Raw genomic sequence first — 53,386 nt, 5'->3', positions numbered from 1 at the left:
CTACCGCGCCACCGTGTTCGTGCCGCAGCCGGGGCCCGACTCGGCCACCGCCAGAACCCTCGCTGAGGGTGTGTCGCGTAACTGAGTGGCGCAAAGGGTCGCGAAGACCGCTACACTTTTCCATGTGCTGCTGCGGCGGCGCGAGCTTGGTGGGTGTAGCTCAGTTGGCAGAGCGCCAGGTTGTGGTCCTGGATGTCGGGGGTTCAAGTCCCCTCACTCACCCCAGGTGAAATGCCAGAAGGCCCGATCACTCCGGTGATCGGGCCTTCTGCGTGACCGGATGTCCCCGGGGCGGGAGCGGCCCGGCCTCCACAGCGTCGTCGGACGGCCCTCGCGGCCGCCTCCCCTCGTCGAGCGGACGCTCACGTGGTTCTTCGCCGAGCACGGACTCGAGAGCGTCGCCGTGCCTGCCCCGCGGGCCGACCACACCGCGGGCCGACCACACCGCGGCGGGCCGGCCGCACCAGCCGGCAGCGGGAGCCCCGCCGAGACCTACGTCGAGTGCCGCGTCGCTCCGGGGAGGAGTAAGGGACAGGAGCCTTGCCCGTTGATATCAAACGGGCAAGGCTGCCGTCCCTTCGGTGGACAGGAAAAAAATAACGTATCCGCCTGCTCGATTGCATGGTCATTCGTCGCGAGCCTCGAGTATCTCTGAAAAAGTCAACCAGTTGCTTCCCGGTGGCCAGGAACGCGCCGCGACGACCTCCCGCGCGTGCCAAGCCGACACTGAAACGCGCATTCTCCTGTCAATTATCCGACTGCTGGCGACAAACGCCCCGCGTGTCGCATGTGAGGGTTGCGGAGTAGGAATTTCACCGGAGAAGGATCGCGTGGTGAACAGATGACCAGGAAAAGACCAGCGCTGGCCGCCGCCTTGCTTTTCTGCTGCATGGGAAGCGGGTACGAGAGCGTGAATGCCGGGGAGCGGGCGCTGAACGCCGCACTGGAAATGCGCGGGGTCCCATATTCGTGGGGCGGCGGCGGGGCGAACGGCCCGAGTTTCGGAATCGGGCGCGGCGCCGCGACAGTCGGTTTCGACTGCTCGGGGCTCACACAATACGCGTGGGCACAGGCCGGGGTGCGCATCAAGCGCACGGCGCGCGGTCAGTGGCGAAACGGATGGCCGGTCCCCGAGGGGCAGGTGCGACCGGGAGATCTCGTCTTCTATGACAGCAATCCGGTGTCGCCGGGACCCGAGCACGTGGGCATCGCCGTCGACGGGGAGCGGATCGTGCACGCGCCGTCCACGGGCGGCTTCGTGACCTTCGCGCCGCTGGTCAGGCGCGGATACATGGGGGCGGTCCGCCCCGCTGAGACGGCACCGACGACCTCTGAGGTCGCTACCGGATGACCGGGGTTCCCGAGCGGGACGGACACGCTGACCTACCGGTTCAGGTGACGGCGAATCGCTCCAGAGCGTTGGTCGTCGTCACCTGAAATGCCTGGGTGCCCAGGCGTGTGCCGTTCTGAACGGCAAGTCCAGCCTCGTGCCATGCTGAGCGCGATGAACGGCCCGCTCTGGAGAAGCGGGCCGCCCAACTGACACCCGAAAGAACTGCGCCAGAAGGGGGATTGCAATTCGTTTCATCGGGACGGATAAGTGTCAGAACAATCTCGCGTCCAACCAGTCACGGACTAGTCTTCGCAGTTCTCCTGCTCAGCGTTCGCCAGGATGGCGATCTGGGTGTTGTTCAGGTTCAGAACGTTGCCCAGGATGCCACCGATGAGGCCGCCGGCGGCGACGTTGCTCTGCGAGCACTCGTGGTCCCCCTTCTCCGGCTTGGCGTAGTCCGCGTGAGCGGCGCCCGAAGTGGCGACGATGGCGCTGGCGATGGCTGCACCAACAAGAATGCGACGAAGCATGTTTGTGTCCTCCGTTGAGATGGCCCGCGGATAACCGCTGCCGCTAGTTTTTTCTGGCAGAGCACCAAAGCGCTCGGCAATCATAATGGGCTATCTGCCTGCTGTCTTTCAAGCGGATCCCACCCTGCCAGGACCAAAGGTCAGTATTCTTTCGGTAGTCCCGAGGGCCCTTAGCCCAAACCCGCGACCGAAGACTTTGTTTATGACGGAAGATTCCTTACCTGCATTCGAGAAATGACTCCTGTTCGTTTGGCCTCTCTTGGGCTGCGCGGAACGCGGGCGAAAGAAGGCCGCGGCGGGGCACTGACCCCGTACTGGTGCCGAGTTGACTACTTGGAGCATCTCCGGCATCGCACGGAAGCCCTGCGAGAATGGGAATCGGCGGAATTGCCATCAGGAAGCCGACGATGGTCTCACGGCGGCCAGGCAATTCCGCCGCCTCCGCCGAACAGCCCTCACGCCTCGTCCACAAATGCGCCCGCACCGCCCGTCGTGAATGCCTGCTCAGAGGCAGCGCCCCAGGGCGCGCACACCACGGCCGACCCGTCGCCCACGCCCCACCGAACGTGGGCGACGGCACCACCGCGATCGCGAGAGCCCCGACGTCGGCGGCGGCCGGCTACGGGCCGGCCCAGGCGACAGCCGCCACGCCACACCGCGCCCGACCGTCGGCCCGCTCATCGCGGCGCCCGCTCCCGCTCCCGGACGGTCAGGTGCTGATCGACCGCTGGAGGGGCGGTGGCACCGGCCCTCAGGACCGGTCTTTCGCATTTCTCTAGTGACTTTGGCCCCAAATAAGGACAATGCGAGTTATGCTCGCTGTCAACCGCTTACGCCGGAAGCACGGGGGCCAATCGGCGATCTGACCGACTTCGCTGTTCCGGAGGCCGGATGAGAGTCGACGACGCCGCACGCCTGAGCAAGCGTGAGGCCGAGGTGATGGATCTGATCGCGACAGGTCAGTCCAACGGCGAGATAGCACAACGGCTGTTTCTCAGCGAGAAGACAGTCAAGAACCACGTCAATCGCATCTATGCCAAGCTGGGTGCCGACTGCCGCATGACCGCGATCGGCCTCTGGCTCAACCGCGACACCTGACCGTCGCGCCCCGCTGTCCTACGCGCGCGCCCCGCCCGCCGAACGGACGAAGGTCCGCCGTCCTACGCGCGCCCTCCCGCCGTACGGACGAAGGTACGGCGGGCGGGCGCGAGCTTCACAGCGGGCGGGACAGTGCGCGTGACAGCGCCGCCACACCGTGCTCGAGGTCGGCGTCCTCGATGTTGAGCGCGGGCCGCAGGCGCACCGAGCGCTCCCCGCAGGGCAGCACCAGCACGCCCTCCTCCTCGCGCAGCCGGGTGATCAACGCCCCCCGACTGCCGGTGTCCGGCAGGTCGAAGGCGCACATGAAGCCCCTGCCCCGCACGTTGGAGACCAGCTCGGGCCGCTCGGCCTGAAGCTTGGCCAGCCCTTCGAGCAGCTGGACGCCCGCCTGGGCGACGCGCGGGATGAGCGCGTCGCGCTCGATGATCTCCAGCAGGCCGCGGGAGCGGACCATGTCGACCAGCCCGCCGCCCCATGTGGAGTTGATGCGCCCGCTGACCTCGAAGACGTTGTCGGGGACGAGGTCCACGCGGCGCCCCGCCATGACGCCGCCGACCTGCACCTTCTTGGCGAAGGCCACGATGTCCGGCTCCAGGCCGAGCTGCTGGTAGGCCCATGGCGTCCCGGTGGTGCCCGCACCGGTCTGCACCTCGTCGAGCACGAACAGCGCGTCGTGCTCGTGGCACAGGTCCTGCATGGCGCGCAGGAACTCGGGGCGCATGTGGTTGTCGCCGCCCTCGCCCTGGATCGGCTCGGCGATGAAGCAGGCGATGTCGTGCGGATGGCGGTCGAAGGCCGCCCTGGCCTGGGCGAGCGCCCGCTCCTCCGCCGCCTCCACGTCGCCGTGGTGGATCGCGGGCACCTCGATGCGCGGCCAGTCGAAGGCGGGGAAGCGCTCGGTCTTGAGCGGTTCGGTGTTGGTCAGCGAGAGGGTGTAGCCGGAGCGGCCGTGGAAGGCCCTGGTGAGGTGCATGACCCGGGTGCCGAGCTCCGGCGAGCGGCCCGCGGCCTCGTTGCGGCGGCTCTTCCAGTCGAAGGCGGTCTTGAGCGCGTTCTCCACCGCGAGCGCGCCGCCCTCCACGAAGAACAGGTGGGGAAGGGCGGGATCACCGAGCACGCGGCTGAAGGTCTCGACGAAACCGGCCAGTTCCTCGGTGTACATGTCGGGGTTGGCGGGCTTGTTCAGCGCGACCCTGCCGAGCAGCGCGGGGTCGAGCGGCGGGTTCACGCCCAGGGGGGCGGAGGCGAAGAAGGTGTAGAAGTCCAGGTAGCGGCGGCCGGTGCGGGCGTCGACGAGCCAGGAGCCCTGGCTGCGGTCGAGATCGAGCACCAGCCGGTAACCATCGACGAGCAGGTGGCGGGCGAGCCTTTCGAGTACGTCCATGTCCTCTCCCCCTCGAGCCGGATCACGACATACGTTCCCCCGTACCCCGCTCACATGTAAAGACTTTTCGTCGAAGACGCTTCTTTACGCGAGGTTCTTCACCCTGAACGAAAGAAGGATGATCGCGATGCCGTAGATGACGGCGTAGACGCCGATCAGCCAGGTGAGGGCGAGGGCGCCGGTGGCCGGCCACATGAGCAGCAGGATGCCGAAGACCACGGAGAGGAGGCCACCGATGATCAGCATCCACTCGTTGTCGATGGTCTTACGCAGCCGGATCCCCGCGAAGATCTCGGTGACCCCCGTGAAGATCGCCCAGAAGGCGATGACGTAGAGCAGGGCCAGGGTCGTGATGCCGGGCCAGACGAAGGCCACGATTCCGGCCAGGATGCCGAGCACGCCCGAGATGATGAGCCACGCCTTCGAGCCGGAGTCGTGGCGGAAGGCGGCGCCCAGCGAGAAGATGCCGCTGACGATGGCGTAGGCGCCGAAGAAGATGACCAGGACCCACAGGGTGATGCCGGGCCAGATCATCGCCAGGATGCCGAAGATGACCGCGCAGATGCCCCGGATGAGGATGAGCCACCAAGTGCTCGCCAATTGCTCCATACCGCTCTGCTATCCACAATCGCGGCGCGAGCAGCCCCCTGCCTGGTCAAATGTCGGCGATCAGAGCGTTTTCACCCATGGGAGTAGACCACGATCGAGACCGCGATGTACTGCACCAGATAGGCGGCCACGGTGAAGGCGTGGAAGACCTCGTGGAAGCCGAACCAGCGGGGCGAGGGGTCGGGTCTGCGCAGGCCGTAGACGATCGCGCCCGCGCTGTAGAGCACCCCTCCGACTGCCACCAGTGTCACCGCGGCGATCCCCGCCCCCTGCAGCAGCTGCGGCATCACGAAGATCGCGGTCCAGCCGAGCGCCAGGTAAAGGACGGTGTAGAGCCAGCGGGGCGCCGACATCCAGAACATCCTGAACAGCACGCCCGCCAGCGCTCCGCCCCAGGTCACGCCGAGCACGGCGATCCTGGGCAGCCCGTCGAGGGCCAGCAACGCGAAGGGCGTGTAGGTGCCCGCGATGATCAGGTAGATGTTGGCGTGGTCGAACCTGCGCAGCACCTCGGCCAGGCGGGGGCCCAGCGTGCTGCGGTGATAGGTGGCCGAGATGCCGAAGAGCAGGGCGGAGGTGATCGCGTAGACGGCGGAGGCGAGCCTGGCCTGCGTGGTCGGGCCCAGAGCGACCAGGACGAATCCGGCGACCAGAGCGATGGGCAGGGCTCCGGTGTGCAGCCAGCCGCGGAGTCGCGGCTTGGTGAAGGTGGCGACACTCGTCATGAAACCTACGGTAGCGTAGGTTACAGCGCTCCGAGGAAGCTGACGGCTATGGGAAGCGCCACTTTCGCGCCGGCTCCCCCGTGCTTGACGAAGACGCAGAAAGCCAGGTCGCCCCGGTAGCCGACGAACCAGGCGTGTGGCGGGCCGTCGCCGACCTCGGCCGTTCCCGTCTTGCCCGCCACGTCGGCGCCGAGCCCCGCCCCCTTGGCGGTGCCGTCGGCGACGACCTGCCGCATCATCGTCCGCAGCTCGCCCGCCACCCGCTGGTCGAGCGCGATCTCGGCGGGCGGAGCGCCGTCGAGCTTCCTCGCCGCCTTCGCGGTGACGAACCTGGGCGCGCGCCAGGTGCCGCTGCCGACGGCGGCGGCCAGCGTGGCCATGCACAGCGGCGAGGCCCTGACCGAGCCCTGACCGATCGCGTTCTCTCCCACCCTGTCGGGGTTGGCGGTCGGCTCGATGGCCCCGCACAGCCCGCCCACCCCTGTGGGCAGCACCCGCCTGCCGAAGCCCCACTCCTTGGCCACCTCGTCCAGGCGCGTCGCGCCGAGTCTGGTGACCGCCTGCTCGGCGAAGGTGGTGTTGCAGGACACCGCGAAGGCGCCCGCCAGCGACGAGGCCGTCACGCTCTCACTGGCGTTCTTGAAGGTCCTGCCGTTCGGGATGGTGAAGGAGGACGGGCAGGCCACCCCGCTGGAGGCCGAAAGACCCGCCTTCAGCAGGCCCGCCGCCGTGACCACCTTGAACGTCGAGCCCGGAGGGAAGAACCGCTGGAAGGCCGCCTTCTGCCCCAGCCTGTCGGCCACGGCCAGGATCTCACCGGTGCTCGCCTTGATCGCGACGATCGCCGCCTCTCTCGCGACCCCGTCCAGCGCCCTGGCCGCGGCCGCCTGCACCGGCCGCGACAGCGTCACGCGCACCTGCTTGGCGGGCGGCGGCTGGAAGACCACCAGCGTCCTGGGCTCCGCTCCCCGAGCGGCCGCCCTGATCGCCCAGCCGGTGTTCGTCTCGCCGAGCCGCTCCTTGAGCTCGTCGAGGTACGGCTCGGCGGCGCTGTCGTGCGGGAACTTCGCCCCCGACCTGGTGACCAGCTCGACCCCGGAGACCTCGATCTCCTCCAGAGCGAGGGCGCCGCCGTCCTTCAGGGCGGGATGCAGCGTCTCAGGCCCCCAGAGCACCTTCCACGCCCCCTCGCGGACGGCCAACCGCAACGTCCCCGCGAACCCCCACGGCCCCATGCCCGTCAGCTGTCGCGTCCCGGTGAACGGCAGCTCCGCCGCCTCCTCCCCCGTGACCTTGAGCGCGCCCGCCTGGAGGGTGAGGGCGTTCACCCTGAACTGCTCGGCGAAGGTCAGATGCCTGTCGGTGAAGTCGTTGGGCGGATCGGCCACCATGCGCTCCATCGAGGTGATGTCGCTGCGCTGCCACGCCGCCAGATAGGCGCCGGCCGTCGCCATGGCGTTCCCGCTCACCCCCGAGGCCGCCACGAAGGCGAATGCTCCCGCCCCCACGACCACCGCCAGGACGACCGAGAGCCCGACCAGCCTTCGCCTACGCATACGGTTCTCCCAGGAACAAGTTCCACCTCGTCTTACCAGAAAGGGAGCCGGAAGTGACACGTGGAGCGCGGGAGCCGATGCCCGGCCGCTATCCGGTGACCTTCGGCGAAGTCGAGCTGCTGAGGGATCTTGATCGGCAGCACGGATGGATGCTGTCCAAGGATGGTGTACCGCAGTCGTACGTGGATCTGGAAGATCCGACATATCTGGATTTCGAATATGTGCGGCTGATGGCCGACGTCATCGACGTCCTGCCCGACGGTCCGCTGAACTGTGTGCACGTCGGCGGCGGGGCCTGCACGATCCCCCGCTACGTCGCCGCCACCAGGCCAGGCTCCAGGCACATCGTTGTCGAGCCCGACGCGGCGCTGGTCGAGCTCGTCCGCTCCCAGCTCGACCTCCGCTCCGTGCCCAAGCTCAAGGTGCGCCTGCAAGGGGGACTCGAGGCCATCGCGGGCATCTGGGACGACTCCACCGACCTGCTCGTGCTCGACGCCTTCTCCGGGGCCATGATGCCCGTCGAGCTGGCCACCGCCGAGTACATGGCCGACCTCGCCCGTGTCCTGCGCCCCACCGGCACGCTGCTGATCAACCTGGCCGACGGCAAGGGCCTGGCCTTCGCCAGACGGCTGGTGGCCACCGTCCGCGGCACGTTCAGGCACGTCACGCTGCTGGCCGACCCCGGCGTCATGCGCGGCAGGAGATTCGGCAACCTGATCGTCGCCGCCTCCCCCGCCGAGCTGCCCGTCGACCTGCTCACCCGCCGCGCCGCCGGAGGCCTCACCCAGGCCCGCTGCGTGTACGGCGAGGCGCTGACGAACTTCGTGGCGGGCGCCCCTCCCATCCGCCAGGGCGACGCCGTTCTCGCTCCCGTCCCGCCCCCTGCGGTCTTCGGCCTGGAATAGTTGAAAACTAAACTTGGTTGCAGGGGTCGAGTACTCCAGGGAAGGAGCCCGAGATGCCCGCTGTAACCGTAGAGAACCCACTGGCCCTGCCGCGCGTGGCCGCGCCGGCTGATGCCGTGGCTCGCCCTGTGTTGGCCGTGACGACCGCGCCGAGCGGCTTTGAAGGTGAGGGCTTCCCCGTCCGTCGGGCGTTCGCCGGGATCAACTACCGCCACCTGGATCCGTTCATCATGATGGACCAGATGGGTGAGGTGGAGTACCAGCCTGGGGAGCCGAAAGGGACCCCGTGGCACCCGCACCGCGGCTTCGAGACCGTCACGTACATCATCGACGGGATCTTCGACCACCAGGACTCCAACGGTGGTGGCGGCACGATCACCAACGGCGACACCCAGTGGATGACGGCGGGCTCGGGCCTGCTGCACATTGAGGCTCCGCCGGAATCGCTGGTCGTGTCCGGCGGTCTCTTCCACGGGCTCCAGCTGTGGGTGAACCTCCCGGCGAAGGACAAGATGATGGCGCCGCGCTACCAGGACATCCGCGGCGGCAACGTCCAGCTGCTGACCACGCCCGACGGCGGCGCGCTGCTGCGCGTGATCGCCGGTGAGCTGGACGGGCATGCCGGTCCCGGTGTCACGCACACGCCGATCACGATGATCCACGCGACGGTGGCGCCGGGTGCGGAGGTGACGCTGCCGTGGCGGGAGGACTTCAACGGGCTGGCGTACGTGCTGGCTGGCAAGGGCTCGGTTGGTGCCGAGCGCCGTCCGATCCATCTGGGCCAGACTGCGGTCTTCGGGACCGGCGGTTCGCTGACCTTCCGCGCGGACGAGAAGCAGGACTCCCATACGCCGGACCTGGAGGTCGTCCTCCTCGGCGGGCAGCCGATCCGCGAGCCGATGGCTCACTACGGCCCGTTCGTCATGAACACCAGGGAAGAGCTTCAGCAGGCGTTCGAGGACTTCCAGAAAGGACGGTTGGGCACGATCCCGGCCGTGCACGGGATGTCTGAGGGCGGACTGTAGGGCTCGCCGAAGCTACATGCGGACGAGCCCCGACAGGGCTTCCGCCGACTGTGTGCGGACTGCACGGACAGCTGGACGCCCGGGTCGGTGTTTTGCGGACACGTCGGAAAGGGTGCTCCTATGGGAGTGCTAGCGGGAGCGGCGCTTGCCTTTCTCGCCGTCTCTGGCCTGTGCTGCTGCCCATGCCGTCAGTTGATGGATGGGCAGCACGGGTACGTCCGACGTCAGTACACGTGAGGTCACGAGGTCGCGGCTGGTGACCACGACGGGGGCAACGGTCCAGCCGCGAGTGTCGGGGCTGTCGGTGAATTGGTTCAGTGTGGGGGCCAGGTGAGTGCGGATCCGTTGCGCTCGTCTTGCGATCTTAAAGGCGGCGCTTTTGTCTCCTCGCAATAGCGCATCGGCTTCGTTGGCCAGTTCAGAGGGGTTCCGGGCCATCTCGAAGTCCTTGGCTTCCAGGATCGCGGCGCGCCCACGGGAGGCCCTCGAGGTGATCATCCTGGGCGGGCGGCCGATCGGCGAGCCGGTGGCCCACTACGGGCCCTTCGTGATGAACACGAAGGCCGAGCTGGTCCAGACCTTCGAGGACTACCAGTCGGGGCGCTTCGGCAGTGTCCCCCGCCGGCCACTGACCCACACCGGCATGCCACACGGCATGCCACATCGCGGGAGGTCCCGTCGCGATCGCGGCGGGGACCTCCCGCGTCGTCAGGCCCTACTGCAGGGTGAGGCAGGCGACGCGGGAGCCCGCCGTGCCGTCGGGAGAGGTGGGCTCGGCGTGGATGACCAGGGAGCGGGGCAGGCGGTCGCGGTTGAGTGTCCAGCTGTGGCGGGCCGAGGAGGTGCCCGCGCCCACCGTGTCGGTCTTCAGGTCGAGCCAGACCTCGTTGCTGGCGTCGGCGTGGGAGTGGGCGTGCTGGTAGTGGGGCCCGGCGTCGTCCGGCTTGGCGCCGCAGGGGTTGACGTGCAGGTGCACGCCGTACGCCCTGTTGGGCAGCAGCCCCTCGGCGACCAGGGACGAGCGGGTCTGGCCCGCGACCGACTCGACCGTGGCGCTGGCCTGCGCGCCGTCGGGCGCCAGCGCACGGTCGTAGACGATGACGGCGCCCGTGGTGGCGAACTGGCCGCCTCCCGAGATCCGCACGCCGTTCGGCGTGGGGCTGACGGCGACGCTCGGAGCGCAGGCCGCGGCTGCCGGCGCGGCGACCAGGAGGGCGAACAGCATGGCAGGCAGGCGCATCAGGGAACTCCCCAGAGGTGGCGACAGGCCGTCCACTCTAGTGAGTAATCAGCTGTTCACGCGCCGTGTTTGCGGGCGATGTCGTCGATGATGGCCGCCAGTTGGTGGTCGAGGTCGGTGAGGCCGCCCGCGTCATGGGTGGTCAGGGTGAGGTGCAGGGTGCGCCAGCGGATGTCGATGTCCGGATGGTGGTTGAGCTCCTCCGCCTTGACCGCGATCTCGTCGACGATGCGGATGGCCGTGGGGAAGTCCGGCGCCGTGACGGTGCGCCGGATCTCCTCGCCTTCCTGCTTCCATTCGCTCATGAGGCCCACGTTACTTCAGGGCGCCGGCTCCGAGCCCCGACTGGATCTGACGCTGGAAGATGATGTAGATGACCAGCACCGGGATGATCGCCAGGTTGAGCGCGGCGAAGAGGGCGGGCCAGTCGGCCTCGTAGCCGGCGATCGTGGAGATGTCGGCGATGCCCTGCGTGATGACCCACTTCTCCTTGTCGCCCGGCACCAGCGCCAGCGGCAGCAGGTACTGGTTCCACTGCCCCAGCACGTTGAAGATCGTGATGCTGATGATGCCCGGCTTGGCCATCGGCAGCATGACCTGGAAGAACGTCCGGGTATGGGAGGCGCCGTCGATCTTCGCCGCCTCGGCGACCGCCTCGGGCAGCGTGCGGAAGAACGCCGCGAGGAAGAAGACGGTGAACGGCAGCGAGTAGGCGATGTAGACGATGACCAGGCCGACGTGCGAGTCGAGCAGCCCGAACTGCTTGACGATGAAGAACAGCGGGCCGATGGCCAGGAAGACGGGGAAGGCCATCCCCGCCACGAACAGCAGGTAGATCAGGCGCTGGCCGGGGAAGGTGTAGCGGGCCAGGACGTAGGCGGCCATGGAGCCGAACAGCATGGTGCCCGCCGTGCCGAAGAGGACGACGACCACCGTGTTGATCATGTAGGTGCCGACGTTCGCCTTGTCCCAGGCGCGCGCCCAGTTGTCCCAGCGCAGCTCGGCCGGCAGTTGGAGCGCGTCGCCGAAGATCTCGGTGTTGTTCTTGAAGGCGGCCAGGAACGTCCAGACCAGCGGCAGGATGATCAGCAGGGCCCAGATGACGAGCGCGAGGTGCGAAAGGCCGCTGAAGACGTTGGGCTTGGGCTTGTTCCGCATGTCAGAGCTCGATCTTCTCGCGCCTGGAGACGCGCAGGGTCAGCACCGCGAAGGTGATGGTCAGGAAGAACAGGGCGACGCCCATCGCCGAGGCGTAACCGACCTTGTTGTAGGAGAAGGCGGTCTTGTAGATCTCGACGGGCAGCACGGTCGTGGCGCCGTCGGGGCCGCCCGCGGTCACCGACAGCACCTGGACCAGCGCGAAGCAGTCGAAGGCCGCGATGCCGAGGTAGACCCAGCCGACCTGGATCGTGTCGCGCAGCAGCGGCAGCGTGATGGAGAAGAACAGCCTGAAGCGCCCCGCGCCGTCGAGCGCGGCGGCCTCGAAGTAGTCCTTGGGGATGGCGGCCATGCCCGCGGAGAACAGCACCACGTAGAAGCCGACCGCCTGCCAGATCATCACGGCCAGCAGCGACCACAGCGCGAGGCTGGGCTCGGTGAGCCAGCCGACGGGGTCGAAACCCAGCTTGATCAGCGCGCCGTTGATGACACCGCTCTCGTCAGGCCGGTAGATGGCCTTCCACAGCACGCTGACGACAGCGACGGCGAGCACCTGGGGGGCGAAGAAGACCACCTTGTAGAAGGTGGACCCCCAGACGCCCCTCATGCCCGAGCCGCGCGACCCGCCGCCCAGGTTGAGCAGGAAGGCGAAGAACAGCGCCAGCGCGATGGTCAGGAGCGGCAGCACGAGCAGGATCACCGCGTGGTTGCGTATCGCCTGCCAGAAGACCTCGTCACCGAAGAGCTTGCCGAAGTTGGCCAGGCCGACGTAGGTCGGGTTCCTCTGGTATCCGTTCCAGCTCGTCAGCGCCAGTTGGAACGCCTGGATGTAGGGGCTGATGACGAAGACCAGATAGAGGGTCAGCGGGACGACGAGAAACCCGGCGACGAACCCGTACTTGCGCAACCGCTCCATGCTCACCGGTCGCTCACCACTCCTCATTCGCTACGCGGACCCGCTCGTCCCTCACGGGCCCACTTCGCTCACTGCGTCGGGTTCGCTCCATTGTGTTTAGGCGTTCCTCGTCTGCTTCGCGATCGAGGAGTCGGCCTTGATGTCGTCGGCCTTCTTCTGGACCTTGTCCAGGTACTCCTCGACGGTCAGGCGGCCTGCCATCAGCGTGTTCTGCTGCTGCCAGGCGTAGTCGAACAGCTCCTTGTACCAGCCCTCGAAGCGCGCGTCGGTGATGATGTTCTGACCGGCGGCGTCCTGCGCCTTGGCGGCGCTGACCAGGCCGGGGGTCAGGTCGAGGCCCTCTGCGGCGCCGTTGACGACGGTGAGGTTCTTGGTCTTCTCCGTGAAGCCCTTCGCGCCCTCCTTGGAGAGCATGAGGCGCATGTACTCCAGGCCGCCCTCCGGGTTCTTGCCCTTGGCGGCGACGACGAAGTTCTCGCCGACGCCGACCTGGATGGCTCCGTAGGGCATCTTGTCGGCGGCGGTGATGCTGGGGATGGGCGCGATGGCGTACTCGAAGTCCTTGGGCTTGTCCTTGACCATCTCGTTCTCGAGCCAGGAGCCGCAGGGGTAGAACAGCACCTTGTGCTGCAGGTGCTTGATCTGGGTCTGGGTGTGGTCGAGGCCGAGGTAGGACTTGTCGCCGAAGGCGGTCTGGATCTCGAGCCACGCGGTCACGGAGGCCTTGACCGCCTCGGACTTCCAGGCGTTGTCGACGAGGTTGTCGATGTCGATGATGACCTGGTTGCCGCCGATCTTCGCGGCGGAGTAGAGCATGTTCCAGAGCTGGTAGTACGGGCCCTTCTGGCCGGGGAAGGCGAACAGGACGATGCCCTCCTTCTTCGCGGTCTCGCCGAGGGCCTTGAACTCCTCCCAGGTGGTCGGGAGGGTCCAGCCCTTGTCGGCGAAGAGCTTCGAGTCGTACCAGAGGGCGCGGTGCGACACGATGTAGTTGAGGACCAGGTCCTGGCCGTTGAGCTTGGCGTTCTCGAGGGCGGCGGGGGTGACGGTGTCGCGGACCTTCTTGCCGGGGTCGTCGACCGAGGGGGCGTCCCACAGCGGGGTGAGGTCGGCGAGGTGGCCCTCGGCGGCCAGGGCGGCCAGGTCGAGCGCCTCGGGGCCCGAGTTGTTGACGACGTCGGGCACGTCGCCGCTGAGGAAGCGGGGGCGGAGCTGGGTGCCGATGTTCTGGGTGCCGACGTGCTTGATCTGCACACCCGCGTGGGCCTTGGTGTAGAGCGGCTGGTGGACGCCTGTGGCATAGGCGTCGCTGAGGCCACCGCTGAAGATGACCACCTCGAGCGGCTTCTTGGCGTCGACGCCGAGCGGGTTGGTGGCCGAGACGAGGCTGGAGACCGAGGGGCCGGCGCTGGCCGAGGCCGCGGGCTCGGGTCCGCCGCCGGTGGCGCAGGCGCTGAGGAGGCCCGCACCGGGGCCGGCGACGAGAGCGGTCATGCCGATCCGGCGCAGCAGCTGACGCCTGGTGATCTCTCCCGGGTGGGTCATGGGGGGCTCTCCTCATGAAGGGATCAATTAGGAAAGTTTCCTAAACGTTTGCCTGAAGGTACGGAGGGCTCGCGACCTGGGTCAAGACCTCGAGACGCAGCTGTGACCTTGAGATGTCACACCGTGACCCTTGCCCAGAACCTTCTTCTGCTGTGAGGCTGATTCCATGATTGAGGAGTACGCGGACCGCGTCTGGCGTGGCGAAGAGGCTGACAGCATCGTCGACAACGGCATGGACGGCAAGGGCGTCCAGCAGATCACCGACGGTCTCGGCTGGTGGCCCGGGTTCGGCAACGTGATCGCCTTCGAGACCGAGGGCGAGCTGACGCTCTTCGACACCAGCAGCGGATTCTCGGCCGCCCGGATGCACCAGGACGTGCGCGCGTGGAGCGGCGCGCCGCTGACGACGGCCTTCTTCTCCCACGGCCACTTCGACCACGTGTACGGCCTCGGCCCCTTCGAGCAGGAGGGCCGCAGGGCCACGGTCTACGCCCACGAGGCGGTGAGCGCCCGCTTCGACCGCTACATCCTCACCAACGGATACAACGCGATCATCAACCAGCGCCAGTTCCAGGCGCCGAACCTGCGCTGGCCGAGCGACTACCGCTACCCCGACGTGACCTACCGCGACTCCCTCACCGTGCGCAGGGGCGGGCTGACCTTCGAGCTGTTCCACGCCAAGGGCGAGACCGACGACGCGACGGTGGGCTACGTCCCCGAGCACCGGCTGCTGCTCCCCGGCGACCTGTTCATCTGGGTGACGCCCAACTGCGGCAACCCGCAGAAGGTGCAGCGCTACCCGCGCGAGTGGGTGCACGCGCTGCGCAGGATGGCCTCGCTGGACGCCGAGATCATGCTGCCTAGCCACGGGGCGCCCGTCTTCGGCGCCGACCGCGTCAGGCAGGCGCTGCTGGAGACCGCCGAGTGGCTGGAGCACCTGGTCACCCAGACGCTGGACCTGCTCAACGCGGGCGCCCGCCTGGACGAGATCGTGCACACCGTCAGGCCGCTCGACCGCTACGCCGACCGGCCGTACCTGCGGGCCCGCTACGACGAGCCCGAGTTCGTCGTGCGCAACATCTGGCGGCTGTACGGCGGCTGGTACGACGGCAACCCCGCCCACCTGAAGCCCGCGCCCGACGCCGTGCTCGCCACCGCGGTGGCCGAACTGGCCGGAGGCGCCTCCGTGCTGGCCGACGCGGCGCTGAAGGCGCTGGGCGAGGGCGACGAGCGCCTGGCGGGCCACCTGGCCGAGATGGCCGCGCTGGCCGCGCCCGGCGACGCCGGCGTGCACCGCGTGCGGGCCGAGGTCTTCGGCACGCGCGCGGCCGGCGAGATCTCGCTGATGTCCAAGGGCATCTTCACCTGGGCGGCGTCGGAGTCGTCCAAGATCGCCGGCGCCTAGGACCCCAGGTGCGCCCTCGTCTCGGCGAAGGCCCTGTCGGTGCCTTCGAGGGCGCGAGCGACGTCGTCCTCGGTGTGTGCAGCCGACATGAACCAGTTGTGCCAGGGGTGGATGTAGACGCCGTTCCTCAGGCAGGCGTCGCTCCAGTACATCGCGGTCGACAGGTCGGCGTCGCCGTCGAAGCTCAGCCAGGGGATGGTCACGGGCCCCGTCTGGTCGACCGTGAAACCGTGCGCCTTGGCCTGGGCGTACAGGCCCTCGCGCAGCCTGGTCCCCGAGCGGAACATCGTCGCGATGCCGTCGGTGTCGCGCAGCGTCTCGATGGTCGCCTTCGCCGCGGCCATCGCGACCGCGCTGAACCAGAACGATCCGGTCGAGTAGAGCGTCTGGGCGGGGCCGCGAAGCGCGTCGACGCCGGTGACCGCGGCGATGGGGTAGCCGTTGGCCATGGCCTTCGACCACGCCGTCAGGTCGGGGCGCACGCCGTACTGCTCCCATGAGCCGCGCAGGTCGATGCGGAAGCCGGCGCGCACGTCGTCGATGACGAGCGCCGCGCCGAGGCGGTCGGCGAGGGCGCGGGCGCCGCGCGCGAAGGCGGGCTCGACGAGCTCCTGGTCCTCGAAGGAGTCGTGCTTGAAGGGGGTGACGATGATCGCGGCCACGTCACCCTCGACGGTGGCGGCGGCGGCCTCCAGCGACTCCAGGGAGTTGTAGGCGAACTCGACGAGGTCGGCGCGCTCGTTGGGGGTGGTGCCCGCGGTCGAGGGCGTGCACCAGGGGTCGGCGCCGTGGTAGGCGCCGTGGGCCATGAGCACCTTCGTACGGCCGGTCGCCGCGCGCGCCACCATGAGCGCCTGGGTGGTGGCGTCGGTGCCGTTCTTGGAGAACATCGCCCAGTCGGCGCTCGGGATCGTGTCCACGAGCAGCTCGGCCAGCTCCACCATGACCGGGCCAGGACCGTTGAGGCAGTCGCCCTCGGCGAGCTGGCGGGCGGCGGCCTCCTCGACCACGGGGTGACGGTGGCCGAGCACGACGGGGCCCCACGAGCACATGAAGTCGATGTACTCACGGCCGTCCACGTCCCACTGCCTGCAGCCCTCGCCCCTGGCGAAGAACTGGGGGTAGCCGGGGGCGAAGATGGCCGCGTTGAGGTGACCGTACATGCCGCCGGGGATGACCTGCCGCGCGCGCTCGCGCAGCTCAGCGTCCTTCATCGAAGATCCCTTCCAGATCGCCTGCGTCCGAGCCGAGCCCGGTGGCCACGCGGGCCGCGGCCGCGGTGCCCCAACGGGCGGCGGTGACGACGTCGCGTCCGCGCAGCAGCCCGGTGAGGAAGCCCGCGCAGTAGGCGTCGCCGCAGCCGGTGGTGTCGTTGACCTCCACCTCCAGCGCGGGCACGCGGGTCGAGCCCTCGGCGGTGACGACGAGGCTGCCCTCCTCGCCGAGCGTGACCAGCACCCCCGAGACGCCGTCGGCCAGGAGCGCGGCCGCGGCCTCCTCCACGGTGTCCGCTCCCGTCATGGCCAGCGCCTGCGCGGCGTTGGGCAGCACGTGGTCCACGTGCGGCAGGAACGACCTCGCCATGGCCAGCAGGTCCGGCATCTCGGACAGCAGGTCCATGGTGACGATCGTCCCGCGCTCCCTGAGGGAGTCGAGGACGTCGAAGAAGGCGGGCTCGCCCAGGCCGAAGGTGACATCCATGCCGCCCAGGTGGACGGCCCTCGCGCCGCGCAGCACCTCGACGTCGAGGTCGGCGAGGCTCACGCTCAGGTTCGCGCCCGGCACGTGGAAGCTGGGCCTGCCGCCGTCCGGCCTGATCGGCAGGATGGAGGCGGCGGTCTGCTCGCCCGTGCGGCGGGCCAGCAGCGACACGTCCACGCCATGCCTGGACATGATCATCAGCAGGAAGTCACCGAGCTCGTCGTCGCCGATCGCCCCCATGGACGTCACCTTGTTGCCCAGCTTCACCAGGTCGACGGCGGTCCCCGCCGCCGCTCCCGCCGCCGTGAGACGGATCTGGTCGACCAGGACCGTGTCCTGCCCCGCAGGGATCGTCTCGACGGGCCGGGTGAGGATGTCCACGATGTGCACGCCTACGGTCACCACGCTCATGGCCGGTAGTAGACAGACGTCCGAATAAAAAGTCAATATGCTGGAACCATGCCGAAGATCGTTGACCACGACGAGCGCCGCCGCGAGGTGCTGTCCGCCGCGACCGCCGTCATCGTGCGCGACGGCATCGACGCCGCCACCTCCCGCGCGATCGCCAAGGAGGCGGGCTACTCCAACGGGGTGCTGGCCCACTACTTCACCGACAAGGACGAGATCCTCCTGTCGGCGCTGCGCGACTCCCATCGCCGCATCCGCGCGCGCATCACCGAGCGGGTGGGCGACGCGCGGGGGCTGGCTGCGCTGCGCGAGGTACTGATGGACAACCTGCCGCTCGACGAGGAGCGCGCGCAGGAGACCCGGCTCGAGATCAGTTTCTGGAGCAGGAGCCTCGCCGTGGAGCGCCTGGCCGAGGTGCAGAGGGCGGAGGCGGCCGAGCTGCGCGCCGCCGTACGGCGGCTGCTGGAGGAGGCGCGTGCGGCCGGGGAGATCCGCGCGGACGAGGGCCTCGACGACCTGACCGAACGGCTGCTGGCCCTGGTGGACGGCCTGAGCCTGCGCTCGCTGCTCTACCCAGGCCGGCTGGGCAGGGTGGAGCTGGAGCGCATCATGACCACGACCCTGGAGGCACTGTGACCGCCATCGACCACCTCAGGCAGCAGCTCTGCGAGTACGGCGGGCGCGCCGTCGAGCTCGGCCTGGTGCTCGGCTCCTCGGGGAACCTGAGCGCGCGGCACGGCGACCTGGTGGCCGTCACGCCCTCGGGCGTCGCACTCGACCGGCTGACCCCCGAGATGTGCCCCGTCGTGGACGTCGAGGGCTACCTGGTCGAGGGCGAGCTGCAGCCCTCCTCGGAGACCCCCATGCACCTGGCGGTCTACGGGAGCACCACCGCGCAGGCCGTCGTGCACACGCACGCGGTCTTCGGCACGGTGGTGGCGACCACGATGACCGAGCTGCCGCCCGTCCACTACAACGCCCTGCTGCTCGGCGGCGTGGTGAAGGTCGCCGAGTACGCCACCTACGGCACGCCCGAGCTGGCCGCCAACATCAGGACGGCGATGGAGGGCAAGCAGGCGGCGCTGATGGCCAACCACGGAGGGGTGACCATCGGCGCCACGCTGGAACAGGCCTTCGAGGCCACCCGGCTGCTCGAGTGGCTGTGCGAGGTCTACGTGCGGGGGCTGTCCGTCGGCAAGCCGGTGGTGCTCACCGACGAACAGCTGGCCGCCGTCGTCGAGCGGGCGGCGAACCCGCCCGTCTTTCCCAGGCGCTGAGCGCGGCCTTCTGGCTAGGCGCCGAGCGCGGCCTTCTCGGCCAGGCCGAGCGGCAGGCTGCCCGAGCCCGCGATCCTGTCGTGGAACTCCTTGAGCGACCCGCTGAACGCCTTGCCGATCCGCTCGATCTCGATCGCGCCCGTCAGGTAGGAGGGAGCCTGGGTGGGCCACGCGCAGTAGCGGTTGACCTCGCCCTTGGCGGTCTCGGGCGACAGCGAGGAGTTGGCCAGCATGTACGCCTCGGCGTCCTCGATGGACATCTCCTCGCAGTGCAGCGCGGTGTCGACGACCATGCGCGCGGCGCGGAAGATGCGCGCGTCCAGGTAGCCCAGCTCGGTGGCGGGGGTGTCGAAGTAGCCCTGCTCGTTGATCATCTTCTCGACGTAGAGGCCCCAGCCCTCGTTGAAGTACGGCGTGCTGAACACCTTGCGGATCGTCCTGGGGTTGCCCGCCCTGTGCGCCAGGTGCCAGTGGTGGCCCGGGTAGGCCTCGTGGACGGAGATCGCCGGCATCTGGAAGCGGCTGTTGGTGCGCAGGCGCTGCCGTACCTGCTCGTCGGTGAAGCCGTCGGGGGTGTAGGGCACGAAGAAGTAGCCGCGCCGCGAGCTGGTCAGCGGGGGCGGCGAGATGTAGTGCGCCACGGACAGGATCGGCCTGTTGTAGGCGGCCGAGGGCAGCACCAGGCACTCCTCGCCGTCTGGGAAGGTGACCAGGTCGCGCTCGCGGACGAACTCGCGGGCGCGCTGCGTCTCCGCCTCGTACTCGGCGCGCATCGCCTCCAGGGTCGGCGGGTGGTTGTCGGCGAGGACGGCCACCGCCGCGCGCCAGTCGTCAGAGCCGTCGAGCCTGCGGGCCGCCTCGCGCATCTCGGCGTCGAGCAGCGCCACCTGCTGCCTGCCTCGCTCGTGCAGGCCCGCCGCGCCGTACCCGAGCAGCTCCCGCTCGGTCAGCAGTGTGGTGTAGAGCTTCTCCCCCATCCGCCAGCTGCCGCGGGCCTCGAAGCCCTCGAGGAAGGTCACGAAGCCGTCGAAGGCGCGGGCGGCGGGCTCGGCCGCCACGGCGAACCTGGAGCTCAGGACGGCGTCGTCGATCATCGAGGGGATGGTCTGCGTCAGCAGTCCCCTCGCGGTGCGGGCCTGGCCGAGGGCGCGCTGCACCTGCAGGTCGGCCGCCAGCTCGGGCTCGAGGTTGACGCGGCAGGCCGCGAGCACGTCCGGCACCTCGCCGAGCTGCGCGATCGCCGCCTCGACCAGCTCGGACTCCGGCTTGAGCGCCCGCTGGAACGGCACGAACAGGGAGGCGAAGACGCCGGCCAGGTAGGCGCTGGGATCCCTGCGCCACCACGGCCACGCGGCCAGCGCCAGGTCGCCGCGCAGCTGGGAGACGGCCAGGTCACGGTCGATCTCGTCGTCGAGGGTGGGGGTCTCCCACGTCGCGAGCCTTTCCAGCCACCCCGCCTGCTCGCGCTCGTAGTTCAGCAGGCCGTCCTCGGTGAAGTCGCCGAGCGTGCGGTCGTAGCCTTCGGCGCCCAGCAGTGTCGCGGAGATGGGGTTACGGGTGAAGTACCAGGTCAGAAACTCGTCCACCTTCCGCACCATATCCTGATGAAATGCCGCTTCAGATCACCGGTGCGCTCGGCGACCCCGACCTCATCCGCCTCCCCTGGGAGCTCCCCCTGGAAGAGTGGCCCGCCCGCCACCTTGTGGACCTGCCACGCGGTATCTCCCGCCACGTGGTGCGCTTCGCCAGGCTCGGCGGGAAGGTCTACGCGATCAAGGAGATCAGCGAGCGGTACGCCAAGAGGGAGTACCGGCTGCTGTGGGACCTGGCCAGGCTGGACGCGCCCGCGGTCGAGCCCGTGGCGTACGTGACGGGCAGGGACGAGGGGCTCGACTCCGCGCTCATCACCAGGCACCTGCAGTTCTCACTCCCCTACCGGGCCGTGATGTCGGGCACCCTGCGCCCCGACACCCTCACCCGCCTGCTCGACGCGCTTGCCGTGCTGCTGGTCCGGCTGCACCTCAACGGCTTCTTCTGGGGCGACTGCTCGCTGTCCAACACGCTGTTCCGCAGGGACGCGGGGGCCTTCGCCGCCTACCTCGTCGACGCCGAGACCGGCGACATGCACCCGATGATCAGCGAGGGCCAGCGCCTGCACGACATCGAGATCGCCTACATGAACCTGTTCGGCGAGATGCTCGACCTCGAGGCAGGCGGGCTGCTGCACCCCTCGATCGACCCGCTCGACACCGCCGAGCAGATCACCTCCCGCTACCACCGGCTGTGGGAGGAGATCACGCAGGACGAGATCATCGAGGAGGTCGACTGGCACAAGGTGGAGAACCGCATCCGCCGCCTCAACCTCCTCGGCTTCGACGTGGCCGAGATGATGGTGCGGCGCAAGGTCGGCACGGGACGGCTCATCGTGCGCCCCAAGGTCGTCGACGCCGGCCACCACCAGCGCCGCCTGCTGCGCCTGACCGGTCTCGACACCGAGGAGAACCAGGCGCGGCGGCTGCTGAACGACCTCGACGGCTTCCGTGTGGCCAGGGGCCTGCGGCACGAGGACGAGGCGATCGTGGCGCACAGGTGGCTGGCCGAGGTCTTCCAACCGACGATAGAGGCCATCCCTGAGGAGCTGCGCCGCAAGCTGGAGCCGGCGCAGCTCTTCCACGAGGTGCTCGACCACCGCTGGTACCTCTCGGAGACGGCGGGCGGCGACGTGGGCCTGCCCGCCGCGGTGAAGTCGTACGTGGACACCGTGCTGGTCCACAAGCCCGACGAGAAGGCGCTCCTTCCCGAAGAGGATCAGTAGGCGACGGTGATCCTGCGCCGCGGGTGCTCGCCGCTCTCCACCTCGTCGGCGACGGCCACCGCGAAGTCCTCTGCGGTGATGAAGCTCCTGCCGTCGGCGTCGGTGAGCAGCTGGTCGCCGCCCAGGCGGAAGACGCCCGTCCGGTCGCCGGGGGCGATCTCCGCGGCGGGGGCGACGTAGGTCCAGTCGAGGTCGTCGACCTTCCGGTAGAGCTGCTCGTAGACGGCCCGGGCCGCGAGGGCCTCCTTCTTGTAGATCTCGGGGAAGCCGGGCGTGTCGACGAGGCTGACGCCCGGCGCGACCTCGAGGCCGCCCGCGCCGCCCACCGTGAGCAGCCGCCTCACGCCCGCCGCGCGGACGCCGTCGATGAGGGCCCTGTTCGCGGCCAGGAAGGGCGCCTCGGGCTCGGAGCCGTCGCGCGGCGGGGCGATGGCGGAGACCACCACGTCGTAACCCCTGGCGAGCTCACCCGCCTGGGCCACGTCGCCCCTGACCGGGCCCGACCTGCTCATTCCTGTGACCTCGTGACCGCGATCGCCCAGCTCAGCCGCGATGCGCTGACCGATCATGCCGGTGGCGCCGAAAAGTAGGATCTTCATGAGCTCGATGGTATCCGTTTGATACTGATTACTTCATCGTGCTATAGGTACCTTATGGATACTGGCGATGCTTTCGACCCGAACTGCCCGACCAGGCTGGTTCTCGACCGCATCGGCGACAAATGGTCGGTGCTGGTACTGCTGAGCCTGGCCGACGGCCCGATGCGCTTCACCGAGCTGCGCAGGCGCGTCGGCGGCGTCACCCCGAAGGTGCTGACACAGACGCTGCGCGCCATGGAGTACGACGGACTGCTGACCAGGAAGGTCTTCGCCGAGGTGCCCCCCAGGGTGGAGTACACCCTCACCGAGCTCGGACGCTCGCTGCACGAGCCCGTCTCCGCCGTCACGCAGTGGGCCGAGCAGAACGTCGGGCGCATCATGGGGAGCCGAGAGGCCATCGACCACGCACAGTGATCTTTTCTATACGGTGAGCCTTTTCCCCTCCCGAGAGGAACATATCCTCTACCCGCCTCTTCCGGTGCGGCCGAAGCCTTCATAGCCTGGCTCGGTGCGTCCGCTGGAGAGCCTCCTCACCGGGCTGGCGGGGGTCTGCTCGTCGGGTGCCCTGCGCGTGGGCAGGTCCGGGGTGGTCTACCTGCTCGAAGGCAAGGTGACCTACATGGAGAGCGCCGAGACGCCGGGCGTCGAGGAGCTCCTGACCAGCGGCGGCAGGGTGAGCACCGCCGACATGGAGCGGGCCGTGACCAGGCGCGAGGGCGGCGAGCCGCTGTTCAGCGAGGGCCTGCTGACCCGCGAGGAGCTGGCCGAGGCCCTGCGCAGGACCGTGCTCGACTCGGCCCTGCTGCTGTTCGGGCTCGACAACGCGCGGCCGAAGTTCCGCCCGAGCGAGCGCCACTGGCTGGGCCCCCACTGGCACTTCGAGGTCGGCGAACTGATCGAGGAGTGCGGGCGCAGAACAGCGGAGCTCGACCAGGTCTGGCCCTCGGACGAGCTCGACGCGGCGCCCGTGGTCCCCGTCCCCCGGCTGCCGGGCGAGCGGGTCTCGCTGACCGACCGCCAGTGGGAGGTGCTCGTGCACGCCGACGGCGCCGCCACCCCGCTCGAACTGGCCAGGAGGCTCGACAGGACGGCCTTCACCGTCCTGCTGGCCGTGAGGGAGCTGGCGGCGGCCGACCTCCTGGTCAAGCCGAGGCGCGCGCCTGCCCTGCCGAGGCGCGCCGCCAAGCCGCCCGGCACCGACGTGCGCCACGAGCCCGCCGAGCTCAGCCTGCTGCTGCGGCTGAAGGCCGGCCTTGAACAGCTGTGACCGCGTCCATGATCTCCTCCCACAGCGGACGGGGCAGGTCGTGCCCCATGCCGGGATAGGTGAGCAGCGTGGCGCCGGGGATGGCGGCCGCGGTGGCCCTGCCGCCCGCGATCTGCACCAGCGGGTCGGCCTCACCGTGGATCACCAGTGCCGGCATCGTGAGCCCGCCCAGCCCCTCGGTACGGTCGCCCGAGGCGAGGATCGCGGCGAGCTGGCGGGCGGTCCCTGCGGGATCGTAGGCGCGGTCGTAGGCCAGGCCCGCGACCTTCGCGATGCGCTCGCGGTCCATCTCGTAGCCGGGTGAGCCGATCACCGCCCAGACCTCGAGCGCCCGCTCGACGGCGGTCTGCCTGTCGGGAGCGGGCGGTGAGAACAGCGCGGCCATCGCCTCGGGGGTGGGCGGTCCCACGTCGGGGCCGGGCGTTGACATGATCGAGGTGAGCGAGAGCACCCTGTCGGGATGGCCGATGGCGAGCGCCTGGGCGATCATGCCGCCCATCGAGACGCCCAGCACGTGGGCGGCAGGCCAGCCGAGCGCGTCCATGAGACCGGCCGCGTCGTCTGCCATGTCACTCAGCAGGTAGGGCGCGGCGGCACCGGGCACGAGCTCGGGCACTCCCGCCTCGGTGAGATGGGTGGAGAGCCCCACGTCGCGGTTGTCGTAACGGACGACGTGGTGGCCCCTCGCGGCGAGGAGCTCGCAGAACTCCTCGTCCCAGTGAACGAGCTGCGAGCCCAGCCCCATGATCAGCAGGAGCGGTCGGTCACCGGGGGTGCCGAAGCTGTCGTAGGCGATCTCGATGCCGTTGCTCTTCGCCATGAGCGTCATGCGGAACAGAATGACATTCTGTTCCGCATGACGGCAAGACTGTCCTAGCGGCGGACGGCCCTGCGGATCCGGCCGCGGCCCAGGTAGCCGACTCCGCCCACGACCGCGAGGCCGCCGACGAGGGCGAGCGCGGTGCCGGTGTGGGAGGTGTCGGACTTGGTCTCGGCGGCGGTGGTCGCAGCGGTGACGTCGGTGTCCAGCGAGGCGGGCGCGATGACCGCGGCCTTGCCGGCCTCCTTGGCCTGCTCGACCTGCTCGGCCTTCTCCTTCAGCGCGGCCACCTTCGCGGCCTCGGCCTTCTTCTCCTCGGCGGCCTTCTTCTTGGCCGCGACGGCGAGGACGTCCACCGGAGGCTTGGCCGGGTTGGCGTCCTTGCGGCCCCACGCGCCGGTGGAGAAGGCGACGGGGTGGTTCTTCTTGCCCACGCCCTTGCCCCACTTGGTGATGACGTACTGGACCTTGATGTGGCCCTGGCCGCCGTTGTCGTCCACGCCCAGCGTGCCGGAGTTGAAGGTGCCGCCGGTCAGGTCGGCGAAGGTCTTGGCGTCGAGGTCGAGCATGATGCCGTTGTTCGAGGGGGCGCCTGGACCGCGGTCACCGACGAAGAAGGGGGCCTTCTTGCCCTTGTAGACGACGTAGCCCTCGGTCATGAGGGGCCAGCTCGGGCTGGCGGCCAGGCCCTTGCGCATCGAGATGCCGCTGGCGGGCAGGCCGGTGTCACCGGCGCGGCCGGAGGCGTCGTCCCAGTAGTAGGAGGCGGTGGTGGATCCCTTGAGGAGGGTCCGCTGCTCGGTGGCCTGACCGACGTCGGGAGCGGTGGGCTCGGCGAAAGCGGTGGCGGCGCCGACGCCGACGGTGAGGGCGGTGGTGACGAGCAGAGCGGAAACGCGCATGCCGAAGCGGGCGGTCATGAAAGTCCTTTGTTTGAGGCAATGGGAATGCCGCGCTCAAAGTGAGATCAGCGAAAGGCGTAGCCGGGCACAGGCCGAACGGACGCTACGCGGAGCGCGGAGGGAGGAAGGGGGAAGTAAAGGGGCCGCTCAGCAGGCGGCGGGTATCATCGCTACAGGGGCGTGGCGGTAGTGCATGGGGGTTCGGTCCTCTCCATCTCGCCTACCGGGTTAGCTGACGGGTTCGGGCGTGGAGATGCCCTACCGGCCCGTGGGCCGGATTCACCCCAATGAGATGGGTCCCCGGTTCCCGCACTGCGGGATTCGGCGCCAGCCGGCCTGCCTTCCTGATGAAGGGCAAGGTCACCAGCTGGTAACGCAATGGACTCTAGGGGCAAAACACCCCAAAGGCAAAAGCAAACCCATGAATAGGGCAGAAGATCTACCCTTTATCGTCACGAATCAACCGGGTTGCAGTCACCCGAAACCCCTGAAAAACAGTGGAATACGCGCGCTCTGATCATTAATGCGATCTAGCGAAGAAAATCATGAAATTTCCTGACGAATCAGGGCCTACGGGCCCTCCCCATGCCCGCCGGAGGGCGGGCACGGGGATGCCACGGGTCACACCTCGAGCTTCTCCTCGATGGCGCGCATCTGGTGGCGGGCCATCGCCAGGTTGGCCCTCCCGCGGTCCAGCGCGAGGTAAAGGAACAGTCCCTTCCCGCCCCTGCCGGTCATCGGCCTGATGATGTGGTACTGCCCGGTCAGGGAGATCAGGATGTCCTCGATGGTGTCCTTGAGGCCAAGCGACTCCATGGTGCGCAGCTTGGCCTTGACCACCTCGGTGTTGCCCGCGGCCGCCACCTGCAGATCAAGGTCCTTGGAGCCGCCCAGCGCGCCCAGCGCCATGCCGCTGCCGTAGTCGACCACCACGGCGCCGAGGGCGCCGTCGATCGCCATCATCTCCTTGAGGGAGACGTCCATGCTCGCCATGCTTTCCTCCGTCGGGGTGTGAGTCACCGCTTGCGTGATGCGATGGCGGCCACGCTCGCCGCCGTCTTGCGGCCCTCCAGCCGCAGCAGCCCCAGGTTGGTTCCGGGCTCGGCCAGGACTGTGAGGACGATCGTGGGGCCCGCCGCGTAGAAGGCGGCGAAGCCGGCCGTACCGGAGATGAGCGTCTCCTCCAGCGCGCCCTTGCCCGCCATGGCGGCCATGCGCGCGCTCAGCGCGAGCAGGGCGGCGGAGAGCGCCGCGGTCTGCTCGGCGTTGTCCGCGTTCAGATCGCAGGCGACGGTCAGCCCGTCGACCGTGCAGGCGACGCTCCCGCTGATGTCGGGGGTGCGCTCCCTGAGGAGGACCATCTCTCTCAGCACCTCTTCTCGCAGCTCCACCGGTGGTCTCCTTCTGAGTGAGGGGAACCTCACGACAGCTCCTCCAGCGCCTTCTTCAGCCGGATCAGCAGGTTCAGGTCGGTCGGGTCGCCGTTCACCGCCGGCCCGAGAGGCAGTGCGGGAGCGTCGGGGTCGTGCGGCGGGCTGGGCTCGCGGTGCCGCCGGCCGCCGCGCAGGGGCAGCGCCGTGGCGGCGGGGCGGTGCAGCAGTCCTGCGGCGGCCAGCCTGCGCACCGCGAGCAGCGTCGAGTAGCCAGGTCTGCCCAGCCGTCTGGCCAGTTCGAGGGGGGTCGCCTCCCTGTCGGCGTGGATGAGGATCTCCCACTGCAGGTCGCTGAGCACCACCCGGTGCCCGGGCAGCCGCCTGACCGGCGAGACCGGGGCGGAGTCCAGCTCGGCCGAAGGCCAGATCGCCGTCAGCTGCGCGGCCCTGCGGGCGCACTCGCGGACGATCGCCTCGACCTCGAAGAACCACTGGCCGCCCAGCCAGTGCCGCTCGCCCGGCCTGAACTTCGGCCTGGAGCCGGTGACCTGGAGCAGGAAGAAGGCGGCGTCCAGCACCGCACCGAGCACGCAGTGCTGCAACTCGCCCCTGGTGAGCGCGCCGTCCTCGACCAGCCTGCTTCCCGCGCCCTCCCGCCTGGCCGCCCCGAGCGTCTGCTCGGAGACCCTGCCGCTGGCGGCGAGGACGTCCTCGGCGCCCGGCGTGTCGGCGCACTCCATGTAGGCGACCCTGCCGTCGTCGAGGAAGATCGTGCCGGAGCGCCCGACGCGCAGGGCGCCCGTCGACCGTTCTCTGGCCAGTCCCGCGAGCAGCATGTCCAGCGCAGGCATGTCACATCGTCAACTGACGGGAGATGGCCTCCAGGCGGAAGCGGGCCAGGGCGAGGTTGGCCCTCTCCCTGTCGAGCCGCACGTAGATGACCAGCGGGCTCTCGAACGGCGTCCCCAGGGGACGCAGCAGGTGGTGGCCCTTGTCCGTGGTGACGAGCATGTCGTCGACCCGGACCGTTCCACCTGGTGCCGACTGCGCCAGGCCGTCCATCGTGACGCGCAGGGTCTCGCTGATGGCCGCCGCCGAACGCGCGGCGTCGACGTCGCCGTCGGCGCCTGTCGCGGCCACCGCCATACCGCTCGCGTGGTCGACCACCATCGCGTCGAGCGCGCCTGGAATGGCCATGACCTCGGCCAGGCAGTCGTCGAGTCCGAGCACGGGACCTCCCTCGCCGTCGTGCTGATCGGGACAGCGTAGGAGGGAGCCGGAGGGGCCGACGTGCCAGCGTTGGTCGGGAATGTCGCCGGTTATGGATATCTATAACTGGAGGGGCGGAAAACTACGCCAGAGTGGCAAGCCTGCCCCGCGAGGCCGGCGATCGGCCCTCGCGGCTCCAGACAAGATCCGGGGAGGGTACGGCAGGCCGTACCCTCCCCTGGAGACCAGGCGTCAGCCGCCGCTCTTACGACGGAAGGTCCGCTTGTTGGAAGCGGGACCGTGCGCGCCATGGATCTTCGACGGATCCTTCCCCCTGCCGCCTTCGACCGAGTCGGCGTGCTGGTTGTTCTTGCGCTCCAGCGCCTCGCGGAACTTCCGCTTCAGCTCCTCCTCGGGGGCCTCGGTGGGCTCGGGTTCCGCTGGTGTTTCAGCCATCAGGACCTCCTGGTCTTGGGGACAAAGACAGCTTCGCACGATCGCGCGTACGCCGCGAAACCGGCCGCCCTCTGAGACCCCGCCCGAGGTCGTCAGCGGGCGACCACCGCGACGGGGCAGTGGGCGCGGCGCAGCAGCGTGTGCGAGGCGGGCGTGCTGAGCCCGACGGGCCAGCCGTGCGCCCCGACCACCACCATGGCGGCCCGCTCGGACGCCTCGACGAGCAGCCTCTCGCGATGGCGGTCGTGTGAGAGGTCCTGGACCACCGCCACGTCGGGAAAGGCCCCCCGCCACCCCGCGAGGACCTCGGTCAGCAGGCGGCGCTCCTCGGGCAGGTCGTCGTCGTGTCGGCGCTGCTTCGGGTGGGACCAGGGATGCACGGCCCTCAGGGGAGCTTCGCGGAGGGCGGCCTCCTCGAAGGCGAAGGCCAGGACGGGGTCCTGCCCGTGCGCGCCGGTGATCTCGACCACGACCTCGCCGTGGGCCGAGCTCTCGCGGACCACGACGGTCGGGCACGGCGGCCGGGCCGTCAGCGCGCGGCTCGTGGAGCCCATGAGCAGGGAGGCGAGCTCACCGCCGCCCCTGCTGCCCACCACGAGGAGCTGGGCGTCGGCCGCGCGTTCGGCGAGCGCCTCCTCCGGCCTGCCGTCCAGGATCTCGGTGGTCACCTCCAGGCCGTCGCGTCGCGCCCATGACATGGAGACCGCCTCCGCCAGCATGATCCGCGCGCGCTCGTCGTCCTCGGGCGACTGGTTGACCGGGATGTCGACGGCCCAGCGTGGAATGGCGTGCGCGACGACCAGCGGCGCCCGCCGGAAGACCGCCTCCTCCGCGGCCCATTCGACCGCTCGCAGGGCGGCCGGCGACCCGTCGGTTCCCGCTATGACAGGGCCTCGCATGTTCGCTCACCTGCCTCAGGGCACTCCTCAGAGGACCTCTGCCCTCGGCGTGAACCGGAAAACGACCGTAACCTGCCGTACCCGGACCTTCCGCACTGTGATGAGCGCCACATCGGGGGTAAGGGATGCCCCTCAGGAGAAGGAGGCGCACCCATGAACGACAAACGCTGGGTCGTGCAGATCGACATCACCGAAGAGGGCGATCTCACCAAGGCCCACGCCACTCTGTCCGGCGGACGGCTGGCCGGCTACGGCGAGGCCCACCGCAATCCCAACGACCCGCCCGCCCCCGACATCGGGGACGAGCTGGCCGCCGGCCGGGCCCTGCAGGACCTGACCTACCAGCTGCTCGGAACGGCCAACATGGACGTCGCCCAGAACGCGGCCACCACGCCCAGCTGAACCGACCGCATCACGCCCGGACGCGGGCGCGAGACGGGGAGGCATCCCATGATGCAGAAGGTACGAGAGATCATGACACCGGCGCCGGTGTCTCTGCCGTCGGGGGCGACGCTGGCGGAGGCGGCGAAGCAGATGCGCGATCACCACATCGGGGACGTGCTCGTCGTGGACGACGACCGGCTTCTCGGCATCGTCACCGACAGGGACATCGTCATCCGCGCGATCGCGGAGGGCAGCGACCCGGGGCGGACCTCGCTCGGCGAGGTGTGCAGCAGGGAGGGGCTGACCTGCGTCACGCCGCAGGACGACGCCGAGCAGGCCGTGGCGCTCATGCGCAGCAAGGCGATCCGGCGCATCCCCGTGCTGGAGGACGGCAGGCCCGTGGGCGTGGTGTCGCTGGGGGACCTGGCCCTCGAGCGGGACTCCCGCTCCGTCCTCGCCGACATCAGCGCCGCACCCGCGAACAACTAGCACGCCGATGTTCGCCGATCGCAGCGAAGCGGGACGGCGCCTCGCTGAGAAACTGCGCCCGCTGGCCGGTGAGGACGTCGTCGTCCTCGGTCTTCCTCGCGGCGGCGTCCCCGTCGCCTTCGAGGTGGCCGACGCCATCGGGGCGCCGCTCGACGTCATCCTGGTGCGCAAGCTCGGCGTGCCCATCAGGCCTGAGCTGGCGTTCGGCGCGATCGGCGAGGACGGCGTGCGCGTTCTGAACCACGACATCATCAAGGGCGCCGCCCTCCGGCCTGAGGACATGGCGACCGTGGAGAGCAGGGAGCGGGCCGAGCTCGAGCGACGCTCCGCGCACATCCGCAGGGGGCGGCCCAAGGTCGACCTGACCGGCAGGACCGCCATCGTGGTCGACGACGGCATCGCCACGGGCGCGACGATCCGCGCCGCCTGCCAGGTGGCCAGGGCGCAGGGCGCCGCTCGCGTCGTCGTGGCCACGCCCGTCTGCCCTCCCGACACCGCCGTACGGCTGCGCCAGGAGGCCGACGACGTCGTGTGCGTGCTCACCCCCCGCTCGCTCACCTCCATCGGCCAGTGGTACGCCGACTTCACGCAGATCGGCGAGGAGCAGGTGAGCGAGCTGCTCTCGTGCGTCACGGGGATGTCGGAGGAGGTGTGGATCGAGGCGGGCGACACGGCGCTGCCGGGTGAGCTGGTCGTTCCGCGCGGCGCCCACACGGTCGTCGTGTTCGTCCACGGCAGCGGCAGCAGCCGTTCCAGCCCGCGCAACCGCTACGTCGCCAGCGCCATGCACAAGGCGGGGCTCGGCACGCTGCTGTTCGACCTGCTCACCTCGGCGGAGGAGACCCACAGGGCCAACGTCTTCGACATCTCGCTGCTGGCAGGCAGGCTGGGCCAGGCCACCGAGTGGCTGCGCGCGTACCTGCCGCACGTCGCCGTCTGTTACTTCGGGGCCAGCACGGGAGCGGCGGCGGCGCTGTGGGCCGCGGCCGTCCCGCAGGCCGATGTCGCGGCCGTGGTCTCCCGAGGGGGCAGGCCCGATCTGGCCGAGTCGCGTCTCGCCGAGGTGGAGGCGCCCACGCTGCTGATCGTGGGCGGCGACGACCGGCAGGTGCTCGAGCTGAACCGAGCCGCCCAGGCGCTGCTGCGCTGTGAGAACCGGCTCGCCGTCGTGCCGGGCGCGGGGCACCTGTTCGAGGAGCCTGGAGCGCTCGAAGCCGTCTCCGCGCTGGCCCGCGAGTGGTTCACCCGGCACCTCCCGCAGGGGGCCTCGCGTCACCGGCCGGAGGCGTAGGCGTGCTCCCTACACGTAGCGGGGGCGGCCCGCCAGGGCGCCGACCCCGATCTGGACCACGAGCACGCCGATCAGCATGAGGAAGGGGACCGTCCAGCCACCGGTGACATCGTGCAGCAGGCCGAACAGGAACGGGCCCGCGGCGGCCAGCAGGTATCCGAACCCCTGCGCCATGCCGGAGAGCTTCGCGGTGTCCTGACCTGTTCGCGCCCGCAGCGCGATGGTGGTCAGGGCCAGCGAGAAGACGCTCATCCCGAGACCGAGCAGCACCGTCCACAGCAGGGGCGAGAAGGAGGGCGCGAGGAGCAGGCCGAGCAGACCGGCCAGCCCGCAACCGCCGAGGCCCACGATCCAGCCGCTCTGGCTGCCGCTCCTGGCCGCGAGCGCGGGCACCACCAGGCTGATGGGCAGCGCGAGGAGCGCCAGCAGGCCGAGCAGCAGCCCCGCCTCGCCGCGGCCGACCCCTCCGACGTCCATGAGGACCCTGGGCAGCCAGCCGATCACCACGAAGGCGAGCAGCGCCTGCAGTCCGAAGAACACGGTGATGATCCAGGCCAGCCGGTTGCGCAGGAGCGAGCGCCCCTGCCGGTCGGCCTGCGCGGCGGCCCCGAACCCGCCTCTTCGCGCGGCGACCGTCCACACCACCAGCGCCAGTACGGCCGGCGCGGCCCACGTGGCCAGCGCGGGCCGCCACCCCCCGAGCGCGATGTCGAGCGGCGGGGTCAGCGCCGACCCGAGCGTGGCGCCGAGTTGCAGGGCGGCGGTGTAGACGCCGGTCATCAAGCCGATGCGGGCGGGGAAGGACTCCTTCACCACCACGGGGATCAGCACGCCCGCGAAGGCGATGCCGGCGGCGGCGACCAGCGTCCCCCCGATCATGAGGAGCGAGCCGTCCAGCACGCGGAGCACGAGCCCGCCCGCCAGCAGGGCCAGCGCGATGGAGACCGCCGCCCCCACCCCCGCCCGGCGAGCCAGCAGCGGCGCGATCAGGCCCGCGACCGCGAAGCACAGGACGGGGACGGTGGTGAGCAGCCCCGCCCACGTCTCGCTCGCGCCGAGAGAGGCGCGCGTCTCGTCGAGCAGCGGGCCGACGCTGGTGATCGCCGGTCGCAGGTTCAGCGCGGTGAGCGCAACCGCGACGGAGAACAGCGCTCCCCCTGCCGCCACCCGGCGGCCGGTCCCCTGGGCACCGTCCTGGCGGCATTCCACAGACATCTCGCTCCTTCGCGGCCCCTAGGCGGCCATCCAAGCACAGCGCCGTGAGCGCGCCCGCGCCGGGCCTTCCGCGCTCACGGCCGGGGGCGAGGTCGCTTCGCATCGTCCGACGTGCCGGTCACCCGGCCTGGCCGGAGGCGGCGTCAAGCGACGACCTGGAGCGGGCCGCGCGGGAGCGTGTCGTCCTCGTCGGGTTCCACGTCGTCGTCCGGCAGGTCGTACCAGTGGACGTCGCCGGGGAACTGCTCCTCCTGGGTCGGCTCGATCGGGGCCTTGGGGCGCACGGTGTTGATCACGGGATGGTCCTCCTGAGGAAGGGGCGTGCCGCCGCGAGGGACACGCGGGGACGGAAGTCGAAGGCATCGGTCCGCGATCAACGACACCGCGCGCCGGCGACGTGGCCGAAGTCCACGTGCGGGCGGCTGGTCAGCAGGAGGCGCTGTCTCATGGCGACAACTTATGAGCCTCTTTCCCTGAAGTCAATATTCCCTACTTGCTATACATGGATTACAAAGGACAGGGAGTAGGAAGGACGAGGACGATGCCTTTGCCGCACTTCCTGGTGATCGGCGCCCCGAAGGCCGGCACCACTGCCCTGCACGCCGCGCTCCGCGCGCATCCCGCACTTCACCTGTCGCGGGTCAAGGAGCCCAAGTTCTTCCTCACCGACGGGCCGCCTCCCTCCCACGGCGGCCCCGGAGACGCCCAGACCTACCGCGAGCACGTCTGGCGCAGAGCCGACTACGAGGCGCTGTTCGACGGCGCCCGCGAAGGCGCCCTTCTCGGCGAGGCCACCCCCTTCTACCTCTACGACCTGGACGCCCAGCGCCGCATGCGCGAGACCGTTCCAGGGGCGCGGCTCATCGCGATCCTCCGCGACCCGGTCGAGCGGGCGCACTCCAACTGGACCCACCTGTGGTCGGCGGGGCTGGAGCCGATCGGCGACGTGGTCCGGGCGTGCGCCGCAGAGGAGCGCAGGATCTCGGCGGGATGGGCGCACTTCTGGCACTACATCGGGCTCGGCCGGTACGGCGAGCAGCTCGCCCACCTGTTCACGCTGTTCCCGCGCGAGCAGGTCCTGGTCTTCAGGTACCGGGACCTGGTCGACAGGCCCGTGGAGACCCTCGACAGGATCTGCGCCTTCCTCGGCGTCGAGCAGGGCCTGCTCACGCACGCTCCGCGGGAGAACGTCACCGCCCACCCCGACGCGGGCGGGCGGCACAGCCTGCTGTCCGCGGCGCTCAGGGCGTGCGCGCAGGTCCTGCCCCACGGCGTGGGACGGGCGCTGGCCGGACCGATCGAGCACCTCCTGCAGCGCAGGGGCGTCTCACGGCGGCCCCTCACCTGGGACCAGCGGCGGCGGCTCATCCCCTACTTCGCCGCCGACATCGAGCTCCTCCAGCAGGTGACAGGGGAGGACTTCAGCGACTGGCTGCGGCCGAGGGGCCGCTCGGGCGGGCTGGTCGGGGCCCGCCCTCCCGGCCAGCGGCAGTCGCGCAACGGCCGCCCCCTGCCGGGGTGATCAGCCCGCGGAGCGCGGTGCGGCTCGCAGCTCGGTGCGCAGTTCGTGGGCGCCGTCGGCCCGCGTGTACTCGTAGTAGAGCCGCACCCCTCCCCCCGGCAGGTCGACGAGGTCGAGGTAGCGAAGCCCGCCACCGTGGTGGGAGGAGAAGGCGACAGGCCCGGCGCCCAGCGGGGTCAGCGCCGCAGGGTCCTGTCCCGCGGCGACTCCGGTGCGCTCCTCGTAGTTCTCCGCCGCGCTCGCCCTGCCGTCGTAGAAGGCCAGGACGCCGTCGCTGGTGAAGCGGACCGCGCTCACCCGGGTACCGCGCGCGTCCCATGCACCTGGACGGCCGCTCAGCGCGGTGCCGTGCCACGTCCAGGAGAGCCCGTCGCCGCTGGTGGCGTAGGCGCTCACCATCTGGTCGGCCTCTGCGGGGTCGGTCAGGGGGTGGCAGGAGGCCCACAGGTGCCAGGTGCCGCCCCTGCGCACGATCACCGGGTCCTTGACGCCGGTATTCGGATCGCCCGGCAGCACCGTCGCGCGCAGCCTGCAGTCGAAGGCGGACGGATCGTCGGCTTCGAGCACCTCCACCCGCCAGTGCTTGGTGCCGTGGGTGGCGCAGCTGAGGTAGAGCCGCCAGCGACCCTCGGCGGTGCGCATCAGCCACGGACGCTCCAGGGACTCGGCGTCCGCCTCCTCCTTCGTGATCGTCAGCAGACTCTCGAAGCGCTCGCCGTCGGCCGAGCGCGCCACCACGACGGCATGGCCCCTGCCCTCCCCCACCGGCCTGCGCAGGCGGTAGGCCAGGTAGATCCACCCGTCATGGGCCACCGCGCTGGGCGCTCCCGCCCAGTGCCCCTCGCCGGGTACGGCCGGCACCACCGCCGCCACCGAACGCTCCAGCGTGGGGAGAAACGTCCTATCGATCGACATGGGCACGACAGTAGGACCCCGCCCGGCGACGCTCATGGACCTTCGCCCTTCCTTGACTCTTCCATGCATTCCCTATTGATTTTATAGGAATTCTGGAGGGCCGCACCATGAGCACGCGCGAACCATCACCCACGGACGGCGAGAGCCGTCGCGGCCATCGGCGTCGCCACCGATCTGCGCGCCCGGCTCCTCATCCTGGCCTTCGCCAGCATCAGCCTGGAGCTCCGCGTGTCGGGGCCACGCGGGGCGGGCCGGCGGCCCTCGCGATGTTCGCCTGCGCGACGGCGGTCAACGTGCGCGTGGTGCCCGGCCTAGCCGTGGTGCTTTCAGCGGCTTCTCTGACCTCGCGTTTCCGGCCGGCGGAGGCACGCTGAATGGCGGAAAACAAAAGAAGGCTCAGGCCATTTACATGACCTGAGCCTTCTGTTTGTGCGCCGCCAGGGACTCGAACCCCGGACCCGCTGATTAAGAGTCAGCTGCTCTAACCAACTGAGCTAGCGGCGCCCGCGGGAAGAAATATACCCGGCTTCGCCACGCAGGTCGAATCAGCGGCAATCAGGACCACTAACCCTTGCCGATCAGGCTCGCGTAGACGACCGTGTTGTCGACGTAGTGCCTGGTGCTGGTGTCGAACGCCCCGCCACAGGTGATCAGCCGCAGCTCCGGCCGGCCGGGGTTGGCGTACACCTCTCTGCCGGGAAAGTCGTCCTTCGGGTAGGTGGCCTTCTTGGTGACGCGGAAGCGCAGCCGCCGACCGTCCTTCCTGGTCACGTAGATCAGCCGGCCTGGACGCAGCTCGCTCAGCCGGTAGAAGACCGCGGGACCCGTGGTGCTGTCGTAGTGGCCGACCAGGATGGCCGCGCCGGTCGCGCCGGGTTTGGGGCCGATGGAGAACCAGCCCACCCGCTGCGACGCGCTGAACGGCGGGGAGGCGATCCTGCCCCCGTCGAAACCGACCGGCATGATCCGGGCGCCCAGGGCCAGGCTCGGGATCTGGATGGTCCTGGGAGGCGAGTCCGACGACTTCGTGTCCGCCTGCGCAGGCGGCGGCGGCTTGACGTCCTTCCGCACGGGCCGCGCCGGCTTCGTGCCCACCTGCACAGGCTGCACCGGCTTCGCATCCGCCCGCACGGACTTCAGCGGCTTGACATCCGTCGGCACGGGCCGCGTCGGCACGGGCCGCGTCGGCTTCGTGCCCACCTGCACGGGCTTCAGCGGCCTGACATCCGTCCCCACGGGCCGCGCCAGCTCCGTGCCCACCTGCACAGGCTGCACCGGCTTCGCATCCGCCCGCACGGACTTCAGCGGCTTGACATCCGTCGGCACGGGCCGCGCCGGCACGGGCCGCGTCGGCTTCGTGCCCACCTGCACGGGCTTCAGCGGCCTGACATCCGTCCCCACGGGCCGCGCCAGCTCCGTATCCACCTGCACAGGCTGCACCGGCTTCGCATCCGCCCGCACAGACTTCAGCGGCCTGACATCCGTCGGCACAGGCCGCGTCGGCTTCGTGCCCACCTGCACGGGCTTCAGCGGTCCGGCATCCGTCCTCACGGGCTTCGGCAGTAGCTTGGTGTCCGCCTGCGCAGGCTTCCGCTGCTCGGCGTCGGCCCGCGTGGGCTTGGGCGGCCTCCTGTCCACCGGCGCAAGCTTCGGCAGCTTCGTATCCACCGGTACGAATTTCGGCGGCTTGGTATCCGCCTGTCCAGGCTTCGGCGGCTTAGCGTCCGCCTGTCCAGGCTTCGGCTTGGTATCCGCCGGTGCAGGCTTCGGCGGCTTGGTGTCGGCCCGTGCGGGCGCCGACGCCATGGCGAGAGCGGTCAGGAAGGCCGCCACGCGCAGAGCGTGGCGGCCAATGAGGCGTCCCGTCATGGCTAGCGGGCGAACACCGTCGCCATCCCGCCGCCGCCCGTGTGCGGGCCGCGGCCGCGGCCGCAGCCGTGGCCGCCCCCGCCCCAGCCCCAGCCGCCGCAGCCGGGACCCTCGCCGGGGGCCCAGCCCACACCGTGGCCCCCGCCGCAGTGGTGGCCGCCCCAGTGGGGGATCCCGCCACCGCACCCTCCGCCACCGCACCCGTGGCCCCCGCCACCGCACCCGTGGTGGCCGAAGCCCCTGTGGTGACCGAAGCCCTTGTGGTGACCGAAGCCCTTGTGGTGGCGGCCGAAGCCCTTGTCGTGACCGAAGCCCTTGTGGTCGTCGAAGTCCTTGTTGTCGCGACCACGGTCGTGGTCGAAGCCTCGATGCTGGCCCCAGCCGCGGTCACCGCCGCGACCGCCCCAGTCGCCGTTGTCGTCTTCCGTGAAGACGACGACCGCGGTCTGGGTCTGTGCCGAAGCGGCGGTCGCCGGGGCGGTGACGCCGAAGCCGGAGGCCAGGATGAGGCCGGCGGCGAGAACTGCGATACGCATCGCGTTTCCTCCTTCAATGACTGAGAAGTCATGCGATGAAGTCCCCCTATGTCTCATCCGCCGAACCGGGCAAATCAGCTTCTTGCCTCGTCCATTACCGCAATAAGGCAGAGCAGCCTTATTGCGGTTTTTCATCACCACCCACGAATCCCCCTAATTCTGGATTTATTGTCACTGGTGCTAGAATAAAGTTCGGTCCCCGCAGACAGGAGCATCGATGTTCAACTCGCCCGCCGACGTGAGCGAGCGCCTCGCCGCCGTTGACTACCTCTCCGACGACTCCATCGCCACCTCGGTGTTCCTGGCCGCCGCGCTGGGCAAGCCGCTGCTCGCCGAGGGCCCCGCGGGGGTGGGCAAGACCCAGCTCGCCAAGGCGGTCGCGCTGGCGACGGGCGCGAACCTCATCAGGCTCCAGTGCTACGAGGGCCTCGACGAGGCCAGGGCGCTGTACGAGTGGAACTACAAGAAGCAGCTCCTGCGCATCCAGGCGACCAGCTCGGACGACGACATCTTCTCCGAGGAGTTCCTGCTGGAACGCCCGCTCCTGAAGGCGATCAGGAGCGCGGAGCCGACCGTGCTGCTGATCGACGAGACCGACAAGGCCGACGTCGAGGTCGAGGGGCTGCTCCTCGAGCTGCTGTCCGACTTCCAGATCACGATCCCTGAGCTCGGCACGATCGAGGCGACGCTCAGGCCGTTCGTCGTGCTGACCTCCAACGCCACGCGCGAGCTGTCGGAGGCTCTGAAGAGACGCTGCCTCTACCTGCACATCGAGTACCCGACGCAGGAGCGCGAGCGCGACATCGTGCTGGCGCAGGTGCCGACACTGACGAGCGACCTGGCCGAGCAGCTGGCCAGGACGGTGGCCACGCTGCGGGCGCTTGAGCTGAAGAAGGCGCCCTCCGTCGCCGAGACCATCGACTGGGCGCGCACGCTGCTGGCCCTGGGCCGGGAGGAGCTCGACGAGAGCACGGTCGCGGGCACGCTCGGCGTGGTGCTCAAGCACGCCTCCGACCAGGCCAGGGCGCGCAAGGAGCTGGGCCTGTGAGCCTGGTCGACAGGCACGTCGGCTTCGTGCACGCCCTGCGCGAGGCGGGGCTGCCCGTCTCGCTGGCCGAGGGCCTCGACGCGGCCAGAGCGCTGCGGGTGATCGACCTGACCGAGCGCGAGTCGCTGCGCGCCGCCTACGCGGCGACGCTGGTCAAGAAGCCCGCCTACCGCCCTGGCTTCGACATGCTGTTCGACCTGTGGTTCCCCTCCTCGACCACGGGCCTGTACAGCAGGCCGGACGACGACGCGCCCCTGCCCGACCTGCGTGAGCACCTGGCCAGGCTCCTGACCGGCTCGACCGACCCCGAGATGAGGGAGTTCGCCAGGGCGATGGTCGAGCGCTTCGGCAGGCAGCCGGCAGCCGAGGGCCGCCAGAACTGGTTCTCCTACAGCGTCATGCGCGCGCTGTCACCCGAGACGCTCATGGCTCGCATCCTGCAGGGCGTGCCGAGAGGGGGGCTGGAGGAGAAGACCACCCGCCAGCGCGTCAACGCCAACGCCAAGCGCTTCGAGGAGGCCGTCGCCACCGACGTGCGCCGCAGGATCGCCGAGGACTCCGGCATCGAGCGCATCGCGCGCTCCGCCGTGCGGCCGCCGCTGGACCAGCTGGACTTCCTGCGGATCACCAGGGCGGACCTCGCGAGGCTGCGCAGGGAGGTCCACCCGCTGGCGCGCAGGCTGGCGGCGCGGCTGGCCGTCAAGCAGCGGCACGGCAGGCGAGGAAGGCTCGACTTCCGCAGGACCGTGCGGGCCTCGCTGTCGACCGGCGGGGTGCCAATGGACCCCAGGTTCAGACCGCCCCGCCCGCACAAGCCCGAGTTGGTCATCCTCTGCGACACCAGCGACTCGGTCTCCTCCTTCGCCCACTTCACGCTGCTGCTGACCTATGCGCTCAGGGAGCAGTTCACGAAAGTCAGGGCATTCGGTTTCGTGGACACCGTGGATGAGATCACTCGATTCTTCACGCCGGGCGGTGACGTCAGCGAGGCGCTGGCCAAACTCGCAACAGAAGCCAATATGTCTCGCTTTGGCAGGACAAATTATGGGCGGGCATTCGAGGAGTTCGCCGAGAAAGACGTCATCGGCCCGAAAACGAGCCTGCTGATCCTGGGCGACGCGCGCTCCAACTACCAGCCGCCCGCGCTCGACACGCTCAAGCGGCTGGTCAAGGACGCCAGGCACGCCTACTGGCTCAACCCCGAGCCGAGGCAGCAGTGGGACAGCGGCGACTCGCTCGCCACGTCCTACGGCTCGATCGTGCCGATGCGGGAGTGCCGCAACATCGCCCAGCTGGCGGAGTTCATCGAGCGGCTCGCCTAGCCAGCTCCCGCGCCGCGGTGCGGGCTAGCAGCTCGATCTGCTCCTCGGTCAGCACCACCCGCTCCGACCGCCTGATCAGCTTGGCGGCCAGCGACGGCTTGAGCAGCGTGATGCCCTCGCCGTTCACCACGCCGCCGCGCGGCAGCCGCCCGCAGTGGACGGCCAGCAGCGGATGGATGGTCAGCGCGATGCCGGTCTCCTTGCCGAGCAGTTCGGCGAAGGCGCCCGCGGCCGCGACCAGCGGCTTGGCCACATGCGAGCCGAACTTCTCGCCGAAGAACAGCCGCCCGCCGTACGCGGCGATGTCGGTGTCCGGCGCCCACGACTCGTTGTCGACGATCCATACCCCGCCGGGACCGATGACCAGATGGTCGATCGAGGCCTGGCCGCGGATGGCCCTGCCCTGCAGGATGTGGTAGCCGTGCCTGTTGAGGCCGCGCCTGAGCTTGCGCTGGGTGATCACCTCACCGTGGCGGCGGCCTCGCCAGACGGAGGTGGCGTTGAAGTTGTGCCAGACGATCGCCCAGTCGAGGGCGGCCACGAGAGCGGCGAACAGCAGCCCGAAGGCGGGAGGCCACGGCAGCTCGAAGCGGATGGCAAGCGCCACGCCCGCCACGAACCCGAAGCCTGCCTTGACGGCCCTGGAGCGCTGCCGGTTCTTCGCGTCCTCGCGCCAGAACTTCTCGTACCACCACTGCGGGGACGAGCCTGTGAACTTCTCGTCCTGCTGCACGTAGATTGAACCACCGGGCACGGCAAACTCCCCGAGTTCAGTAGGTTAAACATGGATCTGCCACGCCGAAGATCCCTCGCCGGTCAAAAGATACCCAAGGCAAGCCTAACTTAGGCGTGATGAGCCCCTACCGGACACTCAACCGACCAGTCGGTATGCTGTTGACCATGGCACAGGATGAACCGGTCAGACAGCGGCTGCTCGCCGAGGCGACGCGACTGTTCGCCGAGCGCGGCTTCGAGAGCACATCGGTGCAGGAGATCGTGGTCTCAGCCGGGGTCACCAAGGGGGCGATGTACCACTACTTCGACTCCAAGGACGACCTGCTGCACGAGATCTACGCCCGCGTTCTCAGGATGCAGATGGACCGGCTGACGCGGATCGCCGACGGGTCCGGCACCGTGTCCGAGCGGCTCTACGCGGCGGCGGCCGACGTCGTCGAGACGACGGCGGACAACCTCGACGACTCCAAGATCTTCTTCAGGTCCATGCACCTGCTCGCCCCCGAGACGCAGAAGACCGTGCGGGCCGAGCGCCGGCGCTACCACGAGCGCTTCCGCGACCTGGTGGCCGAGGGGCAGCGCGAAGGCGTCTTCCGCGCCGACGTGCCCGCCGACATCGTGGTCGACTACTTCTTCGGCTCGGTCCACCACCTGGGCTCCTGGTATCACGTCGAGGGGCCGCTGACCGGCGGCCAGGTGGGCGCGCAGTTCGCCGACCTGCTGCTCACGTCGTTGCGGCCGCAGGCGTCCTGACCACTCCCCTGGTCGCCATCCTGCCGATCAGCGCGAGGAGCCTGCGCGGCCTGCGCGGCATCAGATGGGCCATCGCGAAGTTGCCCAGACCGGGCACCACGTAGCCGCGGTCACGTTCGAGCCCGCGCAGCGCCGCCGTGACCACCTGCTCGGGGGTGGCCATCCTGGCCCCGATGGCCGCCTCACGCGTGCCGATCACCTCGAAGAAGGAGGTCTCGACGGGGCCGGGGGTCACGGCGAGCACCTTCACGCCCGTGCCGCGCAGCTCGCTCCACAGCGCCAGGCTGAAGTTGAGAACGAAGCTCTTGGACGCCGCGTAGGTGGCGAAGTAGGGCGCGATGTTGAAGCCCGCCGTCGAGCCCACGTTGACGACCGCGCCCCGGCCTCTGGCCAGCATCCCCGGCAGCAGCGCGTGGGTGAGGCCGACCAGCGAGACCACGTTGACCATCAGCTCGTCGTGCTCGCGGCCGGGGTCGATGTCCTGGAAGCGGCCCGCCGTGCCGAATCCGGCGTTGTTGACCAGCAGGTCGATCGGACGGCCCGCCAGCCGCTCGGCGATCCGGCCGACGGCGTCGGGGGCCGACAGGTCCTGGCCGATCACGTCGACCTCCACGCCGTGGGCCGCGCGCAACCGCTCGGCCAGTTCGTCCATCTTGCCCACGGAACGGGCGACCAGCACGAGGTCATAGCCCTGGGCGGCCAGCTGCGTGGCGAACTCGGCGCCGATCCCCGACGAGGCGCCGGTCACCAGTGAAGTCTTGTTCATGAGATGGAATGTAGCATTTATTTCGTTAACTGCAACAGTCTGTCTCAGATATGTGCGGTAACGTTCGCCGCATGACAGACAGGCGGTTGCGGGCGGACGCGGAGCGCAGCATCCGCTCGATCATGGAGGCCGCCGAGCGGCTGCTCGGAGCGAATCCGGCGGCGACGATGGAGCAGATCGCCGAGGCCGCGGGCGTGGCGCGGGCCACCGTCCACCGCCGGTTCGCCAGCAGGGAGGCGCTGATCGAGTCGATGGAGCTGGCGGCATGGCGCGAGCTCGACGCGGTCGTCGAGGCCGCCCGTCCGAGAACCGCTCCCCCACTGGTCGCCCTGCACCAGGCCACGGCCGCGATCCTGCGGATCAAGCCGGGCTGGCGCTTCACGCTGGCAGGTCCCGTCCCGCTGGGCGCCGAGGCGCACGCGGTGCAGGAGGGCGTGATGGCCAAGTGCGACGAGGTCTTCACCAGGGCGCGCGAGGCGGGGCTGATCAGGCCCGACGCCGACATGGCCTGGGTACGGCAGGCCTACCTCGCGCTCCTGGCCGAGTCGGCGCACTCCGCCCGCGAGGGCGCCGACCCCGACGCGCTGGCGGCGCGGCTGCTCGACACCCTCATGCACGGTGTCGCCCCCAGGTGAGGGAGCGAGGTCAGGCGAACAGCGCCCTGCCCCAGTAGTCGCCCGCGTCGCGCACCCCTGGCGGGATCGCGAACAGGCCGCTGGAGATGTGCTTGATGTACTCGTTGAGCACGTCGTTCTTGGCCAGCGCCCGCTGTACGGGGACGAACTGGCGGTGCGGGTCGCGCTGGTAGGACATGAAGAACAGCCCCGCGTCAAGGCGGCCGAGCCCGTCGGAGCCGTCGACGTAGTTGTAGCCGCGACGCAGCAGCCTGGCGCCGCCGTTGCTGGAGGGGTGGGCCAGCCTCACGTGGGCGACCTCGCCGATCAGCGGCGCGCCGTCGGGGCCCTTCTTCGCGAAGTCGGGCTCGTCGAACTCCTTGGCCAGCCCGAGCGGCGCCCCCTCGCCCTTGTCGCGGCCGAAGATGGCCTCCTGCTCGGCCAGCGACGTGCGGTCCCAGGTCTCGATGTGCATCCGGATCTTCCTGGTGACCAGATAGGTGCCGCCCCTCATCCACGCGGGGCCGTCCTTCTCGGCCACCCACAGGTGGTCGCGGAGCATCGCGGTGTCCTCCAGCTTCAGGTTGGCGGTGCCGTCCTTGAAGCCCATGAGGTTGCGGGGCGTGGCCTGCGCCCTCGACGTCGAGGACGTACGGCCGAAGCCGAGCTGGGAGTAGCGCGCCGACACCCTGCCGAAGCCGATGCGCGCCAGGTTGCGGATCGCGTGCACGGCCACCTGCGGATCGTTCGCGCACGCCTGCACGCACAGGTCGCCGCCCGACAGCTCGGGCAGCAGCGCGTCGCCGGGGAAGCGGGGCAGGTCGCGCAGCGCCGCCGGCTTCCTCCCTGCCAGCCCGAACCTGCCGTCGAACAGGGAGGCGCCGAACCCGATCGTCAGCGTGAGCCCCGAGGCGGGCAGACCGAGCGCCTCGCCCGTGTCGTCGGGCGGCGCCTCAGGCACGCCGCCGACCGCGCCGAACGTCCCCGCCTCCTGGCCCTGCGTCATCCGGGCTGCGGCGGCCGTCCACTCCTGGAGCAGCGCGTCGAGCTCGGACCGCTTGGTGGTGATCACGTCGAACGCGGCGAAGTGCAGGCGGTCCTGCGCGGGGGTGGCGATGCCGGCCTGGTGCTCGCCGTAGAAGGCGACCGAGTCCAGGGCCGAGACCGCGCTGACGGGCATCGGCGCGGGCTCGTCGAGCAGCATCTTGGCGCCCGCGACGGACGCCCCGGCCGCGGCGACGCCCGCCGCGCCCAACCCGAGCAACTTCCTGCGGCTGACCCCGCTCATCACGACCTCATTTCGCCACGACGGCAGCGATCTTGCTGACCGGTTCGGCCAGCGCGTTGATCGCGTCCGACAGCTTCTTCAGTTCGGCCTTCGACAGCTCGGTGTGCAGCTTCCACCCGTCGCCCTTGCGGTGCTCCTCCAGCGCGGCCTCCGCGGCGGCGAACTGCGTGTCGAGCGTCTTCACCAGGTCGGGGGCGCGCTCCTCCAGCACGGGGCGCAGCGCCTGCACGGACGCCTTCGAGCCGGCCAGGTTGGCGGAGAAGTCCCACAGGTCGGTGTGCGAGTAGCGGTCCTCCTCGCCGGTGATCTTCCCGGTGGCGACCTCGTCGAGCAGCTCCTTGGCGCCGTTGCCGAGCTGCAGCGGCGACAGCTTCTCGCTGTTGGCCTTCTCGACGATCAGCTTCACGTCGGCCATCAGCCTGTCGGCGATCGGGCCCGACTCGCTGACGTCCTTGTCCACCCAGAGGTCGCGCTCGAGGCGGTGGAAGCCGGTGAACTCCATGCCCTCCTCGATGACCTCCTCACGGCCGTCGATCTTGGGGTCGAGGTCGCCGAAGATCTCCGCGACGGGCTCGATCCGCTCCCAGTAGGTGCGCGCGACGGGGAAGAGCGCCTTGGCCTTCTCCTGCTCGCCGGCCTTCACCGCGTCGACGAACTCCTGCGTCTTGATCAGCAGGGCGTCGGTCTGGCTCTTGACGTAGCGCTGGTAGCTGGCGGTGGCGGCGGCCAGCTTGGCGTCGGCGCTGAGCGGTGTGGCCTCGCCCGTGACCTTCAGCGGCCCCCTGATGCCCTTGCCCACCATCCCCGGCTTGCAGGCCGTCTCGTACACGCCCGCGGGCAGCTCGACGATCAGCTCGCGGGTCAGGCCGGGAACGATGTTCTCCACCTCGGCCATGACCCTGTCGCCGGGGGCGTAGACGTAGAACTCGGTGACCTTGGTGCCGCCGTTGGTGACGGCGAACGTGGAGGTCCCCGCCGCGACCTCGGACGTGGCGACGGTGCAGGCGGTGTCGCTGGCCGCCACCTTGATGGGGCCGCCCGCCGGGGCGCTCCCCGCGGCGCCCGGCTGGGCGGAGGGAGCCTCCTGGGAGCAGCCCGCGAGAGCGCCGAGGGCGAGCAGGCCCGTGACGACGACAGATGGAGTGCGCATGTCGGGTGTCTCCTGTTACGAAACGGGTTCGGCGGCCTTGGGCGCGGCGGCCGGGCGGAGGAAGAGGAACAGCACGGGGATCACGTAGAGCGCCCAGGCCGCCATCTCGAGGACGCTGGGCGCGGGGGTGATGTTGAACATCCCCGCCAGCAGCGCGGAGTACCACGCGCCAGGGTCGAGCACGGCGGAGATGTCGAAGGCCAGCGTGTTCAAGCCCGGCAGGATTCCGGCCTCCTGCAGGTCGTGCACGCCGTACTTGAGAATGCCCCCGGCCACCAGGATCAGCAGCAGGCCCGTCCAGGTGAAGAACGTGGTGAGGTTGATCCTGACCGCGCTGGCGTAGATCCCCCAGCCGATCACGATCGAGGTGAGCACGCCGAGGCTGATCCCGATCAGCGGCAGCGCCGTGGCCGCGGCGCCCTGCGCGGAGGCGTAGAAGAGCAGCGAGGTCTCCAGGCCCTCTCTGACCACCGCCAGGAACGCCATCACGGCGACGGCGACCCCGCCCACGTTGAGCGCCCGGCCGAGCTTGGCCCGGAGGTCGCCGGCGATGGTGCGGGCCGCACCCCGCATCCAGAAGATCATCCAGGTGACGAACACCGTGGCGGCGATGGACGTCAGCGCCTCGAACAGCTCCTGCTGCTCGAAGGTGAGGTTGGCGGCCGTGAACGACAGCAGGGCGCCGAACCCGACCGACAGCGCGACGGCGAGGCCGACACCTGCCCATACGAGGGGAAGCTTGTCCCTGCGGTCGCTCTTGACCAGGAACGCCACCAGGATGGAGACGACGAGGGTCGCCTCCAGGCCCTCCCGCAGTCCGATGAGAAAGCTGGCGAACACGTCAAATCCCCTAAGTGAGGCAAACCTAAATTAGGCCAGGTTTACCTTACCCAGGTCGGCGGTCTGTCACTCACCTCAGGGGGTCATATGTCGGGATTTGCCTGGGCAACTCTCCGCCCAGGCAGGTCAGGGTCCGGTCAGGCGGGACCAGGGAGGTCGGCCAGCGCGGCGAGGGCCTCCCTGTGCTCTCCCGGGGTTCCGAGAGCGATCTCGGCCGACTTGGCGCGCTTGAGGAACAGGTGGAGCGGGTGCTCCCAGGTCATCCCGATCCCTCCGTGGAGCTGCACCGCCTCCTCGGCCACGTGGACCGCCACGCCCGCGTTCCACGCCTGCGCGACCGCCGCCGACATCGCCGCGCCGTCCGTCGCGCCGCGCGCCGCGGCGCGGGCGCGCACGACGTCGAGCCACAGGTCGGCGAGCCTGTGCTTGATCGCCTGGAAGGAGCCGACGGGCCTGGCGAACTGGTAGCGCTCCTTCACGTAGGCGAGCGTCGTCTCCAGGCACCACTCGGCCACGCCGAGCTGCTCCGAGGCCAGCAGCCCTGCCCCGAACCGCAGGGTCTCGGCCACGTCGACCGCGCCCAGCGGCTCGGCGACGGAGCCTGCGAACGTGACCGTGGCGATCGGCCTGGTGAGGTCGAGCGAGGGCGCGACCTCGACGGTGGCCTCCGCGGCGGGAACCGCGTGAAGCGTCCCCTCCACGGGGACGAGCAGCACGTCGGCCACGTCCGCCCCCGCCACCGCGCCCACGACGCCGGTCAGCCGGCCGTCCGCGGCGCTGACCTGCCCGCCGGCCTCCCTGTACGGCGAGGCGGAGAAGGGCACGACGAGGGCGACGGTGAGATCGCCCTCCGCCACGCCGCGCAGCAGCTCACCCGCCCCCACCTGGAGCAGCGCGTGGGTGGCCAGCACCGAGCTGGTGAAGAACGGGACGGGCGTCACGGCCCTGCCCAGCTCCTCCAGCACGACCGCGGCCTCGCGCGCGGAGGCTCCCGCTCCGCCGTACTCCTCGGGGACCAGCAGCCCCGCCACGCCGATGTCGCGCGCCAGCGTCTTCCACAGGCCCAGGTCGTACGGCGCGCCCTCGACCCTGGCCAGCACGGCGGCAGGAGGGCAGCGGTCGGCGAGCAGGTCGCGCACGGCGGCCCGCAGCTCGTCCTCGACGTCGGTGTAGAGCAGCGTCATCGCGGCAGGTCCTTCCAGGGCACGTCCTTGTCGACGCGAGGTTCGGAGGGCAGGCCGAGCACCCGCTCGGCGATGATGTTCCGCAGGATCTCCGAGGTGCCGCCCTCGATGGAGTTGCCCTTGGCGCGCAGGTAGCGGTAGCCGGGGTCGCGGCCGAGGAAGTCGACCGACTCCGAACGGCGGAAGACCCAGTCGTCGTAGCCCAGGTCGCGGTTGAACTCGACCTCGAACCCTGTCAGCTCCTGGTTGAGCTTGGCGAACGACAGCTTCATGCCCGAGCCCTCGGGGCCGGGCTGTCCGGCGGCGAGCTGCTCGCGCAGCCGTACCCCTGAAAGGCGGGTGACCTCGGCCTCCACCCACAGCGAGAGCAGGCGCTGGTGCAGGTCGTGGGTGCGCAGCTCGGGGTGCTCGCGCCAGGCGTCGGCGACCAGGCCGATCATGCCGCCGCCCCTGCGGACGGGCGCGCCGCCGATGGCCACGCGCTCGTTCATGAGCGTGGTCTGGGCGACCCGCCAGCCGTCGCCGACCTCGCCGAGCCGCAGGTCGTCCGACAGGCGCACGCCGGTGAGGAAGACCTCGTTGAACTCGGCCTCGCCGGTGATCTGGCGCAGCGGCCGCACGTCCACCCCGGGGGCGTGCATGTCGCAGATGAAGTACGTCATGCCGCGGTGCTTGGGCACGTCGGGGTCGGTCCTGGCGACGAGGATCGCCCAGCGCGCGTGGTGGGCGCCCGACGTCCAGACCTTCTGCCCGTCGATGACCCACTCGTCACCGTCCCTGACGGCGCGCGTGGCGAGCGTGGCGAGGTCGGATCCGGCGCCGGGCTCGCTGAAGAGCTGGCACCAGATCTCCTCGCCGGTCCACAGCGGGCGAAGGAAGCGCTTCTTCTGCTCCTCGGTGCCGAAGGCGAGGATCGTGGGCGCCGCCATGCCCAGGCCGATCGCCTGCACGCCGGTGTCGAGCTGCGGGGTGTGCGCGAGCGCGCGCTCCACCTCCTGCTGCATCTCGCGCGGCGCGCCGAGGCCGCCGAGGCCCACGGGGAAGTGCACCCACGCCAGGCCCGCGTCGAACCTGGCGCGCAGGAACTCCAGCCGGTCACTGGGCGCGTTCTCGAGGAATCTGTCGACTACATCCACTTCTTGAGCTCCCTGTGCGCGAGCGACCTCTTGTGCACCTCGTCCGGGCCGTCGGCGAAGCGCAGCGAGCGCACTCCCGCCCAGAGCCCTGCCAGCGGGAAGTCCTGGCTGACGCCGCCCGCGCCATGGACCTGGATGGCCTTGTCGAGGATCCATTCGACGGTCTTGGGTGTGGCGATCTTGATGGCCTGGATCTCGGTGTGGGCGCCCTTGTTGCCGACGGTGTCCATCAGCCAGGCGGTCTTGAGCACCAGCAGCCTGAGCTGCTCGACGCGCACCCTCGACTCGGCGATCCAGTCCTGGACGACGCCCTGCTCGGCGATCGTCTTGCCGAACGCCGTGCGCGCGATGGCGCGCCTGCACATCAGCTCGATGGCGCGCTCCGCCATGCCGATCATGCGCATGCAGTGGTGGATGCGGCCAGGCCCGAGCCTGGCCTGGGCGATCGCGAAGCCGCCGCCCTCCTCGCCGATCAGGTTGTCGGCAGGCACCCGCACGTCCTCGAAGACCACCTCGGCGTGGCCGCCGTGGTCGGCGTCGCTGTAGCCGAAGACGTGCATGCCGCGCTTGATGTGCAGACCGGGGGTGTCGCGCGGGACGAGCACCATGCTCTGCTGCCGGTGCTTGGGCGCGTCGGGGTTGGACTTGCCCATGACGATGAGGATCTTGCAGTTCGGGTTCATCGCTCCGGAGATGAACCACTTGCGTCCGTTGATGACGTACTCGGCGCCGTCCTTGATGATCTGGGTGGAGATGTTGGTGGCGTCCGAGGAGGCGACGTCGGGCTCGGTCATCGCGAACGCGGAACGGATCTCGCCGTCGAGCAGCGGGCGCAGCCACTCCTTGCGCTGCCACTCGCTGCCGAACCCGGCCAGCACCTCCATGTTGCCGGTGTCGGGCGCGGCGCAGTTCGTCGCCGTCGGAGCGATGCTCGGACTCCGCCCCATGATCTCGGCCAGCGGCGCGTACTGCAGGTTCGTCAGGCCCGCTCCGTGGTCACCGGGCAGGAAGAGATTCCACAGACCCCGCTTGCGGGCCTCCTCCTTGAGATCGGCCATCAGCGGGGGACTTCCCCAGCCGCTGGTCGCCGCCTGCTCCTCGAAGGCTTCCTCGGCCGGGTAGACGCATTCGTCCATGAAGCGCAGCAGTCGCTCGCGCAGGTCCTCGGTGACGCTGTCGAAGGCGAAGTCCATGAGCCGACCCTACCGACCGGCCGGTATGGCTGTCGACAAGTGGTCCGGCGAAATTTCGCACCGGTGGCCATAAGAGCAGGTGGGAGCGGTCGATACGGTGTCCGGCATGACCGCGAAGCTGCCCTCTCCCGTCGTGCTCGAGAACGCCGTCGTACGGCTGGAGCCGCTCACCTATGACCACGTCCCCGACCTCTTCCTCGCGGGAGGCGGAGACGACGAGGTCTGGCGCTGGCTGTCCGTCGCCACACCGCGCACCGCCGAGGAGCTCGCGTCGGTGGCCGCCGAGGTGATCGAGAGCCCCAAGTACGCGGCGCACGCGGTCGTCCTGAAGGAGAGCGGCAGGGCCGTCGGCTGGACGACCTACCTCGACGTGCCCGGCTTCGACCAGAGCGTGGAGATCGGCTGGACGTGGTACGGCAGGGCGGTGTGGCGCACGGCGGTCAACACCTCGTGCAAGGTGATGCTCATCGACCATGCCTTCGACGTGATCGGCTACAACCGCGTGCAGCTGAAGACGGACAACCTGAACACGAGGTCGCAGGCGGCGATCAGGCGCATCGGCGGGGTGCACGAGGGCACGCTGCGCAGGCACAGGCCGCGCCTCGACGGCACGTGGCGCGACACGGTCGTCTTCGGCATCCTCGACGACGAGTGGCCCGCCCACCGCGCCAGGCTCACCCAGGCCGCCTCCACCTGACCACGGCCCGTCATCTCAGCATGCCGGACAGGAACTCCGTCAACCCCGCGGTGAGGTCCTCGATCGACGGGGTCACTCCGGCGCCGGCGATCGCGTCGAACATGATGCCCTCGCCGTAGGCCACCAGTTGCCGGCCGTGCCGTACGGGGTCCTGCGAGCCCGCCGCGGCCAGCAGCGCGACCGCGGGCTCGCGGAACCTGGCGCCCACCCTGTCGTAGATCTCACGCAGCTCGGGACGGCGCGTCGCCTCCAGGGCCAGCTCGTAGCGGGCGAGCGTGCGCCGCCTGTCACTCAACTGGACGACCAGCACCCCGGCCAACAGCCCCGCGAGCTCGGGCTGGTGCCCGCCGGTCTCCACGGTGGCGCCGGGAGCCGGGAAGCCGCCCGCCTCGACGGCTGGCGCGAAGGCGTGCTCCTCCAGCTCCGTCAGCCGAAGCAACGTCAACTCCAGAAGGGCCGCGCGCGTCCGGGCGAGGTTGGAGGTGGAGCCGGGCGGCAGCCCCGCCAGCTCGTCGACCGCCCTGTGGGTCAGGCCGCGCATGCCGCGCTCGGCGAGCAGGGTGATGGCCGCTTCCGCGACGGTCTCCGAACGTTTCACGAGGCAAAGACTACACTTGTAGTCCAACTACGCCTGTAGTAGCGTCGCGAACTACAGGCGTAGTGAGGAAGTGGGACGGCATGTCCAGAGCTGTGGTGATCGGGGCGGGCATCGGCGGGCTGACGGCAGCCGTCGCGCTGGAGCGGCGCGGGTGGCAGGTGACCGTCCTGGAGCGCGCGGAGAGGCTCGAACCTGTGGGCTCGGGCCTGGCGATCGCCTCCAACGCCCTGAAGGCGCTCGACACGATCGAGCTCGGCGACGAGGTCCGCCGGCTCTCCAGGCTCCAGGGCAGGGGCGGCGTCCGCACCTCGCGCGGCAGGTGGCTGATCCACACCACCGAGGAGAAGGCGGCGGCCCGCTACGGCGACTCCGGCGCCATCATGCTGCGCGCCACCCTCATGGACCTGCTGGCCGACCGGGTCGGAGACCTGCGACTCGGCACCACGGTCACCGGCGTCGACGCCGAGAAGGGCGTGGTCAGCACGGTCACCGGCGTCGACGCCGAGAAGGGCGTGGTCAGCACGGTCACCGGCGTCGACGCCCAGAACAGCCGAGAAGACACCCCCAAGGGCGTGGCCGGTGGCGAGTTCGAGGCCGAGCTGGTGGTCGCGGGCGACGGCATCAACTCCGCCATGCGCAGGACGCTCTTCCCCGGCCACCCCGACCCGGTCTACTCGGGCGTGACCGCGTGGCGGGTGCTGGTCCCCAACCCGGGCGGCCTCGTCGTCGAGAGCACCGAGTCGTGGGGCAGGGGCCTGGTCTTCGGCGTCCACGCGCTGGCCGGCGACATCGTCTACCTCTACGCCACCGACCTGGCGCCCGCCGGAGAACCCCACGGCGACGAGCGGGCGGGGCTGCTGCGCAGGTTCGGCGACTGGCACAGGCCCATCCCCGCGCTCCTGGAGTCGGCCAGACCGGAGAACATCCTCCGCAACGACGTCTACTACCTCGGCACGCCACTGCCGGCCATGCACAGGGGAAGGGTGGCGCTGATCGGCGACGCCGCGCACCCCATGACGCCGAACCTGGGTCAGGGCGCGTGCCAGGCCATCGAGGACGCGATCGTCCTGGCCGCCAACGCGCGGAACCTGCCCGCCTACACCGAGGCGAGGTTGGCCCGTACCTCGAAGGTGGTGGCGCGGTCGACGAAGCTCTGCAGGGCCACCACGATACGCAACCCGCTGGCCGTACGGCTGCGCGACATGGGCATGTCGCTGGCCGGCAGGCTCAGCTCCGATCTGATGCTGCGCTCGATGGATGAGGTACTGGGATGGACACCTCCGGAGTCGGCCTGGACTGGTCAGGGGCGAGACGCCCGAGTGTGATCGTGCCGCCGACCGTGAGCGCCGCCGCGAGCAGCGCGGGCACGGCCGTCGAGGGAGAGGTGGGCAGCGGCTCGCCCAGCAGGATCGCGCCGGCGAGCACCGAGGTGATCGGGTCGATGACCTGCACCCCCGCGTAGGCGATGCCGAAGTAGCCGACCGCGTAGGAGCGCTGCAGCAGCACCACCGCGCAGACCAGCAGGAGGGGGATGGCCAGCGTGAACCAGTGGACGAGCCTGGAGAGGTCTCCCTCCATGCCGCCGCCCACCACGCGGACGAACGTGGACACGCTGGCGGTCACCACCCCCGCGCCCACCGACAGCAGCAGCGCCTTGGCAGGGCCTCGCGACCTGCGCGCCGCCGCGTTCGCGACCAGCACGATCGCCCCGATGACCGCGAGGAATCCCAGGGCGGAGGCCGAGGACAGTTCCGGCTTCACGTTCGTGTGCGGCACCAGCAGCGTCAGCCAGAGCAGGCCGACCGCGACGGCGATGGATCCGAAGATCTCCGCTTTGTACGGCTTGCGGCCGTACAGGTAGGCGGCCAGCGGCACCGCGAACACCAGCGTGGCCACCGACACCGGCTGCACCACCACGAGAGGCGCGAAGCTGAGCGCCACCGCGTGGAGGCTGGCGCCGGTGAAGCCGATGACGCCGCCGATCCACCATCGGGGGCGCTTGACCAGCTTGAGCGAGGCGCCCTCGGCGACCGCCTCGAACTGCTGCAGCGCGGCGCCGACCGCGTATCCCAGTGCCCCGGCGAGGGCGATGATCAGGCCTACCCACGTCATGGGCGCCCGCGCAGGGGCGTGGAACCTCTCAGGAGCATTGGTCCAGCTTAGAGTCCCTGCGCCATCGCTTGAATCAGACTTTAGGTGGACCTCTCAGGACATACGCAGAACACATGGCCCTCAGGGTCCTGCATGATGACCCACCCTTCGCCCGGCTGGAACTCGGGCCTGGTGGCGCCGATCGCCTCGTACTCCTCGACCGCCTTCGCCACGTCAGGCACGCGGAAGTCGAGGTGGAACTGCTTGTCGTCGCTCGGCCACGCGGGAGCCTTGTAGCCGGGCAGACGGCCGAAGTAGATGCTCGTGGTGCCGTCGCCGACCGCGGAGTACTCGGTCTCGGCGACCTGGATGTCGAAGCCGGTCACCTTGGACCAGAACTCCGCCATCCTGACCGGGTCCTCGCAGTCGATGGTGACGGCGATCAGGCTTGCCTTCGTTGTCATGGGCCCACCTTGGCAGGCATACCTGTCAGCTGCTGTCAGGTACAGCAGACGCTAGGGTGAAGTCGTGCCGTATTTCGTGATCTCTCCGCCCCCCGCGCACTAGCGGGCGGCACTCTCCTGTAGTTCTC

Annotated in this window: 60 protein-coding genes, 2 tRNA genes, 1 pseudogene and 1 riboswitch (1 of these 64 only partly in view); of the genes and pseudogenes, 23 read left to right on the top strand and 40 right to left on the bottom strand. The window is 69.8% G+C overall.

Features of this window, described 5'->3' with window-relative positions; genetic code table 11:
* The 3 genes from orn to ABFX55_RS45235 all read left to right on the top strand — a co-directional run.
* A protein-coding gene (orn, locus tag ABFX55_RS45245) for an oligoribonuclease (RefSeq protein WP_346129940.1) crosses the window boundary here: on the top strand, positions 1–85 show its 3' end. 512 nt of this gene lie to the left of the window's left edge; 85 of the gene's 597 nt are visible here — the last part of the coding sequence; its start codon lies off the left edge, out of view; its stop codon occupies positions 83–85.
* A gap of 64 nt (positions 86–149) precedes the next feature.
* Positions 150–225, top strand: a tRNA-His gene (locus ABFX55_RS45240).
* Between the two features lie 616 nt (positions 226–841).
* Complete coding sequence (locus ABFX55_RS45235) at positions 842–1,351, top strand: C40 family peptidase (RefSeq protein WP_346129939.1); 510 nt, start codon at positions 842–844, stop codon at positions 1,349–1,351.
* A 284-nt stretch (positions 1,352–1,635) separates the two neighbouring features.
* Here the strand turns inward: ABFX55_RS45235 and ABFX55_RS45230 are convergent, their stop codons facing one another.
* The gene (locus tag ABFX55_RS45230) at positions 1,636–1,947 is read right to left on the bottom strand and encodes a hypothetical protein (RefSeq protein ID WP_346129937.1); all 312 of its coding nucleotides are present in this window, start codon (positions 1,945–1,947) and stop codon (positions 1,636–1,638) included.
* 807 nt (positions 1,948–2,754) lie between these two features.
* Between ABFX55_RS45230 and ABFX55_RS45225 the strand changes: the two genes are divergently transcribed.
* On the top strand, positions 2,755–2,961 hold the full coding sequence (locus ABFX55_RS45225; protein WP_379479044.1) for a helix-turn-helix domain-containing protein: 207 nt from the start codon (positions 2,755–2,757) through the stop codon (positions 2,959–2,961).
* Positions 2,962–3,076: 115 nt separating this feature from the next.
* Here the strand turns inward: ABFX55_RS45225 and lat are convergent, their stop codons facing one another.
* The 4 genes from lat to ABFX55_RS45205 form a co-directional block, all read right to left on the bottom strand.
* Positions 3,077–4,348 (bottom strand): L-lysine 6-transaminase, encoded by a 1,272-nt coding sequence (gene lat, locus ABFX55_RS45220; RefSeq protein WP_346129935.1) that lies wholly within the window; start codon positions 4,346–4,348, stop codon positions 3,077–3,079.
* Between the two features lie 84 nt (positions 4,349–4,432).
* Positions 4,433–4,957 (bottom strand): HdeD family acid-resistance protein, encoded by a 525-nt coding sequence (locus tag ABFX55_RS45215; RefSeq protein WP_346129934.1) that lies wholly within the window; start codon positions 4,955–4,957, stop codon positions 4,433–4,435.
* Positions 4,958–5,028: 71 nt separating this feature from the next.
* On the bottom strand, positions 5,029–5,682 hold the full coding sequence (trhA, locus tag ABFX55_RS45210) for a PAQR family membrane homeostasis protein TrhA (RefSeq protein WP_346129932.1): 654 nt from the start codon (positions 5,680–5,682) through the stop codon (positions 5,029–5,031).
* Positions 5,683–5,702: 20 nt separating this feature from the next.
* Positions 5,703–7,238, bottom strand: coding sequence for a penicillin-binding transpeptidase domain-containing protein (locus ABFX55_RS45205; protein WP_346129931.1), 1,536 nt, complete (start codon positions 7,236–7,238; stop codon positions 5,703–5,705).
* A 77-nt stretch (positions 7,239–7,315) separates the two neighbouring features.
* On the opposite strand from ABFX55_RS45205, the gene ABFX55_RS45200 reads away from it, so the two are divergent.
* Together ABFX55_RS45200 and ABFX55_RS45195 are read left to right on the top strand one after the other, a co-directional pair.
* Complete coding sequence (locus tag ABFX55_RS45200) at positions 7,316–8,143, top strand: spermidine synthase (RefSeq protein WP_346131443.1); 828 nt, start codon at positions 7,316–7,318, stop codon at positions 8,141–8,143.
* Positions 8,144–8,238: 95 nt separating this feature from the next.
* Positions 8,239–9,168 (top strand): pirin family protein, encoded by a 930-nt coding sequence (locus tag ABFX55_RS45195; protein WP_346129929.1) that lies wholly within the window; start codon positions 8,239–8,241, stop codon positions 9,166–9,168.
* A gap of 129 nt (positions 9,169–9,297) precedes the next feature.
* On the opposite strand, the gene ABFX55_RS45190 is transcribed toward ABFX55_RS45195, so the two are convergent.
* Entirely contained in the window at positions 9,298–9,666 is a 369-nt protein-coding gene (locus ABFX55_RS45190) for a hypothetical protein (RefSeq protein WP_346129927.1), read from the bottom strand.
* Between ABFX55_RS45190 and ABFX55_RS45185 the strand changes: the two are divergent.
* Positions 9,659–9,718: pseudogene (locus ABFX55_RS45185) on the top strand (pirin-like C-terminal cupin domain-containing protein); the annotation flags it as partial. The gene ABFX55_RS45190 and the pseudogene ABFX55_RS45185 sit on opposite strands and share 8 nt — an antisense overlap.
* Before the next feature lie 165 nt (positions 9,719–9,883).
* On the opposite strand, the gene ABFX55_RS45180 reads toward ABFX55_RS45185, so the two are convergent.
* From ABFX55_RS45180 to ngcE, 5 genes are all read right to left on the bottom strand, one after another.
* On the bottom strand, positions 9,884–10,408 hold the full coding sequence (locus tag ABFX55_RS45180) for a superoxide dismutase family protein (RefSeq protein WP_346129926.1): 525 nt from the start codon (positions 10,406–10,408) through the stop codon (positions 9,884–9,886).
* Between the two features lie 56 nt (positions 10,409–10,464).
* Positions 10,465–10,713, bottom strand: coding sequence for a 4a-hydroxytetrahydrobiopterin dehydratase (locus ABFX55_RS45175; RefSeq protein WP_183656810.1), 249 nt, complete (start codon positions 10,711–10,713; stop codon positions 10,465–10,467).
* Positions 10,714–10,723: 10 nt separating this feature from the next.
* Positions 10,724–11,566 carry a carbohydrate ABC transporter permease gene (locus ABFX55_RS45170; protein WP_183656808.1) on the bottom strand — a complete coding sequence of 281 codons (843 nt, stop codon included), beginning with the start codon at positions 11,564–11,566 and terminating at the stop codon, positions 10,724–10,726.
* Between the two features lies 1 nt (position 11,567).
* Positions 11,568–12,482, bottom strand: coding sequence for a carbohydrate ABC transporter permease (locus ABFX55_RS45165; RefSeq protein ID WP_346131441.1), 915 nt, complete (start codon positions 12,480–12,482; stop codon positions 11,568–11,570).
* Positions 12,483–12,578: 96 nt separating this feature from the next.
* The gene (gene ngcE, locus ABFX55_RS45160) at positions 12,579–14,027 is read right to left on the bottom strand and encodes an N-acetylglucosamine/diacetylchitobiose ABC transporter substrate-binding protein (protein WP_346129924.1); all 1,449 of its coding nucleotides are present in this window, start codon (positions 14,025–14,027) and stop codon (positions 12,579–12,581) included.
* A 166-nt stretch (positions 14,028–14,193) separates the two neighbouring features.
* Here ngcE and ABFX55_RS45155 point away from each other — a divergent pair, with 166 nt between their 5' ends.
* Positions 14,194–15,432: an alkyl sulfatase dimerization domain-containing protein gene (locus tag ABFX55_RS45155; RefSeq protein ID WP_346129922.1), complete on the top strand. Its 1,239-nt coding sequence runs from the start codon at positions 14,194–14,196 to the stop codon at positions 15,430–15,432.
* Here the strand turns inward: ABFX55_RS45155 and ABFX55_RS45150 are convergent.
* On the bottom strand, positions 15,429–16,646 hold the full coding sequence (locus ABFX55_RS45150) for an aminotransferase class III-fold pyridoxal phosphate-dependent enzyme (RefSeq protein ID WP_346129920.1): 1,218 nt from the start codon (positions 16,644–16,646) through the stop codon (positions 15,429–15,431). The two genes, ABFX55_RS45155 and ABFX55_RS45150, sit on opposite strands and share 4 nt — an antisense overlap.
* Positions 16,633–17,544 carry a carbohydrate kinase family protein gene (locus ABFX55_RS45145; protein WP_346129918.1) on the bottom strand — a complete coding sequence of 304 codons (912 nt, stop codon included), beginning with the start codon at positions 17,542–17,544 and terminating at the stop codon, positions 16,633–16,635. Before ABFX55_RS45145 ends, ABFX55_RS45150 begins: the two co-directional genes overlap by 14 nt.
* A gap of 48 nt (positions 17,545–17,592) precedes the next feature.
* On the opposite strand from ABFX55_RS45145, the gene ABFX55_RS45140 reads away from it, so the two are divergent.
* Positions 17,593–18,177 carry a TetR/AcrR family transcriptional regulator gene (locus tag ABFX55_RS45140; protein ID WP_346129916.1) on the top strand — a complete coding sequence of 195 codons (585 nt, stop codon included), beginning with the start codon at positions 17,593–17,595 and terminating at the stop codon, positions 18,175–18,177.
* Positions 18,174–18,818 carry a class II aldolase/adducin family protein gene (locus tag ABFX55_RS45135; protein ID WP_346129914.1) on the top strand — a complete coding sequence of 215 codons (645 nt, stop codon included), beginning with the start codon at positions 18,174–18,176 and terminating at the stop codon, positions 18,816–18,818. The genes ABFX55_RS45140 and ABFX55_RS45135 overlap by 4 nt, the downstream gene beginning before the upstream one ends.
* A 14-nt stretch (positions 18,819–18,832) precedes the next feature.
* Here ABFX55_RS45135 and ABFX55_RS45130 read toward each other — a convergent pair whose 3' ends face one another.
* On the bottom strand, positions 18,833–20,404 hold the full coding sequence (locus tag ABFX55_RS45130; protein ID WP_346129912.1) for a DUF885 domain-containing protein: 1,572 nt from the start codon (positions 20,402–20,404) through the stop codon (positions 18,833–18,835).
* 23 nt (positions 20,405–20,427) lie between these two features.
* Here ABFX55_RS45130 and ABFX55_RS45125 point away from each other — a divergent pair, with 23 nt between their 5' ends.
* A complete protein-coding gene (locus tag ABFX55_RS45125; RefSeq protein ID WP_183656786.1) occupies positions 20,428–21,633 on the top strand; it encodes a DUF4032 domain-containing protein in 1,206 nt (401 codons plus the stop codon).
* On the opposite strand, the gene ABFX55_RS45120 is transcribed toward ABFX55_RS45125, so the two are convergent.
* Positions 21,627–22,232: an NAD(P)-dependent oxidoreductase gene (locus tag ABFX55_RS45120; protein ID WP_346129910.1), complete on the bottom strand. Its 606-nt coding sequence runs from the start codon at positions 22,230–22,232 to the stop codon at positions 21,627–21,629. The genes ABFX55_RS45125 and ABFX55_RS45120 overlap by 7 nt on opposite strands.
* Positions 22,233–22,286: 54 nt before the next feature.
* Between ABFX55_RS45120 and ABFX55_RS45115 the strand changes: the two genes are divergently transcribed.
* Both ABFX55_RS45115 and ABFX55_RS45110 read left to right on the top strand, forming a co-directional pair.
* Entirely contained in the window at positions 22,287–22,646 is a 360-nt protein-coding gene (locus ABFX55_RS45115; protein WP_346129908.1) for a winged helix-turn-helix transcriptional regulator, read from the top strand.
* 94 nt (positions 22,647–22,740) lie between these two features.
* Positions 22,741–23,499 carry a DUF4388 domain-containing protein gene (locus tag ABFX55_RS45110; RefSeq protein WP_346129906.1) on the top strand — a complete coding sequence of 253 codons (759 nt, stop codon included), beginning with the start codon at positions 22,741–22,743 and terminating at the stop codon, positions 23,497–23,499.
* Here ABFX55_RS45110 and ABFX55_RS45105 read toward each other — a convergent pair.
* From ABFX55_RS45105 to ABFX55_RS45070, 8 genes are all read right to left on the bottom strand, one after another.
* Positions 23,456–24,328 (bottom strand): alpha/beta fold hydrolase, encoded by an 873-nt coding sequence (locus ABFX55_RS45105; RefSeq protein ID WP_346129904.1) that lies wholly within the window; start codon positions 24,326–24,328, stop codon positions 23,456–23,458. The genes ABFX55_RS45110 and ABFX55_RS45105 overlap by 44 nt on opposite strands.
* A gap of 44 nt (positions 24,329–24,372) precedes the next feature.
* A complete protein-coding gene (locus ABFX55_RS45100) occupies positions 24,373–25,239 on the bottom strand; it encodes a hypothetical protein (RefSeq protein ID WP_346129902.1) in 867 nt (288 codons plus the stop codon).
* Positions 25,240–25,423: 184 nt separating this feature from the next.
* Positions 25,424–25,558, bottom strand: a riboswitch (cyclic di-AMP (ydaO/yuaA leader).
* Positions 25,559–25,842: 284 nt separating this feature from the next.
* Positions 25,843–26,214, bottom strand: coding sequence for a hypothetical protein (locus tag ABFX55_RS45095; protein ID WP_183656771.1), 372 nt, complete (start codon positions 26,212–26,214; stop codon positions 25,843–25,845).
* 23 nt (positions 26,215–26,237) lie between these two features.
* Positions 26,238–26,612, bottom strand: a complete 375-nt coding sequence (locus ABFX55_RS45090) for a roadblock/LC7 domain-containing protein (RefSeq protein ID WP_183656768.1) — start codon at positions 26,610–26,612, stop codon at positions 26,238–26,240.
* A 29-nt stretch (positions 26,613–26,641) separates the two neighbouring features.
* A complete protein-coding gene (locus ABFX55_RS45085) occupies positions 26,642–27,445 on the bottom strand; it encodes a DUF4388 domain-containing protein (protein ID WP_346129899.1) in 804 nt (267 codons plus the stop codon).
* Between the two features lies 1 nt (position 27,446).
* The gene (locus ABFX55_RS45080; RefSeq protein ID WP_346129897.1) at positions 27,447–27,824 is read right to left on the bottom strand and encodes a roadblock/LC7 domain-containing protein; all 378 of its coding nucleotides are present in this window, start codon (positions 27,822–27,824) and stop codon (positions 27,447–27,449) included.
* A gap of 231 nt (positions 27,825–28,055) precedes the next feature.
* On the bottom strand, positions 28,056–28,259 hold the full coding sequence (locus ABFX55_RS45075; RefSeq protein WP_183656759.1) for a DUF5302 domain-containing protein: 204 nt from the start codon (positions 28,257–28,259) through the stop codon (positions 28,056–28,058).
* A gap of 92 nt (positions 28,260–28,351) precedes the next feature.
* Positions 28,352–29,158, bottom strand: a complete 807-nt coding sequence (locus ABFX55_RS45070; protein WP_346129895.1) for a universal stress protein — start codon at positions 29,156–29,158, stop codon at positions 28,352–28,354.
* 153 nt (positions 29,159–29,311) lie between these two features.
* On the opposite strand from ABFX55_RS45070, the gene ABFX55_RS45065 reads away from it, so the two are divergent.
* The 3 genes from ABFX55_RS45065 to ABFX55_RS45055 are packed head-to-tail and all read left to right on the top strand — an operon-like array spanning position 29,312 to position 31,322.
* A complete protein-coding gene (locus ABFX55_RS45065) occupies positions 29,312–29,560 on the top strand; it encodes a DUF1876 domain-containing protein (RefSeq protein ID WP_183656753.1) in 249 nt (82 codons plus the stop codon).
* Between the two features lie 48 nt (positions 29,561–29,608).
* Complete coding sequence (locus ABFX55_RS45060; RefSeq protein ID WP_346129893.1) at positions 29,609–30,031, top strand: CBS domain-containing protein; 423 nt, start codon at positions 29,609–29,611, stop codon at positions 30,029–30,031.
* A gap of 7 nt (positions 30,032–30,038) precedes the next feature.
* The gene (locus tag ABFX55_RS45055; RefSeq protein ID WP_346129891.1) at positions 30,039–31,322 is read left to right on the top strand and encodes a phosphoribosyltransferase family protein; all 1,284 of its coding nucleotides are present in this window, start codon (positions 30,039–30,041) and stop codon (positions 31,320–31,322) included.
* A gap of 9 nt (positions 31,323–31,331) precedes the next feature.
* Here ABFX55_RS45055 and ABFX55_RS45050 read toward each other — a convergent pair whose 3' ends face one another.
* Both ABFX55_RS45050 and ABFX55_RS45045 read right to left on the bottom strand, forming a co-directional pair.
* Positions 31,332–32,537 carry a CynX/NimT family MFS transporter gene (locus ABFX55_RS45050; RefSeq protein WP_346129889.1) on the bottom strand — a complete coding sequence of 402 codons (1,206 nt, stop codon included), beginning with the start codon at positions 32,535–32,537 and terminating at the stop codon, positions 31,332–31,334.
* Positions 32,538–32,680: 143 nt separating this feature from the next.
* On the bottom strand, positions 32,681–32,833 hold the full coding sequence (locus ABFX55_RS45045; RefSeq protein WP_346129888.1) for a hypothetical protein: 153 nt from the start codon (positions 32,831–32,833) through the stop codon (positions 32,681–32,683).
* Between the two features lie 245 nt (positions 32,834–33,078).
* Between ABFX55_RS45045 and ABFX55_RS45040 the strand changes: the two genes are divergently transcribed.
* Positions 33,079–34,059, top strand: a complete 981-nt coding sequence (locus ABFX55_RS45040) for a sulfotransferase family protein (protein WP_346129887.1) — start codon at positions 33,079–33,081, stop codon at positions 34,057–34,059.
* Here the strand turns inward: ABFX55_RS45040 and ABFX55_RS45035 are convergent, their stop codons facing one another.
* The 4 genes from ABFX55_RS45035 to ABFX55_RS45020 form a co-directional block, all read right to left on the bottom strand.
* Positions 34,060–34,974: a glycoside hydrolase family protein gene (locus tag ABFX55_RS45035; RefSeq protein WP_346129886.1), complete on the bottom strand. Its 915-nt coding sequence runs from the start codon at positions 34,972–34,974 to the stop codon at positions 34,060–34,062.
* Positions 34,975–35,404: 430 nt separating this feature from the next.
* A tRNA-Lys gene (locus tag ABFX55_RS45030) sits at positions 35,405–35,478 on the bottom strand.
* 60 nt (positions 35,479–35,538) lie between these two features.
* Positions 35,539–36,807, bottom strand: coding sequence for a class F sortase (locus ABFX55_RS45025; protein WP_346129884.1), 1,269 nt, complete (start codon positions 36,805–36,807; stop codon positions 35,539–35,541).
* Between the two features lie 38 nt (positions 36,808–36,845).
* Complete coding sequence (locus ABFX55_RS45020) at positions 36,846–37,379, bottom strand: hypothetical protein (RefSeq protein WP_346129882.1); 534 nt, start codon at positions 37,377–37,379, stop codon at positions 36,846–36,848.
* Between the two features lie 217 nt (positions 37,380–37,596).
* Here ABFX55_RS45020 and ABFX55_RS45015 point away from each other — a divergent pair, with 217 nt between their 5' ends.
* Together ABFX55_RS45015 and ABFX55_RS45010 are read left to right on the top strand one after the other, a co-directional pair.
* Positions 37,597–38,427, top strand: a complete 831-nt coding sequence (locus ABFX55_RS45015; RefSeq protein ID WP_346129881.1) for an AAA family ATPase — start codon at positions 37,597–37,599, stop codon at positions 38,425–38,427.
* Positions 38,424–39,749: a vWA domain-containing protein gene (locus ABFX55_RS45010; protein ID WP_346129879.1), complete on the top strand. Its 1,326-nt coding sequence runs from the start codon at positions 38,424–38,426 to the stop codon at positions 39,747–39,749. The genes ABFX55_RS45015 and ABFX55_RS45010 overlap by 4 nt, the downstream gene beginning before the upstream one ends.
* On the opposite strand, the gene ABFX55_RS45005 is transcribed toward ABFX55_RS45010, so the two are convergent.
* Positions 39,730–40,503 (bottom strand): nuclease-related domain-containing protein, encoded by a 774-nt coding sequence (locus ABFX55_RS45005; RefSeq protein WP_346129877.1) that lies wholly within the window; start codon positions 40,501–40,503, stop codon positions 39,730–39,732. The genes ABFX55_RS45010 and ABFX55_RS45005 overlap by 20 nt on opposite strands.
* Positions 40,504–40,649: 146 nt before the next feature.
* Here ABFX55_RS45005 and ABFX55_RS45000 point away from each other — a divergent pair, with 146 nt between their 5' ends.
* Complete coding sequence (locus tag ABFX55_RS45000) at positions 40,650–41,237, top strand: TetR/AcrR family transcriptional regulator (RefSeq protein ID WP_346129875.1); 588 nt, start codon at positions 40,650–40,652, stop codon at positions 41,235–41,237.
* On the opposite strand, the gene ABFX55_RS44995 is transcribed toward ABFX55_RS45000, so the two are convergent.
* Positions 41,209–42,003 (bottom strand): SDR family NAD(P)-dependent oxidoreductase, encoded by a 795-nt coding sequence (locus ABFX55_RS44995; protein ID WP_346129873.1) that lies wholly within the window; start codon positions 42,001–42,003, stop codon positions 41,209–41,211. The two genes, ABFX55_RS45000 and ABFX55_RS44995, sit on opposite strands and share 29 nt — an antisense overlap.
* Before the next feature lie 71 nt (positions 42,004–42,074).
* Here ABFX55_RS44995 and ABFX55_RS44990 point away from each other — a divergent pair, with 71 nt between their 5' ends.
* On the top strand, positions 42,075–42,638 hold the full coding sequence (locus ABFX55_RS44990) for a TetR/AcrR family transcriptional regulator (protein WP_346129871.1): 564 nt from the start codon (positions 42,075–42,077) through the stop codon (positions 42,636–42,638).
* A gap of 10 nt (positions 42,639–42,648) precedes the next feature.
* Here ABFX55_RS44990 and efeB read toward each other — a convergent pair whose 3' ends face one another.
* The 6 genes from efeB to ABFX55_RS44960 all read right to left on the bottom strand — a co-directional run bounded on the left by efeB (position 42,649) and on the right by ABFX55_RS44960 (position 49,408).
* Positions 42,649–43,905, bottom strand: a complete 1,257-nt coding sequence (efeB, locus tag ABFX55_RS44985) for an iron uptake transporter deferrochelatase/peroxidase subunit (protein WP_346129869.1) — start codon at positions 43,903–43,905, stop codon at positions 42,649–42,651.
* Positions 43,906–43,912: 7 nt separating this feature from the next.
* Positions 43,913–45,055: an iron uptake system protein EfeO gene (gene efeO / locus ABFX55_RS44980; protein WP_346129867.1), complete on the bottom strand. Its 1,143-nt coding sequence runs from the start codon at positions 45,053–45,055 to the stop codon at positions 43,913–43,915.
* A gap of 15 nt (positions 45,056–45,070) precedes the next feature.
* Positions 45,071–45,895: an iron uptake transporter permease EfeU gene (gene efeU, locus ABFX55_RS44975; protein ID WP_346129866.1), complete on the bottom strand. Its 825-nt coding sequence runs from the start codon at positions 45,893–45,895 to the stop codon at positions 45,071–45,073.
* A 137-nt stretch (positions 45,896–46,032) separates the two neighbouring features.
* On the bottom strand, positions 46,033–47,079 hold the full coding sequence (locus ABFX55_RS44970; protein WP_346129864.1) for an acyl-CoA dehydrogenase family protein: 1,047 nt from the start codon (positions 47,077–47,079) through the stop codon (positions 46,033–46,035).
* A complete protein-coding gene (locus ABFX55_RS44965) occupies positions 47,076–48,215 on the bottom strand; it encodes an acyl-CoA dehydrogenase family protein (protein WP_346129862.1) in 1,140 nt (379 codons plus the stop codon). The genes ABFX55_RS44970 and ABFX55_RS44965 overlap by 4 nt, the downstream gene beginning before the upstream one ends.
* Positions 48,206–49,408, bottom strand: a complete 1,203-nt coding sequence (locus tag ABFX55_RS44960) for an acyl-CoA dehydrogenase family protein (protein WP_183656700.1) — start codon at positions 49,406–49,408, stop codon at positions 48,206–48,208. Before ABFX55_RS44960 ends, ABFX55_RS44965 begins: the two co-directional genes overlap by 10 nt.
* Before the next feature lie 106 nt (positions 49,409–49,514).
* Between ABFX55_RS44960 and ABFX55_RS44955 the strand changes: the two genes are divergently transcribed.
* On the top strand, positions 49,515–50,105 hold the full coding sequence (locus tag ABFX55_RS44955) for a GNAT family N-acetyltransferase (RefSeq protein ID WP_346129860.1): 591 nt from the start codon (positions 49,515–49,517) through the stop codon (positions 50,103–50,105).
* A 10-nt stretch (positions 50,106–50,115) separates the two neighbouring features.
* On the opposite strand, the gene ABFX55_RS44950 is transcribed toward ABFX55_RS44955, so the two are convergent.
* Complete coding sequence (locus ABFX55_RS44950; RefSeq protein ID WP_346129858.1) at positions 50,116–50,703, bottom strand: TetR/AcrR family transcriptional regulator; 588 nt, start codon at positions 50,701–50,703, stop codon at positions 50,116–50,118.
* Between the two features lie 80 nt (positions 50,704–50,783).
* Here ABFX55_RS44950 and ABFX55_RS44945 point away from each other — a divergent pair, with 80 nt between their 5' ends.
* Positions 50,784–52,028, top strand: coding sequence for an FAD-dependent monooxygenase (locus ABFX55_RS44945; RefSeq protein WP_346129856.1), 1,245 nt, complete (start codon positions 50,784–50,786; stop codon positions 52,026–52,028).
* On the opposite strand, the gene ABFX55_RS44940 is transcribed toward ABFX55_RS44945, so the two are convergent.
* On the bottom strand, positions 51,931–52,815 hold the full coding sequence (locus ABFX55_RS44940; RefSeq protein ID WP_346129854.1) for a DMT family transporter: 885 nt from the start codon (positions 52,813–52,815) through the stop codon (positions 51,931–51,933). The two genes, ABFX55_RS44945 and ABFX55_RS44940, sit on opposite strands and share 98 nt — an antisense overlap.
* A gap of 80 nt (positions 52,816–52,895) precedes the next feature.
* Complete coding sequence (locus ABFX55_RS44935; protein WP_183656688.1) at positions 52,896–53,258, bottom strand: VOC family protein; 363 nt, start codon at positions 53,256–53,258, stop codon at positions 52,896–52,898.
* Positions 53,259–53,386: the final 128 nt, after the last annotated feature.

The sequence above is a fragment of the Nonomuraea roseola genome, assembly GCF_039535395.1.
Classification (GTDB): Bacteria; Actinomycetota; Actinomycetes; order Streptosporangiales; family Streptosporangiaceae; genus Nonomuraea; species Nonomuraea roseola.
This window is presented reverse-complemented; position numbering and strand designations above follow the sequence as displayed.

Bases quoted from the DNA above. Each gene is read 5' to 3' on its own strand.
- ABFX55_RS45060 (WP_346129893.1), top strand. From the start codon at position 29,609: ATGATGCAGAAGGTACGAGAGATCATGACACCGGCGCCGGTGTCTCTG.
- ABFX55_RS44970 (WP_346129864.1), bottom strand. From the start codon at position 47,079: ATGACGCTGCTCTACACCGACGTCGAGGACGAGCTGCGGGCCGCCGTG.
- ABFX55_RS45225 (WP_379479044.1), top strand. From the start codon at position 2,755: ATGAGAGTCGACGACGCCGCACGCCTGAGCAAGCGTGAGGCCGAGGTG.
- ABFX55_RS45190 (WP_346129927.1), bottom strand. From the start codon at position 9,666: ATGATCACCTCGAGGGCCTCCCGTGGGCGCGCCGCGATCCTGGAAGCC.
- ABFX55_RS45065 (WP_183656753.1), top strand. From the start codon at position 29,312: ATGAACGACAAACGCTGGGTCGTGCAGATCGACATCACCGAAGAGGGC.
- efeO (WP_346129867.1), bottom strand. From the start codon at position 45,055: ATGCGCACTCCATCTGTCGTCGTCACGGGCCTGCTCGCCCTCGGCGCT.
- ABFX55_RS45055 (WP_346129891.1), top strand. From the start codon at position 30,039: ATGTTCGCCGATCGCAGCGAAGCGGGACGGCGCCTCGCTGAGAAACTG.
- ABFX55_RS45235 (WP_346129939.1), top strand. From the start codon at position 842: ATGACCAGGAAAAGACCAGCGCTGGCCGCCGCCTTGCTTTTCTGCTGC.
- ABFX55_RS44940 (WP_346129854.1), bottom strand. From the start codon at position 52,815: ATGACGTGGGTAGGCCTGATCATCGCCCTCGCCGGGGCACTGGGATAC.
- ABFX55_RS45175 (WP_183656810.1), bottom strand. From the start codon at position 10,713: ATGAGCGAATGGAAGCAGGAAGGCGAGGAGATCCGGCGCACCGTCACG.
- ABFX55_RS45125 (WP_183656786.1), top strand. From the start codon at position 20,428: ATGCCGCTTCAGATCACCGGTGCGCTCGGCGACCCCGACCTCATCCGC.
- ABFX55_RS45095 (WP_183656771.1), bottom strand. From the start codon at position 26,214: ATGGCGAGCATGGACGTCTCCCTCAAGGAGATGATGGCGATCGACGGC.
- ABFX55_RS45150 (WP_346129920.1), bottom strand. From the start codon at position 16,646: ATGAAGGACGCTGAGCTGCGCGAGCGCGCGCGGCAGGTCATCCCCGGC.
- ABFX55_RS45215 (WP_346129934.1), bottom strand. From the start codon at position 4,957: ATGGAGCAATTGGCGAGCACTTGGTGGCTCATCCTCATCCGGGGCATC.
- ABFX55_RS44990 (WP_346129871.1), top strand. From the start codon at position 42,075: ATGACAGACAGGCGGTTGCGGGCGGACGCGGAGCGCAGCATCCGCTCG.
- ABFX55_RS44945 (WP_346129856.1), top strand. From the start codon at position 50,784: ATGTCCAGAGCTGTGGTGATCGGGGCGGGCATCGGCGGGCTGACGGCA.
- ABFX55_RS45075 (WP_183656759.1), bottom strand. From the start codon at position 28,259: ATGGCTGAAACACCAGCGGAACCCGAGCCCACCGAGGCCCCCGAGGAG.
- ABFX55_RS45035 (WP_346129886.1), bottom strand. From the start codon at position 34,974: ATGTCGATCGATAGGACGTTTCTCCCCACGCTGGAGCGTTCGGTGGCG.
- ABFX55_RS45145 (WP_346129918.1), bottom strand. From the start codon at position 17,544: ATGAGCGTGGTGACCGTAGGCGTGCACATCGTGGACATCCTCACCCGG.
- ABFX55_RS44960 (WP_183656700.1), bottom strand. From the start codon at position 49,408: ATGGACTTCGCCTTCGACAGCGTCACCGAGGACCTGCGCGAGCGACTG.
- efeB (WP_346129869.1), bottom strand. From the start codon at position 43,905: ATGAGCGGGGTCAGCCGCAGGAAGTTGCTCGGGTTGGGCGCGGCGGGC.
- ABFX55_RS45000 (WP_346129875.1), top strand. From the start codon at position 40,650: ATGGCACAGGATGAACCGGTCAGACAGCGGCTGCTCGCCGAGGCGACG.
- ABFX55_RS45200 (WP_346131443.1), top strand. From the start codon at position 7,316: ATGCCCGGCCGCTATCCGGTGACCTTCGGCGAAGTCGAGCTGCTGAGG.
- ABFX55_RS44955 (WP_346129860.1), top strand. From the start codon at position 49,515: ATGACCGCGAAGCTGCCCTCTCCCGTCGTGCTCGAGAACGCCGTCGTA.
- ABFX55_RS45085 (WP_346129899.1), bottom strand. From the start codon at position 27,445: ATGCCTGCGCTGGACATGCTGCTCGCGGGACTGGCCAGAGAACGGTCG.
- ABFX55_RS45140 (WP_346129916.1), top strand. From the start codon at position 17,593: ATGCCGAAGATCGTTGACCACGACGAGCGCCGCCGCGAGGTGCTGTCC.
- ABFX55_RS45115 (WP_346129908.1), top strand. From the start codon at position 22,287: ATGGATACTGGCGATGCTTTCGACCCGAACTGCCCGACCAGGCTGGTT.
- ABFX55_RS45230 (WP_346129937.1), bottom strand. From the start codon at position 1,947: ATGATTGCCGAGCGCTTTGGTGCTCTGCCAGAAAAAACTAGCGGCAGC.
- trhA (WP_346129932.1), bottom strand. From the start codon at position 5,682: ATGACGAGTGTCGCCACCTTCACCAAGCCGCGACTCCGCGGCTGGCTG.
- ABFX55_RS45155 (WP_346129922.1), top strand. From the start codon at position 14,194: ATGATTGAGGAGTACGCGGACCGCGTCTGGCGTGGCGAAGAGGCTGAC.
- ABFX55_RS44935 (WP_183656688.1), bottom strand. From the start codon at position 53,258: ATGACAACGAAGGCAAGCCTGATCGCCGTCACCATCGACTGCGAGGAC.
- ABFX55_RS45070 (WP_346129895.1), bottom strand. From the start codon at position 29,158: ATGCGAGGCCCTGTCATAGCGGGAACCGACGGGTCGCCGGCCGCCCTG.
- lat (WP_346129935.1), bottom strand. From the start codon at position 4,348: ATGGACGTACTCGAAAGGCTCGCCCGCCACCTGCTCGTCGATGGTTAC.
- ABFX55_RS44995 (WP_346129873.1), bottom strand. From the start codon at position 42,003: ATGAACAAGACTTCACTGGTGACCGGCGCCTCGTCGGGGATCGGCGCC.
- ABFX55_RS45180 (WP_346129926.1), bottom strand. From the start codon at position 10,408: ATGCGCCTGCCTGCCATGCTGTTCGCCCTCCTGGTCGCCGCGCCGGCA.
- ABFX55_RS45040 (WP_346129887.1), top strand. From the start codon at position 33,079: ATGCCTTTGCCGCACTTCCTGGTGATCGGCGCCCCGAAGGCCGGCACC.
- ABFX55_RS45170 (WP_183656808.1), bottom strand. From the start codon at position 11,566: ATGCGGAACAAGCCCAAGCCCAACGTCTTCAGCGGCCTTTCGCACCTC.
- ABFX55_RS45120 (WP_346129910.1), bottom strand. From the start codon at position 22,232: ATGAAGATCCTACTTTTCGGCGCCACCGGCATGATCGGTCAGCGCATC.
- ABFX55_RS45015 (WP_346129881.1), top strand. From the start codon at position 37,597: ATGTTCAACTCGCCCGCCGACGTGAGCGAGCGCCTCGCCGCCGTTGAC.
- ABFX55_RS45165 (WP_346131441.1), bottom strand. From the start codon at position 12,482: ATGGAGCGGTTGCGCAAGTACGGGTTCGTCGCCGGGTTTCTCGTCGTC.
- ABFX55_RS45050 (WP_346129889.1), bottom strand. From the start codon at position 32,537: ATGTCTGTGGAATGCCGCCAGGACGGTGCCCAGGGGACCGGCCGCCGG.
- ngcE (WP_346129924.1), bottom strand. From the start codon at position 14,027: ATGACCCACCCGGGAGAGATCACCAGGCGTCAGCTGCTGCGCCGGATC.
- ABFX55_RS45105 (WP_346129904.1), bottom strand. From the start codon at position 24,328: ATGACGCTCATGGCGAAGAGCAACGGCATCGAGATCGCCTACGACAGC.
- ABFX55_RS45020 (WP_346129882.1), bottom strand. From the start codon at position 37,379: ATGCGTATCGCAGTTCTCGCCGCCGGCCTCATCCTGGCCTCCGGCTTC.
- ABFX55_RS45205 (WP_346129931.1), bottom strand. From the start codon at position 7,238: ATGCGTAGGCGAAGGCTGGTCGGGCTCTCGGTCGTCCTGGCGGTGGTC.
- ABFX55_RS45100 (WP_346129902.1), bottom strand. From the start codon at position 25,239: ATGACCGCCCGCTTCGGCATGCGCGTTTCCGCTCTGCTCGTCACCACC.